Origin of the sequence: Leptospira kirschneri serovar Cynopteri str. 3522 CT (assembly GCF_000243695.2) — a bacterium.
GTDB classification, from domain to species: Bacteria; Spirochaetota; Leptospiria; order Leptospirales; family Leptospiraceae; genus Leptospira; species Leptospira kirschneri.
On sequence record NZ_AHMN02000004.1, the window covers coordinates 634387 to 692057 of the forward strand.

The following is a 57671-nucleotide window of genomic DNA, read 5'->3' on the forward strand; positions in this document are numbered from 1 at the left end:
TTCGATTTGTAATAGTTCCTACAGTTTGAGAATTTAACAGTGAAACTTCGATTTGTAATAGTTCCTACAGTTTGAGAATTTAATAGTGAAACTTCGATTTGTAATAGTTCCTACAGTTTGAGAATTTAACAGTGAAACTTAGATTTGTAATAGTTCCTACAGTTTGAGAATTTAACAGTGAAACTTAGATTTGTAATAGTTCCTACAGTTTGAGAATTTAACAGTGAAACTTCGATTTGTAATAGTTCCTACAGTTTGAGAATTTAATAGTGAAACTTCGATTTGTAATAGTTCCTACAGTTTGAGAATTTAACAGTGAAACTTCGATTTGTAATAGTTCCTACAGTTTGAGACTGTTTTAGCGTAAGGCTCTGATTTTTTTCAGGATATTTTTCTGATAAATAGGCGTTTTACCGGGATGGATCGAATAAAAAAGTCCAATATCCGGAAACATATTGGATAATTCAACTCCGCTAACAAGGTCCGTAAGCCAAGAATAGATCAAATCCAGAGCGGTTTCATAGCCGTAAGGGTGAACTTCTTCCATTCTGAAATTTGGATTTTGGTCTTTTTTTCTAGAAATTTCAAGAATTTTAGAATATAATAATTGTTGAATATCTAATATTTTTCCAGCGATTCTAGGGTCTATGTCCTTTTTTTCTTTTAAAAGTGTTTTTACAATCAAATCCACGTACCCACAAAAAAGTGCCGAAGCAGATAACATTTCGGATAAATGGATTTCGGGCGCAAAATTTTGGTAGTTTAAAAAGATTAAATTTTTAAGTGGAAGAGATAAATCATTTCCTTTGAGTCTACAGTGAGTCGCTTCTTTTGCGTATTCTAAATCAAAAATTTCCAAATCAAGACCGTGAGAGTCTCGTGGTAGATAAATTACGTCGAAAGTATCGGAGGTGGATCTGGCTACGATCAAAAATCCGCTACAATTTGCTCCATTGGTTAAAAAAGACTTGGATAAACTTAGGATAATTCTTTCGTTTTCGATCCTATAATTGGTAAGTATATTGGAAATTCTTCCCTTCCATCCGGTTTCACTGACACCCATAGAAACGATGTTTTTTCCCGAACTTACATCGTTTAAAAGTTTTGTTCCGATTTGGATCACTTCTTCTTTTTGGAGGATTTTATGGATTGTGTTTTCGTTTAAAAATCCGTCCGATACGAATTTTAAAATTCTTCCCGCGACGTTGGTCTGTGCCATTACCGCAATTCCGAGTCCAATTCCTCTCGGATAAGAACCGAGTTGATAGATTTTTTGGTGAAACATTTCGAAGGATCCGCCTGCAAGGGCTTCTAAATATCCCTCTTCTATCAAATAAGGAAAAGAATCTTTGAAAACGTTTCGATATTCGTTAGGCGGAATAGAAGATAAGAACTTTTTTAAACTCATAATACTCTATCATTTTTTATTTTGTTTTTCGTGAAATTTTATCTGAAGAAGATTTTTCATTCCCCGATGTAAATATTTTTTTTAGATATTGTCCCGTATAAGAATTTTTAATTTTGGCTATGTCTTTTGGAGTTCCTTCCGCAATGACAAGGCCTCCACCATCTCCCCCTTCTGGTCCCATGTCCACGATCCAGTCCGCTTGTTTGATTACGTCTAAATTGTGTTCGATGACAATCATGGAGTTTCCACGATCGACTAACGTATGAAGTACTTCTGAAAGGTGTCTAACGTCTTCAAAATGAAGTCCGGTGGTGGGTTCATCTAAAATGTAGAGAGTTTTTCCGGTCGGTCTTTTAGAAAGTTCCGTTGCGAGTTTGATTCTCTGAGCTTCTCCCCCGGAAAAAGTAGTCGCAGGTTGTCCTAAACGAATATAACCTAGGCCTACTTCTAATAAAGTTTCCAGTTTTCGTTTTACGATTGGAATATTTTCGAAAAACTGATTCGCGTCTTCTACGGTCATTTCTAATACGTCGAATATATTCTTTCCTTTATAACGAACTTCTAATGTTTCTTGATTGTATCTTTTTCCTTTACAAACTTCACAAGTCACATATACGTCGGGTAAAAAGTGCATTTCAATTTTGAGAATTCCATCTCCTTCGCAGGTTTCACAACGTCCACCACTCACGTTAAAACTAAATCTACCCGGACCATAACCTCGTAGTTTTGCCTCTTCCAATCCGGCAAACATCTCCCGGATCGGCGTAAATAAACCTGTATAGGTGGCCGGATTAGAACGAGGAGTCCTTCCGATCGGAGATTGGTCTATGTTGATGATCTTATCAATATTTTCGAATCCTTTGATCGTTTTATGTTTTCCCGCTAAGGTTTTCATTTTCATTACCTTATGGGCCGCAGCGTTGTAAAGAATATCATTGATGAGGGTGGATTTTCCGGAGCCAGATACGCCTGTAATGACGACTAACTTTCCCAAAGGAATGTTTACGTCTATGTTTTTAAGATTATTTTCCTTCGCTCCTATAATTTGTAGTTTGAATCCGTTTCCTTCTCTCAGTTTTGCAGGAATTGGAACTTTTAATCTTCCGGAAAGATATTTCCCAGTAAGAGAATCTTTGTGTTTGGAAACTTCTGCGGGAGTTCCCGCACAAACGATAGAACCTCCATGAACTCCCGCTCCTGGTCCCATATCGATTAACCAATCCGATTCTTCCATAGTCTCTTGGTCGTGTTCTACGACTAACACGGTGTTACCTAGGTCTCTTAAATTTTTAAGAGTAGAAATTAGTTTAGTGTTGTCTCTTTGATGTAGACCGATAGAAGGTTCGTCTAAGATATACAAAACTCCCATTAATCTTGAACCTATCTGAGTTGCTAAACGAATCCTTTGCGCTTCTCCTCCAGATAAAGAACCAGCACTTCTTTCCAAAGTAAGATAACCGACTCCCACATCGTTTAAAAAAGAAAGTCTCTGATGGATTTCCTTTAATATGGGTTTAGCGATGATTTCTTCTGCACCAGTCACTTTAAGGTTTTGAACGAAGTTAAGCGCTTTTTCGATCGAATACGAAGTGAATTCGTCTACAGGAACGTTATGCACTTTTACAGAAAGACTTTCTCGCTTCAGACGTTTGCCTTTACAGGAAGTACAAGGATGATTGGTCATGTAGGATTCGAACCACTGACGCATGGAATCCGATTTGGTTTCTTTATATCTTCTTTGAAGATTTGGAATTACACCTTCGTATTCTTTTGTAAATTCGTAATGAGAGTTGGCTCCTCTAAAATCGTATTCAATTTTGATTTTTTTGTCTCCGTAAAGAATTGTTTGTCTAGTCTTTTCGGAAAGATCTTTCCAAGGAGTGTTCATTTTGAATTTTAGAGAATCGGATAAGGATTTGAGAGTGGCCATAAACCAAAATCCGTTACTTTTAGAACCTGCCCAAGCTTCGATACAGCCGTCTACTAAAGAAAGTTCAGGATCATTTACTAAAAGATCTTCATCAAATTCTAATAAACTTCCTAAACCGTCGCAAATTTCGCAGGCTCCATAAGGAGAATTGAATGAAAACATTCTAGGAGAAAGTTCTGTAAAACCAATATCGTGTCCGTTGGGACATGCCATCTTTTGGGAAAGAACGTGGTCTTTAGAACCGTCGTCTAAGATTACAAGTCCCTCGGATTGTTTGAGAGCGGTTTCTACAGAATCTGCAAGCCTACTTCTGATTCCTTCCTTCATTACAATTCTATCTACTACGATTTCGATGGAGGTTTTAAAATTCTTTTTTAATACGATTTCTTCCTCTAAGGTTCTGATTTCACCGTTGATTCTCACACGATTGAAACCGTCTTTGCGGATCTTTTCCAGTATATCCTTGTGTTCTCCTTTTTTACCTGAAATCACAGGTGCAAGAATTTGCAATTTGGATCCTTGAGGAAACGCAAGTACCCGAGCAGTGATTTGGTCAATCGACATGGATTGAATGGGAGTTCCACATTCGGGACAATGCGGTTTTCCTACTCTGGCGTATAAAAGGCGTAGATAGTCATAGATTTCCGTAACTGTTCCGACAGTGGATCTTGGATTTCTATGAGTGGTTTTTTGTTCGATTGAAATGGCGGGGGAAAGACCTTCGATCAGGTCCAGATCTGGTTTTTCCATCTGGCCTAAAAATTGTCTCGCGTAAGCGGAAAGACTTTCTACATATCTTCTTTGACCTTCTGCGTAAATCGTATCAAAAGCGAGAGAAGATTTACCGGAACCGGACAATCCTGTAATGACTACGAGTTGATCTCTAGGAATATCCACGTTTATGTTTTTAAGATTATGTTCTCTCGCTCCGCGAATCCTAATTTCCTGCAATGAAATACCCTCTTGCTTTTTAGGATTTATAGCGTGATTAAATCTGAAAACTCCTTTCCTAAAAGAAATTCTTCTTTTTCAGGAAGAATCTAGTTTTCAAACTGACAGCATGTTTCGAAATTTTCTGCAAATTGTATTCATTCCCTTCCGATTGATTTTTCAATTCGTTCGTTGGATTCGATTTCGATTTTTTTCTGGAGATCATTACTTTTTAGAAATTCCTTCCGAATTTTCAAACTATCGAAAATCCTTTTTGATGAAACTTCTCTCTTCTAAAGAAGAAGAAGTTTTTTTTACAGATTTTTTATTAGAGCTCAAACTACTTTCTCAAATTCCTAATTTAAAAAAAGTTTCTATACTCATTCAACAACCGGAATACGGATTCGGTGAAACTTTAAACATTGCAGAAGGGTTAAGGGTTTTGAAAGAACGAGGGATTGTATTAGAAGGATTTGCACTTACGGGAGGACTTAAATCCTTGTTTTTATTAGGAGTTTGTAATGAAAGATTCAGCAGCGAATCTTCCGAATTTTTTCCAGTTTTACCTTCTGCAGAATCTTTTTTCTTCGGAAATGCAGGCAAAAAATGGGGAGTCAGGGCGGAAACTTTTCAAAGCGGACCTTATAAATCTTTCGGAGAAACATTTCAAAGAGATAAGTTTTCATCTAAGGCGAGAGAGAATCTAAATTCTCTTCTTAAACAAATGACGGATGATTTAGAATCTATATTCAAAAGTTATACTGGATTTACGCTTAAAACTTTTGCCGAACCTTTTTTATCCGCAAAAGTATTACGAGAAAGAAAGTTTGTCACCGAATTTTTAAACGAAGAAGATTTTAAAGAGAATTTTCTCTATACAAATTATCAACATGAAAATGAAGATCAAAAACCTTCTTCTAAAGAATTGAGCCTTTCTTCTCTATATCGTTTTTCTAAATTAAAAAACTTTAAAATAGTCTCTAAAAAACCACCCGTGGTGGCCGTTCTTCCTTTAAAGGGAAATATTCATCACGATACGATTGGAAAGGGCGAAGGTAAGACAGACGGTATTTCTTATTATTCGATCAAAGAAGCGCTCAAAGAATTAAAAAAGGAATCCTCGGTTAAAGCGGTGATTTTGGAGGTGGATTCTCCCGGCGGTTCTGCTTTTGTATCGGAATTATTATATCAGGAAATTCTAAAGTTACAAAAAAAGAAACCTGTATATGCGTATGTGCAAAACATTTCCGCAAGCGGAGGATATTATCTTTCTTGTGGGGCTTCTAAAATTTATGCCTCTCCCTATGGAATCGTGGGGAGTATTGGAAGTATATCGATTCGTTTTGATTTAAAGAATCTTTATTCTAAATTAGGAATCACTAAAGACAGGGTGGGGTTTTATAAATACAGGGATCTTCTTTCTGAGTATGGCCCTATTCATCCAGAATCTAAAAAACTGATGGAACAGGAAATCAAAGAATCGGAAGGACTTTTTTACAAAAGGGTTTCTGATTCCAGAAAAATTCCTATTTCTGATTTAGATAAGCGGTTTGGGCAGGGAAAGGTTTTCACTTCGAGTCAATTTTTAAAGGAAAAGATGATCGATTCTATCACTGACTTTTTAAGTTTATTAGAAGATATTAAACAAGATCTAAAAGTGCAAAAGATTCAAGTTCGATATTTACCTTCTATATTTACGTTTCAAAGTTTTCTAAAATCTTTAAAGCCAGGTTTTTTATCGAACGTTTTTAGCAAAGATGTGACTTCTTATTTTCCTAATGTTTTAGAATCTGAGAATTCGTTGAGAAAAAAATTTCAATCTATAGAAGCCCAATCTTTATTGAGTTCCTCATTTTGGAATCAAGGCTGATCGAATCGTTTTTTCTAAATTGTAAGAGTTTCTACATTTTAAGGTTTTAGAATGGTCTGTTTCGTAAGTGCGATTAAAAATCTTTTTACGGTTATATACTACTCGAACGTATGAAAATAGTACCAAGTTATTAACGGCCAAATTTACGAAAAAAATAGCGGTACTTAAAAAATACCGCAAGTTCGGGATTTACGAAATTTTAGAGCAGAACCAAAACATTCAAATTTTTGAAACAATCTAACCCCAAGTATTCTATTTATACGTCCGAGTAGTAATAAAGTATCAATACTTCTTTTGTGATAAAAACTGAAAGTATCAAGATGTTATAATCTACGACAAAAAAATAGTAGTTCCTACATTAGAATTGTTGAAAGTGAAGATTAACAAAACTGCTTCCATCGACCATTTCTATAAAATAGAAACAGATAAAGAATTCATTTTTCAACAACTCTATGATTGAAGCATAAAATCCTTTTATCTCGAAGCGGCTTTGGAAATTCGATTGATCAGAACCTCTTTCCATTTTCCTTCTTTTGGAATTTCACACCATGCTTCTGTAACTCCTCTTCGGTCACATTCTACAAAAAAAGAATAGATTTCTTTCATATATTCTTTGTTAGATGAAACTAAAACTTGATAAACAGAATTGGATTCAAAATGAAAACCAATTTGAGCGAATTCTTTAGGGATTCCTTTTAAAGAATTTTTGAATATAACCTTACAAGCGGGAGAATAATGTCTGTATTTAAGACCGGGGCTTATAGGCGTCACATAAGAAGTTTCGTCTGATGATTTCATTTCTTGAAGGTCGGGTAAAATTTCTAAAAGGTCATTTTTATCTATAAAACCGGGCCGAAGTAAGATCGGAGGTTCGGAAATAAAATCGATCACTGTGGATTCGATTCCTATCTGAGGTTCTTCTCCTTTTAGAATACAGTCTACTTTTCCTGTAAATTCTTCCAAAATATATTCCATTTTTGTTAAGGATGGTTTTCCAGAAAAATTAGCGGAAGGGGCTGCAACTGGAACTTTACAGAATTCTAAAAACTTTAGAGCCGTAGGATTGGAAGGAATTCGAACGGCAACCGAATCTAATTCCGCTGTAAAAAGATTTTGATTTTTCTTTTTAAAAATTCCTGTGATCGGCCCGGGAGAAAATTTTTGGAAAATCAGATCGGCCCTATCGTTCGTTTCTCCACAATCTTTAAGAGAAGAAAAATTTTCTACGTGAAGTATAAGAGGATTGTCGGAGGGTCTGTTTTTTACTTTATAGATCCGTTTACAAGCGTTTATGTCAAAAGCGGAAGCCCCGATCCCATAAACAGTTTCCGTAGGGAAAACGACAAGTCCGCCTTTCAGCAAGATCTTTGCCGCCTCCAAAGTTGAATCTGTGATTAAAGTGTTAACCTTGTTTTCCGACAAACTTTTCAGAATGATCTTGAGAATCTATCTTTGCTTCTTCTGGATTGGTAGGTTCCGTTTTGGATTTATTTGGATCTTGAACCGGTTCTTTTATTTTTTCTACGGGAGGAAGTTTATTAGAAACTAATAATTCTAGATAATCGTTGATTCCAGGATCGTTGTCACTGATCAATTGCCAAAAAGAGAAACCACCTAGGTCGTATTGTCTTAGAAGATTCATTTTGTCTTCGAATGCTTTGCGGTTCATGTAGAAAGCTACACGATCACAACCTTCCGATTTATACCAGATGCTTGGATCTTCGTAGGTTTTGCCGGTATGAACCCAAGAAAATTTGGAAAGATTGATCCAAGAACTGGAGTTTTTGGTATTTGCAAGAATCTGATCTATGTTAGTCGGTTGTCTGTGGATTCCGAATTCTTTTTTACGAACCGCGTCCTGATAATAAACAGACTTGATTTTAGAATTACAATTCAAAGCCCAATCGTAGCCATAAGTAGGAATTGCCATATACAATTGTTTAGTCGGAACTCTTGCCTTTGCATATTCGATAATACTTTTGATCCAAGTGTTCGGGGCCTGCGGACCCGGACCTGGATTTCTATATTTTCTAGGGTGCAATTCGTATGCCATAATCTTAATACGATCCGCATACTTTGCGAGAAAGGCGTAATCATGAGTCATAGGCCCTCTCCAATTTTCTGCGTAATCCATTTTGATTTTATCTTTTAAACCTTTGCAAGCTTTCATCGATTCTTTTTTAGCAGGAGTTTTTGGATGAACCGCAACCGAAAGAATTTTTCCTCGTTTATGAATTTCCTTAGAAAGAATGACTATAAATTCTTCGAACTTTTCTTTTTTTTCACAACTCATTCCTTCGTAGTCTATATCAATTCCGTCATAGCCGTATGTATCCAATTCGTAAAGAATATTAGAAAGATGTTTATCTCGAATGTCGTTACGCCCGTTCATTCCAATGTTTTCGGAAATTTTTTCGTATTTATTTTCCCAACGAAAGATCGTAGGAATGATCTTTACGTTCGGATTGAGTTTACGAAGTTCAGAAACTCGTTCGTGTTTTTGAGAACTTCCCCAGCTAGAATAAAGGTCTCCGTTATTGGTTTCGCGCCCTTTCATTCCGTAAATAAAAGGATGAATTTCATTATAGAGATGAACCGTTTTTCTCATCGCTTCGTAATCAGAAAACCAAGTGGAGGCTCTAAAAGAAGTATTTTCGTCCGCTTTTGGAAGTAAGGTGGCTTCAGGCATATCCTGATCGTCTTTACCGAATGAAAAAAAATTAGATTTAGGTTCTGATTGAGTCGAAGAAGAATTTTCTGTTTCGGATGAGTTTGTAGTTTTCTGATTGGGAAAAAAATTTCGAATTTCGTCTACGATCCCGATGGAACTGGAGCGAAGGTTTTCGTTGGAAAGAGTGGAATCGCTCTTTTTCAGAAGATGAATCCCTAAAAAAAAGGAAAGTGCAGATAATAAAAACCAACTCAAAGAATAAAGTAGGATTTTATATTTAGGTTCTGATTTTATAGAATCGTTAGAAATGGATTGTATGTCTTCTTGTTCGTGTGCCATCGGTTTTATAGTTTCATTATCGAATCAAAATCTAAGAAAATAAAGAAGTTTCTTAAATCGATGAACTGGAAACCCACTTCCAAAAATTTATTTGATTAGAGACTGTCAAACGGTTCTTTTTTACAAGTTGACGAATTCGTGTGATAAAGATAAAAAATCGCTTATGCAACTTTCTAAATCCGTGAAATTATTTATTATCTTAAACGCTTTCTTTTTATCCTTTTTAATTCTAGCGGAACTAACCGGTTCCAAACTTTTTGTCTCATTTGGGTTTACTCTTACGATGGGAGTCATTCCGTTTCCGGTGACGTTTATTGTAACCGATCTTCTAAACGAATATTTTGGAAGAAAGGGAGTTCGTTTTACTACACTTGTCGGGATGGTTATGATCTTTGTGGCTTATTTTCTTTTGATGTTGGATATGTCTATTCCTGCGGCTTCCAATTCTCCTGTAGATGATCATTCTTTTAATGTAGTTTTTGGGAATTCAGGAAAGGTAATCGTAGGTTCGATTGTGGCGTATTTGATCGGCCAATTGATTGATATTCAAATCTTTCATTTTTTACGTGTCAAAACGGATAATAAATATATTTGGTTACGCGCTACAGGTTCTACAATCGTTTCTCAACTTGTGGATTCTTTTGTAGTGATTTATATAGCGCTTGGAGGAGGTAAACTCAGTTTCCAAGAGTTGAATCAAATTTCCACCAACAATTTTCTTTATAAATGTGGAGTGGCGATTGCAATTACTCCTTTGATTTATGGGGCTCATAGTTTGATCGATTGGTATTTAGGAGAAGAAGCAGAAGTTATGGTTCAGTTTGCAATGAAAGAAGGAAGATCCAATACGGAACCAATTTCTCCGGGATGAAAAATTTCTAGAAGATACAGTTTAAACTTAGAACCTGTCCCAAAAACATCGATGACCCTGAGATTGAGTTTCACAAAAATGTGGGAACTACTACAAAAATTTAAAGACACTACAATTGCTCAAAAGTTCTCAAATTACCAAATGTGACCAAATTTGTAGGAACTACTACTTTTCTTGATTTGGAGTCACGTGAATTTGACGTAAGAAAATCGGGGCGAATCCGGCTTGTCACAGGCAGCCGGACCGGGTTCTTTAGCTCTGGTCAATAAATTGCATACAGGAAACATAATACAACAATTGTCTTTAGGTTTAATTTAGAACGCGATCTAAAACGCAATCCATAGAAGAGAGCGTTCTGCTTTAGTTTTTCCGCAATAATCCCTTTCGCGTTAGGCCGAATTCACGTTAAATGATAAGAGTTTTACATGAAAATTCTAAAAGATACAAAAAAGTTTTTTGAAAAACGAACTCGTTCCAATAAATCATACTTTAGAAAATAAAAAATCGTTCTAATTAGAAAAATTAAGATCGATCTATCGGTTAAAGAAAAGGATGCAAAAAAAGATTTTTTTTATTATTCTCAGTTTTACATTTTGTTTTAAACCCCAGATGACATTTGAATCTGTACAAAAGGGAAAGGATTTAGAAAAAATCTCTGAAATTTCTATAGATGAATTTTTTCAACTTTGGTCACAAAATCGAAGAAAATTAAAGTTTCAAACAAATGTAAGATCTCTATTTGAAGATTTGGAATACACTTATTTTGGAAAAACAGATATTTACGGATACACCTGGAAAAATCGTTTTTTTAAGATAAAGAAAAATCTTTTACAAATAGAATTTCCGAATTACCAGACCTTTTTTGCAGAAGATTTAGAAAAATATTATTTTGATCACCTACGATCTAAAAAAGATCTCATTGATTTAGATCGATTAGAAAATCAAGATTGGAAAGAATGCAGACCCAATTATTCTTATTCACTCCTCCGTCAAAAAGTGACGCTTCAAATACGTTGGAAGGTAGATTCAAGTTGTCCTAAATTGTCCGTTTTTCAAGGAAGAATAGATAAAATCCATTATGACTTAAACAGCGGAAAAATTTCTGAATAAAATTTAAAGATCACTACGTTTTATCAAAATACGCTCCAAAAGATTAAATGAGTTGGGTAATTAAAACGTCTCGTTTCTATTGGAACTCGACGGACCTTAAACTTTTTTGTAGTATATCGTTATTTTTAAAAGGCATTTAAATTTTTGAAAAAATTTAGGTTGTATTATTGAAATTGCTTACTTTCAAAAGAAGAGCGTAATCTTTGGACAAGAATTGTTTATCAATAAAAAGTTAATATTTAAGGCGTTTTGGAATTTGAAATCGAACTGTAATTGCCTAACTTTTAGGAAAGAGCGAGATTTAGTGTCTAAGAAAAATCGAAAAATAAACGAATGTATTTTTAAAATACGTCCTAAAAAATAAGTAGTTTAAGATCTATATCTTGTTACAATTAAAATATTCAATAAGATTAATATAGTGGTTTTTAAAAATATGAAAAAGGGAATTTTCTCAATTTTGTTTCTAATTTCCTGCAGTATAAAACCAAACATACCTTTTGAAACGGTTCAACAAGGAGAGAATTTAGAAAAAATACCTCTCGTTTCTTTAGATGAATTTTTTCAACTTTGGTTACAAAATCAAAAATATCCAAAAATGGCGGGGATCAATTTTAAAAAACTTTTTGAAGATAAAGAGTTTCAATACTTTGGAAGAAAAGAATGGAATCGTTTTATTCCCATATCTAAGTGGCGTTTTTTCAAAATTCAAAAAGAAATTCTAAGTAAAGAGTTTCCAAATTATGAATCTGTTTTTAGGCAGGACTTTAGTGGTCATTTTCAGAATCAAGTTCTTCCAAAATTAGATTGGAAGTTTTACTTGGATATAAAGTCAAAAGTGATAGATAAAGAAGATTGTATAAATCCCTATCAGTATTCTTATTCTCTTGTAGAAAATAAAATCATATGTACTATAAAATGGAATGTGGAAAGTTGTGAAGAACTAATTTTACTGAAAGATAAAACCTATCGATTGGTCTACAATCTTAGAAAGAAACAATTTGAAGAATGATTGCCTCATTTGATTTTATCAGATCAAAATCAAAAAAATAGAACTGTTGAAAAATTCCATAGTGGCGTTTAACAAAACTATTTCAATTGCTCGTTTCCATAAAATAGAAACAGATGGAGAATTCATTTTTCAACAACTCTAATATGAATTTATTCTTACAAAAGATAGAAATTTTAATTTTTAAAATGGTCATTCTAAAAATGAAGAACGTTGATTCTTTTTTAAGAAAAATAAAACCAGATTCTATTTTTCCAAGGATCTAAAACGGAAACATATTTAGAATCTTGAGCTTCCACGATAAACCCTCTGGAAAACAAAATGGTTTTAAAACTTTCCCATTCTTCTTTGTCTATCCGAAACGTCAGAGTCCCTGGACTAACCGGACAATTTTTGGATTCTTTACTAAAGATTAAAATTCCTTTTTTGTCCGGCCAGAAAAGTTCCGAGTGTGTTCCTGAATTGACTACGATCTTTAATCCGAAAAGTTCAGAATAAAGATTTGCGGATACGGTGCAGTCCGTGGATTGAAAGTTAGACGCGTAGAATTGAATCATTTTAGAAAGAGTATAAGGTTTTGGGACACGCTGTGAGAATAAAAAAGAAATCATCATTTTTCAATCGATTATTTTCGTTTTAAAAGAATGCGATTTTCTATCCGTTTAATTGATTGTCTAAAGAATAAAATCCAAAAAACTGGAAGTAGAATTTTTTGCGAGAACGATATGACAATGGATCCAAAAGAATACGTTCGTATATTTGATACAACTCTCAGAGACGGAGAACAATGTCCTGGAGCTGCGATGACCGAAAACGAAAAGTTGGAAATTGCTTCTCAACTCGCATCTATGCAAGTGGATATTATCGAAGCCGGATTTCCTGTTTCTTCTCCCGTTCAATTTCAAGCAGTCGAAAGAATTGCAAGAGAAACCGAAGGACCAACGATCGCAGCACTTGCCAGAGCCATGAAGGCGGACATAGAGGCCGCATTCAAAGCTTTACAACCCGCAAAAAAAAGAAGAATTCATACTTTCATTGCGTCTTCTCCGATTCATATGAAATATAAACTCGGAAAAGAACCTAAAGAAGTTTTAAAAATGGCTGTAGAAGCGGTAACACTTTGCAGACAATTTGTAGATGACGTAGAATTTTCACCCGAAGACGCAACTAGAAGCGAACCAGAATTTTTAAGAGAACTTTGTGAAGCAGTTATAGCCGCTGGCGCCACCACGATCAATATTCCAGATACGGTCGGTTATACTACTCCAGCAGAATATGGAGGTCTTTTTAAATTTCTACTTACCAATGTGAGAGGAGCGGAAAAAATTATTTTTTCTGCTCATTGCCATAACGATTTAGGACTCGCTACCGCTAATTCTTTAGCTGCGGTTCAAAACGGAGCTAGACAGATTGAATGTACTATCAACGGAATCGGAGAAAGAGCCGGCAATACTGCTATGGAAGAAGTTGTGATGGCTATGCGTACTAGAAAGGATACATTTGGAATTCAAACCCAGATTAAAACCGAAGAAATTGCTCGCGCCTCTTATCTTGTAAAAACGATTACCGGAATGCTCGTTCAACCGAACAAAGCCATCGTAGGAGCCAATGCATTTGCACATGAGTCAGGAATTCATCAAGACGGAGTTATCAAACATAGGGAAACCTACGAGATTATGAAACCTGAAACAGTGGGGCTTTCTTCCAATAGAATGGTTTTAGGAAGACATAGCGGTCGTGCCGGTTTTAAAGATAGAATTGTAAAATTAGGTTTTTCTCCTCAAGTAGAAGAATTAGAAGCAGCCTATCAAAGATTTTTAGAAATTGCAGATAGAAAAAAAGAAATCTACGACGAAGACATTAGAGCCCTTTTTTCCGAAGAAACTAGAAAATCTACAGGAGATCGTTTTCAATTGGAAGGTTTTACGGTTTCGACTGGAACCAAAAGTACCCCTACTGCGGGAGTGAGAATTTCAATCGACGGTTATGTGAGAGAAGAATCTGCAACCGGAGACGGTCCAGTAGATTCAATCTACAAAGCCATTCAAAAAGCGACCGGAATGGATCCAGAAGTTTCCAGACTTGTGATTTCTCCGGTTACCGAAGGTCAAGATGCAATGGCCGAAGCCTCCGTAACCTTGGAATATAAGGGAGATCGTGTTGTTGGAAAAGGAAGTTCCACGGATATTATAGAAGCATGTTCGAGGGCTTATATTTCCGCCCTCAATCGGCTTTGACTTTTTAAAATATTTTTAAATGAGAATATTCTAAAATTTTAAAATAATTTATTCATTTGTCGGATTTTAATGTTGATGAAAGAATTTATAAAGGTTTTCTTTCGAACTCTGGTTTTTTCAATAAATCTCCTACCTTTTTTTTAAAACGAGTCCAATCTTCCGGATGAGTATTATACCAACGAGGACAATCTTTCCAGCCTACAATTCCTTGATGTGTCCATAAGTCATCTACTCCTAAATTGTATTGAGAGCATAATTGAGCCGTAAGTTTGGCCGCGCTGTCTAAGGTTTTTTTTGTGAATTTTCCGATCATGTCTTGAACACATTGTTCGATTCCGATGGTATAAAAATTAGGACTATCCGGTCCTAATCTTTTTTCTTTTTCAGGAGTGTACGTTTTACTTCCACAATGATAGGCTATTTCATCTAAAGGAATACATTGTACAATTTCTCCGACAAGCCCTACTGCATAGTGTGCGCTTGCAAATCGACCATCCGGTGCCTTTAGACTTTCAAAATAATCTCGAATGTTTTGGGCGGTTGCTTTAGGTGAAGCCGTCCAGTGTAATACGATTCCCTTTACTTCTTTTATTTTTGTTCCAGGTCTACTGTGTGGATTGGGAGTTAAAAAGTTTTGTTTAATATTTAAATTGAATGTAATCACTGAATAATTCTCCTGTAAATAAATTTATAATTTCTTTATATTTAAGAAAAATTAATGTTTTAAATATTATTAAATGTTTATATTGAAATTGATATTATTTTTTGAATTGATGAAATTATAGCGCATCTTCAGAATTATGGAAAGTGATTTAATTAAAATAGTTTATCATAAATTACTTAAGTATTATTTTTAATTCTATTTAAGGAATAAGTATTCAAGAAAATAATTTTAAGGATTTTTTTAAAATTTAAAGACAAGGATTTCTCAAGAAATATACAATGAAATTATTTACTGCAAAGACATATAAAAATAATACTACGAGTTTGTTCTGAAAGTTAGAACACTTAAAGATCTAAGAGTAAAATCTAGATTTGTAATAGTTCCTACATTTTAAAGATCTAAGAGTAAAATCTAGATTTGTAATAGTTCCCACATTTTAAAGATCTAAGAGTAAATCTAGATTTGTAATAGTTCCCACATTTTAAAGATTTAAGAGTAAAATCTAGATTTGTAATAGTTCCCACATTTTAAAGATCTAAGAGTAAAATCTAGATTTGTAATAGTTCCTACATTTTAAAGATTTAAGAGTAAAATCCAGATTTGTAATAGTTCCTACATTTTAAAGATTTAAGAGTAAAATCTAGATTTGTAATAGTTCCTACATTTTAAAGATTTAACGGTAAAATCTAGATTTGTAATAGTTCCCACATTTTGAAAGAGTATACGTCCAATAATTCTCTTGCCGGTTTACCAATCTGTTTTCAACGTAGAGGAAAAGATTCATTATAAAAAAAGGTTTGTTATGAAATATTCTGAAATTTTCCAACCGATTCAAATAGGTTCCATTATTCTTCCGAACAGAGTCATAATGGGATCAATGCATTTAGGATTGGAAGGAATGCCCATGACTGCAGATAGAATGATTGCATTCTATGGTAGACGTTTTGACGGAGGCGTAAGCTTCATTACTACGGGCGGAATCGCAGTCAATCACGAAGGAAAAGGATCGAATATCTTTTTTAATTTTCAAAGAGAAGAAGACTGTAAGGAATTATCCGTTGTCGCTAATTCTCTCAAATCCAAAGGTATTTTTTGTGCACAGTTATTTCATGCTGGAAGATACGCTTATCATAGAGAACTCGTGGCACCTTCCGCATTGAGGGCTCCAATCAATCGTTATATTCCAAAGGCGCTTTCCGAAGAAGAAGCTTGGAAAACCGTAGAAGATTTTGGAGATTCTGCACTCAAAGCAAAAGAAGTAGGTTTTGGTGCGGTAGAAATAATGGGAAGTGAAGGTTATTTAGTAAATCAATTTTTTTCTCCAGTAACCAATCATAGAGAAGATTTCTTTGGCGGAAGTTCTGAAAAAAGAATGAACTTTGCAATCGAAGTGATGAAGAACGTACGCAAAAAAGTGGGAAAAGATTTTCCGGTGGTTTATCGTATGTCCGGAATCGATTTGATTCCAGGAAATCCAACGTTTGAAGAAGTGATACTTCTTGCGGAAAAATTAAAAGAAGCGGGAGCAGACGCTCTTAATATAGGGATCGGTTGGCATGAATCCAGAATTCCCACAATTTCTATGCTCGTTCCCAGAGGTGCTTGGGCAAAAATTTCCGGAAAGATCAAGGCAAAAGTCAAAGATATTCCTATCATTGCATCCAACCGAGTCAACATGCCAGAAACCATGTCTAGAATTTTAAAAGATCAGGAAGCGGATATTTTAAGTATGGCGAGACCTTTTTTAGCAGATCCTGATATTCTAAATAAGATCAAAGTCGAACAGGAAGAAAGAATCAATACTTGTATTGCTTGTAATCAAGCTTGTCTGGATCATACGTTTAAAGAACAGATGGTCTCTTGTTTAGTTAATCCTTCCGCAAATAGAGAATTAGAACTTAGTAAGTTAAAAAAAGCGGATAAAAAACACGTGATTGTAGTAGGTTCTGGGCCGGGAGGGCTTGAGTCTGCAAGAATTAGTGCGATTCGAGGTCATAAAGTAACTGTATTAGAAACCACAGATAAAATCGGAGGGCAACTCAATCTGGCCGCTCAGATTCCGGGTAAATCTGAATTTTTAGAAACGATACGTTATTTCAAAAATGAACTTAAAAATTTAGGAGTGGAAATTCACTTTGGCCATCATGCTACGTTAGACAGCATTCTCGCTCTCAAACCGGATGCAGTAATTTTTGCGACCGGGGTTAAACCGAGAGAATTTCATCTTCCTGGAATCGAAAAAAAGAAAACCGCGTCCTATGTGGATTATCTTTCCGGAAAGTTTCAACCTGGAAACAAGGTTGCGATTATAGGAGGAGGAGGAATTGGTTGTGACGTAGCTCATAAACTTACGGAAGAAGATTCCCCTACTATCGATTCTTACTTTCATCGTTACAATGTAACGTCTTATACGAATACACAAATTCAAAAAGAAAAATCGAACCGCAAAGTTTCAATCTTTCGAAGATCCGGAAAAATCGGTTCTGGACTGGGAGCGACTACCGCTTGGGCTTTACTTCAAGAATTAGAATCAAAGGAAGTAGGATTTTATACTTCTTTAAGTTATAAAGAAGTTACGGATCAAGGACTTGTGGTAGAAACTAAAAAAGATGGTGCACAAACGATTGAATGTGATTCTATCATTCTTTGTGCGGGACAACTGAGCGAAGTTTCACTTTACGAAGAATTTAAGTCCAAAGTTCCGGAAATTCCATCGTATTTGATCGGAGGCGCCAAAGACGCTTCTGGAATCGACGCAAAACGTGCTATGCTGGAAGGATTTGAAGCCGCGATTGAAATCGGCGTAAATTGAAAATTTAACAGTAAAATCCGGATTTGTAAGAGTTCCCACATTTTAAGGATTTAACAGAAAAATCGAACTCATATAAAAACGGATTCAAAATTTTTTCCAATTTGATGTTCTCCTCCGAATCGTACGAAGAACCGTACAAAAGAGGAAGGAGGAGAATTCATTGTATCAAAAATTTATTATAATCTTATCGTTTTTACTGTATTTCAATTGTATTTCCCAATTACAACCCGAAACCAATTTACAAAACTTAGCCGACAACTGGGAGATTTATATAGGTCCTCAATCGGATCATTTACTCATAAATCAGTACACGAAAGAGAATACCGAATTATGGAAACCGGTTCCAATTCCTTCTAATCTCAACGACTTTATAAAATGGAATCCGTCTAACGGAGAAATTTTACTTCGAAAACGATTTGATTTTAGAAATGTAGCAGACACATCGTTTTCTATTTCTTTAGGAAAAATTTCAGATCAAGTTCGAGTGTATTGGAACGGACAGGAGCTCTCGGAGGAATTATTTTCTGACTATAAGAATTCAATTCCCCAAGGTTACGATCGAACTAGAATTTATTCTATTTCCGAAAATAAAATATTCCAAAAAAATGAAATACTAATTTTCATAAGACCTTATTTCGATTACGAATACGGAATATTGTCAGGGCAATTGGAAATCGGACCTTCCACAACGATCTGGAAACGGTTTTATCTACGCGAAATCGGAGGACTTTTGATTTTTGGTTCCTTTTTGTTGATCGGAGGTTTCTTTTTGTTTCTTTCTTGGAGAGAAAAAAAATACGGAGAAAATTTTTATTTCGGATTTTTTTTAATTCTATTTTCTTTATTTCAGGCTTCCCTTTCAGATCTAAAATATTTTACCGGTTTTAAAATTATATACTTAAAGAAAGTAGAATATTCCTTTCTTGTATTTTTATTTCCATTGTTTTGCAGATTCTTAAACTCACTGTTTGGAAAAGTTAAAGGCCGGTTTCAAATCTTTTTAGAAATTACGGTATTGTTTCTATTCTTTTGGATTTTGTGCGCGGAAAGCGTTTTTGATTTGGACGCAATCAATCGATATGCTTTACAAATTTCTTGGATAGGATTTGTATATTTGAGTTTAAGAATTTTGATTCCGAATTTAAAGAAAAGTTTCGAATCCAGAACCATTTTTTTAGGGATCTTATTTTTACTGATCTGTGTAGGGATAGACGTATTTTCTCAAAGAGGGATGTTGAAAATGATTCGACTTTCCGGATTGGGTGTTTCTGGGTTTTTAGGATTTTTGACTCTTATACTCGCGAATAAATTTGTGAAGATGAAGGAAAAATTAAAGTCTTGGAATTCCGTGTTAGAAACTGCAATTCGAGAAAGAACTAAGGAACTTTCTTCTAGTTTGGAAGAAGTAAAAAATCTGAAAGAACAACAAGATGGAGATTACTTTTTAATCACACTTCTTTTCCAACCCTTTTTATCTAAAAATTTAGAAACCAATTATGCACAAATAGATATACATAGAAAACAATATAAAAATTTTCAATTTAAGAATCGATCTTATGAGATCGGAGGAGACGTAGTACTCAGAGAAAGCGCATTTATATCCGGAGTTGAATATCAGGTTTTGATCAACGCGGATGCGATGGGAAAATCTTTGCAAGGTGCAAGCGGAGCGTTGATCTTTTGTTCTATCGTAAAAAGTTTTTTACAAACACAGGATTATGAATTTAGAAATCCTGAAAATTGGCTTTTCCTACTTTATTCTAATCTTCAAGCGGTTTTTGAATCTTTTGACGGTAGTATGCTCGTTTCCGGGATTTTATCGTTGTATCAAATTTCTACAGGTGATTTATTTTTTATCAACTGTGAACATCCTCCGATCGTTCTTTCTCGCAATGGTAAAACAAGTTATTTAAAAGAAACCGCGGTTCTGCGTAAGATAGGTTTTCCGGATTCAGATTCTAAAATAAAAATTGAATATTATAAACTTTTGCCAGGGGATACCATTCTTTACGGTTCAGATGGCAGAGAAGATTTATACATACAAGATCCGTTTCATTCTTCTCGAAAACAAAAGTCATCGGTTCCAGATCTATTCTTTAAACTTATTCAAAATTCGATTCCGAAACTTGAGGATTTAGAATTTAAGATCCAAGAAAAAGGCACTCTTTCAGACGATCTAAGCTTTTTAAGAATTCAAATTGGTCCTGAAACCGTTTTTAAAAAGAATTTTTCCGAATCTGAAGTTTTGATTCGAAAAGGAAATGAATTTCTACAAAGCGGAAATTTTCAGAAAGCGTGTTTTCAATACGCAAGAGCTTCCATTTTAAATCCAGGAGATTTGAAATTATCCAGATCCGTTTTAGTTTTAGCTAAAAAGTCTGGAAATTTAAAGCTGATTCGTTTTTTTTCCGAAAAAATTCTTTTAAGAACTGATGGAATTCAAATTGGAAAGGATTTCTTACACAAAACAACTTCTCTAAGACTTAAAAGTGCAGATAATAACAATTTAATCTATAATTTAATTAAAAAATAAAAATTAATACAATTTTATGTAAAAATATTGTTGAATTTATTTCAAAACTATGTAATAGTTAATTCAATCCATTCTTTAGCGAAGAACCGGGCTCTTTGCAGGAATGATTCCGGAATAGCATTCTCCTCAAGTACCCTTGTTTTTCCGGAATATCTTTCAAATGCTAGCTCGTTTGCTGGGATAGGGTCCGAACCAAAATCAATAGATGATGGTTTGGATTCCGTCCCGGAATTTTTAGCCTTTAGGGAGAATGTATGAAGATATATTCAGGTGACATTATTTCCTCAAAGCTGGAGAAGCCCTTTTTATTTGTAACAAAAAATGGATTAAAAAAAAAGATTCTAATTCAAGAACCTCGTAAAGTTTTAGAAACTTCTTTGGCTAACAATTTAGAAAAAAACGTCTTAGTTATTTCTTATAATTTACTTTTAGATCATACAGGGGATTCAAGACTTGCGGAAAACGATTGTCTTTCGTTTTCCAATCGATTCCGTGAAATCTTTGCTCGGGATTCTTGGTTTTTTTTATCCAATCGAATTGAAACATTTCTTAAAGAACGAGAACAAGATAAATTCTATTTTCATTACGATTCTAAAATAAAATTCTGATTGAGTTAAACCGCACTCAATTTACTCTGAAACGATTCAGATTCCTACCAGAATTTTGATTTTATCCCCATTTGGAGCTCTCCATGAAATCTAGAGTAGTTACTTTTCATTACACACTTCACGATACTGAAGGCAATTTGATCGATTCTTCCGAGGGCAAGGCTCCACTTTCCTATCTAGAAGGGGTTGGGAATATCATTTCCGGTTTGGAAGAAGAGATGAAAAAAATGGAAACAGGCGAAAAGAGAAAAATCAATGTTTCTGCAGAAAGGGCCTATGGTATAAAAGATCCTGATCTTATTTTCGACGTTCCTAGATCTCAGTTTCCTCCCAACGAAGATTTACAAGTAGGAATGATGTTTCAAACTGACGAACCAGATAAGGTTTTTACAATTACAGAACTTCAAGAGGAATCCGTTATCGTAGATGGAAATCATCCACTCGCTGGTGTAGATTTGGTTTTCGATGTAGAACTTACAGGAATTCGAGAAGCTACTCAAGAAGAAATTTCACACGGACACGTTCACGGAGAAGGTGGGCATCACCATCATTGAAGTGTCTTGGAAAGAAGAACTAAATCCGGCTCAAATGGAAGCGGTACTGACTCAGGACGGGCCAGTACTCGTTTTAGCAGGTGCAGGTACAGGCAAAACTAAAACCATTGTTAGTCGATTAGCACAATTGGTTTCTTCCGGTGTCCCGGCGTCTTCCATTTTGTTACTTACTTTTTCTAGAAAAGCCGCCAGAGAAATGATTCTCAGGGCTTCTACGATCGGTAATAAAAAATGCTCCGAAGTTCAAGGTGGAACTTTTCATTCTTTTTGTAACGGAGTTTTGAGAAAATTCGCTCCCGTTTTAGACATTTCTTCTGGGTTTACAATTTTAGATGAATCTGATTGTCTAGATGTGTTTCAATTTTTAAGAAACGAAAAAAATTTCGGTAAAACTAAATCTAGGTTTCCTTCCAATGAAACCTTAGTATCCATCCACAGCGAAATTCAAAATACAGGAAAATCGCTTCCTAGTATATTAGAAAAAGATTATCCTTTATTTATACAAAAGGTCAAAGACATTTCTCAAATTTTTGAAGACTACAAGTCTTATAAAAAAGAACGATCTCTTTTAGATTACGACGACCTACTCTATTTTACCAGAGACCTTCTTGCTAATCATCCAGGGGTCAGAAACGCACTTTCCGAAAAATACAGATTTATCATGGTAGATGAATTTCAAGATACAAATAAAATACAAGCACATATAGCGTGTCTTCTTGCTTCGGAACATTCCAATTTGATGGTGGTTGGAGACGACGCTCAGTGTATTTATACGTTTCGAGGAGCTTCCGTCAGAGGTATTTTAGATTTTCCTAAAATATTCCCAAATACAAAAACGATCTTTTTAGAAAAAAATTATAGAAGCACACCTTCCATTTTAAATCTCGCAAACGAAGTACTTAGAAATTTTTCGGAAAAATACGACAAATATCTTTTTACGGATAACGAGAATGGTCCAATTCCGCAAGTTCTACAATTCGAAGATGAATTGGAAGAAGCGGAAGGAATTTCCAAAATTCTTTTAGAAAAAAGAGAGGAAGGAATTCCGTTTCAAAAAATGTGTGTTCTTTTTCGCGCTGGGTGGAATTCAAATCAACTCGAACTTGTACTCGCAAAACGGAATATTCCTTTTGTGAAATTCGGTGGAAAAAAGTTTGTTGAAACCGCTCATATCAAAGACTTACTTTCTTTGTTAAAATTACTTGTAAATCCCCTAGATTCTGTTTCTTGGATTCGGACTTTAAAATTAATTCCAGGGATTGGAAACGCGAAGGCCAATTCTATTTTAGATAAGATTCGAAAGTCATCCGGTTCTTTCGAAGTGCTTTCCGAAGAAAATGAAACCACGATCGGTAAATATATTTATCCTCTCTATAATCTTTATCAAAAGTATAAGGAAAACCACTCCGAAGTAAAAAAAATGGTTTCTGAGTTTATAGATTACTATCGGGTTCTTTTGGAAAAAAATTACGACGATTCCAAACGAAGATCGGAAGACTTGGATGCGGTTTTGGGATTTTCACTGAAATATAATTCTTTAAACGATTTTTTATCGGATCTCACGATGGATCCTACTTCTTTAAGTTTAGATAAAATGAAACCGGATGACACAGATTCGGACCTACTTAATTTATCTACGGTCCATTCTGCAAAAGGATTAGAGTTCGATCTTGTGTTTGTTTTAAATACAACCGAAGGAATTTTTCCTTCCAGTAAAAACTCGAATATTGAAGAAGAAAGAAGACTTTTTTACGTGGCGATCACAAGAGCCAGAAAAGAATTGTATTTTACTAGACCTTCTTTGGCTCAATCCAGATCTGGACCGTATTATACAAAACTTTCTCGTTTTTTAAATGAAATTCAATTTCCCGAAAAAGTTTATGAGTTAAAACTGATGTCTGGAAAATCCGTTTCTAAAAATTCTTTTGCAAATCAAGATTCTTTTGTAAAAAATACAAACGATTCTTTTTCTAGGATTCAAGACTACTTTGGAAACTAAAAACTTTATGTTTTCTACGTTCCAAAATCGAACCGAAAAGATCGAATCCTCTTTTGTTCTAAACATTTTAGAAAAAAGAATATTTGAATTTTCTAAACTTCCAAACGGAACATTTTTGAAAGGAAAAAAATTTGAAATTAAATTTTATCCTTACTCCAATTTAGGAAGTTCAATTCGAGTTTCTTCCGAAAAATTAGAATTTAAAATTCATTCTTCTTATTTAAATTCTGAGCCGGAAACTTTACAATCGGTGATCGATTTACTTTTATTTAAATTGTTGAAACATCCGATTCCGGATCAATTGGAAGAAGCGATCCGTAGGTTTTACGAAAATCATACCGATCAAAAAATAAATTCGAACAGAAATCGAAAACAAGTTCAACGCTCTTCTTCTCAAAATAAAAAACTGAGAGACATTTTAGAAAAACTCAATGATTCTTATTTGAAGATAGATCTTTCTAATTTAGAAATTTTTTGGGGAAAGTCTAAATCGACCACAAGGCTTGGACACTACGATCCAACACATAATATGATCGTAATCAATCCCATTTTATCCATTCAATCCGTTCCGGACTTCGTTTTAGAATACATAGTATTTCATGAATTACTGCACGTCTACTTTCCGGTTGTCAGAAAAAAGGGCAGAAACGTAATACACGGAAAAGAATTTAAAAAGTTGGAAAAAAAGTTTTTACACTATAAACAAGCAAATGTTTGGCTTAAATCCAAACATTTTAGAAAGATGATTTTGCATTGATTTTTTTGAATTTTCTTATTTTATTATATTCTAAAAAAGAGGTAAACGATGCATCCGAAAGTATTCGAAACTCTATATATCCGTAAAAATTATGTAGACGACGAATTGAGAAAACATTTAAAAGAAGTACAAGGTTTAAACTATCGTTCTTTGAACGATTATGACCGTGGAGTTTACGACGGTTACGTGCAGGCGATCACTGAAATTTTAAAAAAGATAGAAAGAAAGTTTTCACAGGCGGGATAGTTTGTTTCGAATTTTAGTTTTAGGTTCTGGTGCTATAGCCGGTTTATACGCCGGCAAACTTGCACAAGCAGGTTGTAAGGTAGATTTTTGGGTTCGAAAAAACTCTTCCGAATTAAAAAAGAACGGTTTTCAAATCGAAAGCGCCTCTTGGGGAAATTTTCATTATAAAGTAGAAAAGGTTTTTGAAAGTGTTCCCAAAAACTTAAAAGACTACAATCTGGTTTTAAACTGCTTGAAATGTCTTCCTGATATTGATCTAAAAAAAATTTTGGGAGAAACAATTCCTCAAAATCTACCAATCTTGCTTTTGCAAAATGGAATCGATATAGAAGAACCGGTTTCTATTCTTTATCCTGAAAATGAAATTTTAAGCGGACTTGCTTTTGTATGCGCTAATCGGACTGATACCGGAAAAATTCTTCATTTGGATTATGGAGAATTGACAATTGGATCTTGGAACAGAAATCCTTCTTTTATCTGTGATCAATTAGTGGGGCTTTTTAATAGTGTGGGAGTTCCTACACAAAATACGAATACAATCCGTCAAACTCGTTGGAAAAAACTGATGTGGAACGCACCGTTCAATCCGATTAGTGTTCTTTGTGGTGGTAAAAACACTTCAGAAATTTTAGATAATTTATTCAGTCGTAAACTCGTAATTGAAATTATGAAAGAGGTGCAAACCCTTTCTAAATTGGACGGAGCGGAAGTTCCAACAACTCAGATAGATGCATTTTTACAAATGACAGAAACGATGAAACCTTATAAAACCAGTATGCTTTTAGATTTCGAAGCCGGTAGACCTATGGAAATTGAAGCGATTCTTGGAAATACAATTCGGATTGCCGAAAAAAATAATTTAGAAATTCCGCATATTCAAACTATCTACTCTCTTTTAAGTTTATACAAAAGTTAATTTTAATTAACGTGAGCAAAACGTAATAAATTCGTTTTATAAAAATCTGATTTTTCCGTAAAAAATAAATTTTTATTACAAAGCCCTGTTTCGACGTAATAAAATTAGGGCGAATCCGGCTTGCCACAGGCAGCCGGACCAGGCTCTTTAGCTTCGGTCAAGTTATTGTGAAACTACAGAATCTGATTCAATTTTCATAAAATACCAATAACTTGATTCCACAACGCGACCCTTAGGAAAGCGTTGTGCTGAGTTAACGCTTTCGTAAAAAGCGTTTTGCTTTAGTTTCCAACGCGATTCATAGAGAGCGTTGTGCTTTATTTCATTCATCGATCCCTTTCGCGTTATATCGAACTCACATTGAATAGAATAAGATTAGATTGTTTCAAAAATTTGAATGTTTTGTGTTTTTGTCCTGCTCTAAAATGCCGTAAATCCAGAATTTGCGGCATTTTTTAGATACTGCTATTTTTTTTGCAAATTCTACCGTTAATAACTTGTTACTATTTTCATACGCTCGAGTAGTAAATTACAACAGCTGAAGGAGTTTTTATAAAATCTAAAAAGATTACTTTTCAATTAAATTGTACATTTAATATATTAGAATATAAAACTTTTTTAAATTGAATTGAGTAATTTTTTTATTCCCTTTTCCAGTCCGTCCAAAGAAAGGAAATACATAGGAATCTGATTTCCAATTTCTCGGATCGTTGGAGCATCCCAATATTTTATAGGTTCTGGGTTTAACCAGATTGAGTCCCTAAAATGTCTTCGAATTCGTTTTAAAGAATCCAAACCGGATTCTGGATTTTCAGGAAGTCTAAAGTCCATCCGAAACCGACTATGATAATATCCGTATGTAGGATCTAACAACTCGTACGGAGCCATATACGCGTCCCCAATAAGAATCAACTTTGTATCTTCACTGTGTTTTTTAAATATTCTTTGTAGAGAGATCGGGGTTCTCATATTCGCTTTGGGATATAACGCGTCATATATTATATTATGAAAATAATAATAATGAAATTCCTTGAAGTGATTGATTTGATGACTTGCCGAAAAGAGTTTATTCACTCTTTCCGCGTGAGAAGTCATACTTCCTCCAGTATCCATCAACAATAGAACTTTGAGTCCGTTTTTTCTAGAACGCTCAAATTCGATCTGTATATCTCCCGCATTTCTACAAGTGGAATCAATCGTTTTCGGAAGATGAAACTCCGAAACTCCTTCCTTTTTTAAGTTTCTTAACTTTTTGAGAGCAGTTTTGATTTGACGAACATCTAATTGTTCGTCGGTTCTATATTCTCTATAACGTCTTTCTAATGCTTGGAAAATAGCGGAACGATTACCGGCCTCCCCGTCTATTCTAACCCCCTCCGGATTTTTTCCCCCGTGTCCAAAGGGAGAAGACCCGCCCGTTCCGACCCACTTATTTCCTCCGTGATGTTCTCCTTTTTGTTCTTCGAGTCTTTTTTTTAGTTCTTCCAAGAGTTGATCCGGAGGAATTAAAGAAGGAGGAAGTTTATTAGGATTATCGAATATTTGATTTAACCAATCTGACAATTCCTGTTTGAGTTCTGGTTTTAAAGCGCCCTTTTCTCCAAATATCTCGGAGAATACTAAATCAAATGTGTCAAAATATTTTATATCTTTTACCATACAAGCTCTTGAAAATCGATAGAGTTCGTTTAAACCGATCCATGCTTTTTTATGAGTTGTATAGTAATCTACAAACTTTAGAAAATCCAAAAATTCTCCCGTAGTGACAGGAATTCCTTCTGATTTGAGTCTGTAAAAAAAAGGGATAAACATTTTAGTTTCTGAACAATCTCAGATCCTCCTCGTTTTTGATAAGCGCTCCTAAAAATGGAATTCGAACTTCTTCTTTTAAAACCGCTCCTTGGTGTACTAAGATTTGTATCCAATCTAAAAGTTCGCTCGTTCCCGGTTTTTTCTTGAGATCGTCCATTCTACGAATGAGATAAAACATTTCTAAAGCTTTGATCAATAGAGTATGTCCTATACCAGGAAAATGAGAAAGTATGATTTTTTTCATAAATTCCGGATCCGGAAATTCTATATAATGAAAAATGCATCTTCTTAAAAATGCGGCAGGTAATTCCTTTTCGTTATTAGAGGTAATGATAGTTAAAGGACGATGTTGTGCTTGGATTCGTTTGGAAATCTCAGGAATATAAAATTCCATCCGATCCAATTCTAAAAGTAGATCGTTCGGAAATTCTATGTCTGCTTTGTCGATCTCATCTATGAGTACAATCGATTTTTGATTCAATTGAAACGCTTCTCCCAACGCGCCAAGTCGTATATAGTTTTCTATGTTTTTTATTTTTTCGGAATCTTCTGAAAAGCGAGAATCGTTGAGTCTAGAAACTGCATCATAAAAATATAAACCTTCTTTGGCTTGAGTGATGGATTTGATGTGCCAGGTATAAAGAGGTAGTTTCCTCTGATCCGCCAAATATTCTGCTAAAAGAGATTTCCCAGTTCCTGGTTCTCCTTTTAATAGTAAAGGACGAGAAGTCACTTCGGCAAGCAGGATTGCCTCTTCTAATGCGGGAGATAAAAGATATGTTTCGGTTGATAGTTTCATAAGAAGTTCAGATTAATTTTAACCGGAAGCCGGTTTGCTGCAAGATAAAAACTATCTTACTTCAAAAACGACGCTATCTATGATTTTCCCGTTTTGATCTTGTAAAGAAAGTATGTGAAATCCTTTTTGCGGTTTCCAAAATACTTCTTTTTCTTTTGTTTCTTGAATCGTATTTCCGTCTAAAATCCACTTAAATCCGAAACCGAATTGAGAAGCATAAAAATGTAATCTTTGTCTTTCGTCTGGTATGTCCGGGTCGAGAGCATAGATGGTTTCGTTTCCAGGAATTAAAATTTTAGGAATTTTTGAAAGTTCTGTCAGTTGACGAGTTGGAGAATTATAAGACTTTTTTAAAGTGAAATCGTTTGTATGTTCTTCTCTTTCTTGAAGTAGATTGATGATTGTATTCCAAATTGGAGCGGCTCCAGTAACCCCGCTTACGTCCCACATTGGTTTACCGTTCATGTTTCCTACCCAAACCCCCACGGTATATTTTTTAGAATAACCTATACACCAATTGTCTCTCATATCTTGAGAAGTTCCGGTTTTAACCGCAGTAAAAAATCTTGTACTAAGATGATTGTTTAATCCAAAAGATAAAGAGCGGTATTCCCGATCGGATAGTATTTCGCTTAACGTGTCTGCAGATTTTTTAGTATAAATTCGATTCCAAAAATTTCCTTCTTGGAAATTTTCTTGGATTGTTTGTTTGGCTTCGAATGGAAAAAAAGTTGGTTTCGAACTGATTCCTCCGTTTGCAAGAGTTCTATAAGCGTTTGTCAATTCAAAAAGAGTAACATCCGCGGTTCCTAAAGCCAGAGAAGATCCGTAAAAATCTGCTCGTTTTAGACCGCTCAAACCCAACTCTCTCAGCCTTTCTACAAAATCAGGAACATTCACAAGATCTAATACTCGAATCGCCGGTATATTCAAAGAGGACGCTAAAGCGTATTTGGCCTGTACATTCCCGTGGTACGTATCGCTATAATTGGAAGGTCTATAAATTCCGGAAACTGCATTCCATTCCGTAGGACTGTCTTCTAAAATAGAATTTGGTTTTAATACTTCTTTTTCAAACGCAAGTCCGTATAAAAAAGGTTTTAAAGTAGACCCCGCTTGTCGTTTTGACTGGATCGCGTCCACATAAAAGGAATTACTGTCTTCTAAATTTCCTACATAAGCTAGAATAGCTCCGGATATATTATCTAAAACTAAAATTCCTGTTTCGGCGACGTTTTGTTTTTTTAATCCGTATAAATTGTTTTTTGCAATTTCAGTAATTTTCCATTGAAGATCAAAATCGATTGTCGTTTTAATTTTTCCGTCTGTAGAAAAGATTCCCGGATTTTCTCTGAAAATTTTTTGTGCGGCGTGATATGCAATTCCTTCGGTGGAAGGTAAATTGTTTATTTTGGAAGTGGCTTTTTTTGCCACACTTTCAAAGGAATCGCAGAGTTCTTCTTTTTGGATTTTTTTTGCTAAGATACAACTTCGTTTTGCCAATATTTTAGAACTTGCTCCTGGATAAGGCAGCATCGCAACCAATAGAATGGATTCGATATCGCTTAACGTATGCGGTTCCTTTTGAAAGAGTCCACGGCTTGCAGCCCTAAGACCTCTTAATTCTCCTCTAAATTGTGTTAGGTTAAGATACGCGGTGAAAATTTCATTTTTAGTCCAAGTTTTTTCTATTTTTTGAGCGAATTCCATCTGCCCCCATTTATCAAAAATGTTTCTTTGTCCTGGTTTCGTTCCTAAAAAAATTCCGGCAAGTTGCATGGAAAGAGTGCTCGCACCCCGTTTTGAATTTCCAAAAAGTCGATCTTTGATAGAACCTAAAATTGCGATCCGATCTACTCCCGAATGTTCAAAAAAACGTTTGTCTTCTTGTAAAAGTAAAGCGAGTAGAAGAGTTTCTGGAATTTCTCCTTCTTCCGTCCAAGAAAGTTTTCTTTCTCTAACATTCCATCGTATGGTCTGTAAAATTCTTCCATGATGATCTAAAATTGTTCCGTCGGAAGGTAGATACGAATTTCTAATTTCTTTATAAGAAGGAATTTCCGTATTTTTTTCCCCTTCGGAAAAAAGTAAATTCGTATATAAGAATATACTTAATAAATATAGAATCAATCGTATCATTTTAAACATAATTCTTATTTTAATAAGAATTCTTTGAATCGTTTCTGAATTTTAAAAATCCAATTTACACAAAACTATATAAAAGAGTACCTAAAATTTATTACCGAAGCGATATTTTACGATGAAAATTTATAGTACTCAATTTTAGAGACTAACACATTTTTATTCCAAAAAAATTATATTCAATTTAAAACTTATTCCTTGGTGATCATTTGATCCGGATTTGGTAATTCCGCAAATTGATCCGGAAGATACATCGCTTCTACCCTAGTAGGAGGTAATATAAATTTTCCAGTTTGGTTGATTCGATATACATATTCTAAAGTTACAGATCCTGAGGGTAAATATTCAAAATATGCAATATAACCTTCCCATTTTCTTTCTATAAAAGTAGGAGATGACCACCAATTTTCTTCTTTTGCCAATTCTGATCCGGAACGAGAATCGTTTCCAAGTCCAGAACCTAAGATACTTGCACCCGCAGGAATCGGGTCTTTGAGCGCTATCCAAGATAGATCGGATTCAGTATAAATTTTTAAACGTACACGAACCATATCTCCTTCTTGAAAACGAGTTTTTTTATTTCCGGATTCATCTAGAATTTCCTTTTCCAATCTCATTCCACTTTCTAATTTTTCTTTCAAAGGTAAGGCAGCTTTAGTATGAATTACAGCGTATGGTTTTCCGCTTCCGTTCTGGACGAATTCTAAATTTTGAGCGTTATGTGGCATTGGAAGCTTTAATTTAGTAGGTTCTTTTTGATTTTTCCATTCCAACGTATTTGAATGATTTTCCAGAGTAATAACGGTGGTTCCTTCCACGGTATCTTTTTCGAATTGTTTAGAATAAGATTGAAAGGCTAAAATTCCGAGCGCGTTTGCGGTAGTAATGTCCCAATGTCCTTTGGATTGTCTAGAAATGGCTCCCCGAATTAGACGTGGAAGATCCTCTTTCCAACTCGGATCTTTTACAACCGAAAGAATTGTCTTCATGACCGTAGAATCGTTGGAAGATAAAAGCCACCAAAGACTGGTTTCATCTACAAAATTGTAAGAAGTTCCCTGGATCCTAAATCTAGATTTCAAAAGTATATCTAATTGAGGAATTTGATTTTTGTATATTCTAGATTTTGAATATATATTTCTTAAACTGATAAGAACGTCTGTAGGAAGAATTTTAGGATCGACTTGAATGGTACGAATTGTGTCGTCCCCTACCGTTTGAAAACGGGATATTGCGTCGAGCAAGATGATTTTTTTCAGTAGAAAATCAGTGTTAGAGATATAACTGTTTCTATAGATCAATCCGTTGACGTAACGATTCAGAGCTTCTAAAAGTGTATTTTGGATTTCTTCCGGAATTTTTTTACCAGATTCCGAAGAAAGAATCAATACGTAACTAGTCAGTATTTCGCTTCCATACAAGGACATAGGAAAAAATTTCAAAAGCCCATCCCCGTCCAGGTATGTATTTAAATGATTCATAATATGATTCCAATCTTTTTCGGATGAAATTGCTTTGGAAAGTTTTTGTTCCAGACAGGAATATGGATAAAGATTCATATATTCCTTAGAAGAAAGGATCGCCCCACCCGTAAGAGATGATTTTAGACTGATTTCTAATTGCCCACTTCCGGCAATCGCTTCTTGATTTTCTTGAACGGGCAAACTCAGTTTACCGTCTTCTAATCTTAAGAAAGTGGACTGTAATATTCTAACAGGAATCGATTCCCCAACTTTCTGACGGAAACGAACTATGTCTGTAAAAGTCCCACCGGTTTCTTTTGTTTGAAACTCGTATACAATTTCTTCTTTTTGAATAGGGATCGACAAGTTCCAATAAACGTTTTTAGATTCTCCCGCCTTTAATTGAATATTCTTAGTTTCTAATTTAAGATCTGGTGATGTTCTAGGACTTATTTCTAACTCTAAATTTCTTTCGGTAGTATTTTTAAGAGAAATTCCGCTTAGGATCTCGTCTTTTTCTCTGGCAAAAGGAGCAATGGAAGGATAGATGAGTACGTCTTTTGTAGTTCGTATCTGCGTAGAACCAGAACCGAATTTGTCTTTGCCCGAATGAACGATTGCAACTATTTTAAAAGAGGTTAATGAATCGTTTAAAGGGATTTCTACTTCTAAAAATCCGTTTTCATCCGGTTTTAAATCCGGTTTCCAAAAAAGAAGAGTGTCAAACAATTCTCTGGTGGTGGCCCCACCACCTCCGCCTCCCGGAGGTAAACTTTTTAATCCGAAATGTCTTCTTCCTACAACATGAAGTTGTGCCGTAGAAGTTTGTACTGAATTTCCACGTTGATTCATCATTGCCTTGAGTAGATCCCAGGTATCGTTGGATTTTAATTCTAAAAGACCTTGGTCAACAGCGACTAACGTTATTTTAGAATCTTTCTTTACTTGTGTGGAAGGATGATCGATCTGAATTTTTACTTTTACTTTTTGTCTTGTTCCGTAAACGGTTTTATCCGTTTCTATACGAACGGGAACTTCGAACGGTTTCCAACCGACTCGAATCTGTGCCATACCTAACCGAAAAGATGGTTTTGCCAAATCAACGAGCGCGGTTTCTTTCGGACTGTCTACTCTTCCTCGAACCGCCAAGACCGAAACAAACACGTTAGGCGCAAAAGAACTTTCGATCGGAATTTCAATAACGGGTTCTTTACCACTTAAATTTCTAATATAAGAATTGAGGATTCCTTCTCTTTCTACTGTAACAAGAGCGGTTGCTTCTCGAAAAGGCATTCTTACTTGAAATTTTGCTTTTTCACCGGTTTGGTATTCTTTTTTTTCTGGAATCAGATCCATACGATCGTGATCACTCGCGGCAAACCATAAATCGTCTTTTCCAGTGATCCAAACGGAAGAATTTGCCTTTACTTCTTCTCCAGAAAGAGAGGCCTCAAAATAAACTTCGCCCGTCGTTTTTAAGGAACCGTTACAATAGAATAATCCTTTTGAATTTGTTTTACCGGAACAAAATTCGCCTAACTCTTTTACTTCGGACTTATGTTCATAACTATAAAAACCGCCTACTAAACGTTTTCTATTCGAATAGTATTTTTTAGTAAACGCGGTTACGTTTACTTTTTTTCCTTCCACTGTAGTTCCTTTTAAATCTAAAACGGCAACTTTCAATTTTATAGAATCTTGAACCGCCGCCCAACCTTCGGAAGCAATTCCGATATGATACTGAGAAGGATAAATTGGAAAAGATCTATAAACGCTTTGAATTTCGCCGTTTGGATCTCTATATTCCAGTTCCGTTTCTAATTTTTGAGTTGTATCGGATTCTGGAATTGATCGAACTGTACTTTCAAAAAAACCTTTTTCATCCAGTGTAAGCTGGGTTTTCGTAAAACCGATATTAGACTCTTCTCTAATTTCCGTTTGATTCACCTTACCGTTGCTAAACGAAAAATCGGAATAATCCGAAAAATACGCACCACCCTCAAAAGTAACTCTAGTTCTTAAAAGAACTGGAAGTTTTCCGGCTCCTCCGCCGGAAAGATAACGGACGTTTCCATTAATTCCAAGTTTAGAAGGATTGATGTTAGAACCGGAGGTCTGAATGTCCGCCTTCATTAGAGGAACCCTAAATTCTTCTACTCTAAACTCTCCGATAGAAAATTCTCCTCTATCTTTTGAAGGTGATAAAATAATTTGATAAGCTCCTAGGTTAGCTTCTTTTGGAATTTTAAATTGAAAAGAGCTGGTACCTTCTCGATCCCATTTTAGAGAAATAGAATATTCTTTATTACTTCCAGAATGAACGATTTTTGCAAACGTAGGATATTGGTTTTGACCTGGAATTTCGAATCCAAAAGATTTTTTTGTTCTAGAAACAAGTTTTATGGATGCGATTTCTCCAGCGCGAAACAAGGTTCTATCTAAAATAGGATGAAATACTACGTTTTCATTTCCGTAGTCTCCCGAGGGTAGATTGAATCTCCAATTTTCAATTCCGTTTTGCCAACCAGTATGAGTGAATGTAAAATCGTCTTCAAAAGAGGCGATCAAAAATAAACCGTTCTCGTATGACTTCCACGAACAATGTGGAATTTTATTTTTAGCTAAAATTCCTTTTATGATAAGTGTTCCGTAAGGTCCGGTTTTACCCGTGAAAATTTTTTCTTTTTTACAATTAAAAATCTGAATGTCCGCGTTGGGTACGGGTTTGGAGTCGTTTAGTTTTGTAACCCAAACCAAGGAGGATTCGTTCCCCCATTTAAAATGAAGCGCAAGGTTGGTTACTAAGGCGGAGGTCCTAACGTAAAAAGGTTGATTGATTCCTAATAAAGAATTTCCTAATATATCAGATTTCATTTCAACTACGTGAAAGCCCGGTTTTTTCAAAGGAATTCCTACCACTTCAAAACGACGGGCGCCGTGATTACTTTGAAGTTTTATATCATTGGTTGAAGATTTGTCTTGGAAGGATTCAAAGATGGACTCCTTATGATCTAAGTCTTCTATCGTTTTGAGATAACGAAGAATCTCTGCAATTTCTCCGGATCCTAAAATCAATTCCTTTCCCGTGAATTGTTTAGGTGGATTTGATTTTTCTTCTTTTCCGATTGCCCAATTAAGAATTTCTTTTCCTTTTTCTTTTAACTTATCGAACTGTTCTTTAATTTTGTCTTCTGTGTCCGGACTCGTTTTTACTTGATAGAGACGAACCGGATTCTCGGCTTCTAAATTTCGGATTGTAACTGGAAGAATCGCTTCTGGAAATCTTTCTAAAATTCCAAATTTAGAGGCAAACTTTAAAAGAGGAGGATAATCATCCGTAAATACTGTGAGAGGAAAAGAAGATTGATTAGAAAGAGTTCTTCCAGCATCATCTTTGATACCAGAAGGCAAAAGAATCTGAAACTTTGACTTAGGAGAAAGAGGAACCGGAAAACTCACTTCGTATTGGTAGTCTCCATTTTCAGAATGAACTTTCGCGGGAATCGTTTTTCCATCGTTTGTCTGAAGCTGAATTTTTTTAAGAATTTCTACCAATACAGGAGAATTGAATCTTAAAATTAAGGGCGAAGAAGGAATACAAGCCGCCTTTGCGTTTACACGATCACAGTTAAACTCTGCTCTAAATGTTTGTCTTACTGAATATTCAATTTTTCTTGTAGAACTTCTCGGGATTCCTGATTTAGACTTTAAACCTTTTTCTAAAACGAGATAAACTTTTTGACCGCTCGGAAATTTCTGATCCGGTTTAATTAAAATCATTCGATCTGTTTTTTGGATGGTTCTGGTTTTTAAAATTTCTTTTTCTACAGAATCTTTTACGTAACTAAAACCAATTTTATCTTTGAGACCTTCTACCACAAAATAAATAGAATCGTTTGCAGAAGAACGATCTAGATCCGTATCCAAATTTAAAATAAAAATTTGATCCTCGTCTATATAGATACCTTCATAAGGAAAAGTATGATTTTCTTCGAGTTCAGGACCTCCGGTATGAAAGGAAAACTTTTCTCCTTCGTTCAAAAAATTTCCAGAAACAGACTTTACCTTTTTAGTTTCAAATGTACATTCAATTCCGCCTGGAAGTAGTTCTGGAAATTCAAGTACCCAGTTTTTATCGTCTACCCAACGTTGTGCACCTTGTAAAGGACAACGGATTTCAAAAGGAAATAAGGAAAATTTAGGATTTCCGAGAGGAATCATCGATTCGGAAAAACGAGCTCTGATTTGAGAAGGTTTTTTAACTTCTCCAGTTGGAGAAAATTCGATCTTTATCTGCGCGTTCAGTGTGGAAAACGCAAAAAAGAAAAGAAGACTACTCCCAATAAAGGCAATTTTTTTTACGCGTTGATTCCAAATACAAGATATAGAATAATTAGTTTTTTGAAAAAAATGGCTCAATGGGGTTCTCCCGAAAAGAAGGATATAATTCGGAAATAAAACCCAAACCCGAAGAAGAGGCAAGCGAAAACTTTAACTGGCTATACTTGCCTCACGAATTAGAATATCTGGAATCTTAATCGAAGAATAAGAGTCGTTGTATTCATTGGAAATCCCATCAATCCTAAATAGTAGATCAAAAAAATTCAGATTCATAGTGATACTATCTACTGGATGAACTGGATTTCCGTTTTTATAATATACTCCCTGAACTCCGATGGAAATTTCTCCAGACACGGCGCTACAACCGGAACCACCTTCTAATTTTAAAATGTAAATACATTCTGGAACACTTTTTAATAATTCTTCCAGAGTTTGATTTCCTTTGGGAACCACGTAATTGTTAAACGAAGTACCTACCCTTCCACCATAAGAACGAATTGCGTTACCAGTGGAGGAAACACCGGCTTTTTTAGCAGATTCTAAATTGTATAGATAAGTTTTTAAGATTCCATTTTCGATGATCGCTTTTTTGCTGGTCAAAACCCCTTCCGCGTCTAAAAGCCTGGAACCTGGATAGTCACTAACGTGTGGATCGCAAAACACATTCCAATTTTGTGATGCAATTTGAGAACCTATTTTTCCGTCTAGTCTGGAAAGACCTTTTTGAACGTTATCCGCTGAAAAAGGAGAAGAAAACATTCCAAAAATTTGAGGACTAATACGGTTAGAAAGTAGAACCGGATACGAACCACTTTTTACCGGTTTTGCGCCTAAAAGAGCTAAAGAACGTTCTGTTGCAGTGGATACGATGAATTCTGGATCTATTCGATTTAGATCTAAACCGGAACGGGTGTAACCTCCCATTTTTTTGGTCTTTCCGTCAGTTGCGACTAACGCAACTCCCGCAGAAACCAGGTTCGATTTTTCGCTATGATAAAGACCATTCGAGTTTGCTAATATAATTCGATTCCAGGTTTTCCCAGCGTATGAATAGGGAACGTTTTCGATCTTACCGCCTACGGACCAAGCTAAATCGTCTAACTTCTCTCCAGTAGATCTCAACCATTCAAAACCTAAGGATTCTAAAGATTCTTCATAAGAACGAATTTCTATTTTAGGAAGTTCAGTAGGATCAGGTAAATCAATATCAAGAGGATCTGAAATTTTGGACTGAGAAATTGCGTCTTCTACCATTTGAGACAAAGCCTCTTCTGATAATTTTTCGCTGTAAGAATAACCTGGTTTTCCAGACTTGATCAAACGAATTCCAATTCCTCTAGAATTGGAAAGTTCAGTATTGCTGACCCTTTTTCTAAAAAGTTCAATTCCTACATCTTTAGATTCGGAAGCCACTAAATCAAAACCGTCTAAATCTTTCTTTTTACAAACGTCTAACACGTATTCTACGGAATGTTCCAGATTCATGAACGACCTCCTACCAAGATTTCATCCACTTTTAAAGAAGGTTGTCCCACCGTAACCGGAACAGAACCGGAAGCCGCACCACACATTCCAGCTGCTAATTCTAAATCATTTCCTACCATACTGATTTTTGGAAGAATTTCGTCCCCTTTTCCAATTAGAGTGGCTCCACGGACCGGCTCTGCTATCTTTCCGTTTCGGATAACGTATCCCTCTTCCACAGAAAAATTAAATTCTCCAGTAGACGGATTGACCGAACCTCCTCCCATTTTTTTGGCGAAAAGTCCGTAATCGATTCCGGATAACATAGAATCGAAAGAGTCTTTACCTGCAGCGATATAAGTGTTTCTCATTCTAGAAACGGGAGCATACATATAACTTTCCCTTCTTGCGCTTCCTGTTTTTTCAACTCCTACTTCTTGCGCGCCTATTCGATCGGAGAGATAATTTTTTAGGATTCCATTTTCAATTAAAATTGTTTTTTGAGGAGCAGTACCTTCATCGTCTACGTCGATACTTCCCCAGGAATCTGGAATGGTGCCGTCGTCGATTGCGGTTAAACAAGATTGTGCAATTCTTTTTCCGAGTTTATCTACAAAGGGAGAAGACTTTTTACGAATTGCTTCCGTTTCCAAGGGATGACCGCATGCTTCGTGAAAGATCACTCCTCCGAAACCGTTTCCCATTACTACAGGCATTTTTTTTCCTTCGATGTAACCCGCAGATAACATTAAAAGAGATCTTTCTGCCGCGGTTTTGGAAAGTTGTTCTACTGGAAGATCGCTGAAGAATTCAAAACCTTTTTTGGCTCCCGGATTTTCGGATGCTACAAAACGTTCACCTTCTTTTTCGGCGGTAACGTTGATATTAAAACGACTTCGAACTCTTAAATCTTCTAAAGATAAACCTTCCGAATTGTAAATTCCAATTCTTGAAACCGAGTCAAACGCGGAAACGCCGACTTGTACAATATTGGAAGAAACGTTTCTAGCCGTTTTATCGGCTCTATGTAAAATTTCTAATTTTTGATCGGGAGAAATTTTTCTAGGATCTATGACGTTAATGGAAAAAGAAGGAGTTTTCAAGTCTCCTTTTAAAACCAAAGTTTGGCTTTTTTCTTTTACGGCACCTCTGGAATCCGCTAAAATATCTATTAGAGAAATCAAATGTTCTAAATCTTCATTATTTGTATGTGCATATAAAACATCGGTTCCATAGATCAATCTAATTCCAATTCCATAATCGATTCCGGCAAAACTTTGTTCTATTTTTCGATCTCTTAAACTTACAGAAGAAGATCTTGTTTCTTCTTCGAAAATTTCCACAAAATCCGCCTTTCTTGAAAGACCGGCTTCTAAAATCAGTTGAGTTTTATTTATATTCATTCTATTTTTTTAGACTTAAAAACACTTTCAAATTTAAATTAAGGTTTTTTAATTTTTTCTCTATATTTGATTGCGTGTGCGGTCGCTTTCCATCGGATCCGATTCCAAACGATCAATAGAATACTCGTTTCTTCTATTTCAAAACGATAATTGATGATCTCGTCTCCTCCGAGTGTTTTGGATTTATCTAACAACTCTTTATAACCTGTTTCACCGGTCACCCAGAGTAACAACCAAGAGGTATAAACTCCTTCGGTTTCTACGGTTCCTAAAATTTGGAAATCTTCCGAGTTTAAAATGTATTGAGTGTAATTCGTACTCAATCCGGGAATTCGAATATCTCTATAAATACAACTTGAAAACAAAAAAGAAACGATCCCTATGAATAGTATATTTTTAAATCTTAAAATTTTCATGAACTTATCTCCATTACATAAATTCTAAAAGAAAACATTATAAATCTCGAATAGACTGATCTTCCCACAATTTACCCTGTAAAGCAAGTTTGATGTAATCAATTCCTTTTAAATCGTCAAAATATCTTGGAATTAAGTGAAAGTGCATATGTGGAACCATTTCGGAAACGGTTACTGTATAAATTTTAACAGGAGAATGATTTTTATAAATCCAATTTGTGGCAAATTCAAGGGCTTTTCCGAAATCCAAAAAGGATTCTTGAGACCAATCCAAATAGGAAGTCCAATGAGAACGAGGTTCTATATAAAGATACCCTTTGAGTTTTTTTTCTTCCTCACTATGACGAACTGAAAATTCTCCGAATCGAACTAAAATTTCAGAAGAATCGCAGGACTGATGAAAATTACAAATAGTACAATCGGACATAGTAAAACCTAATCGTAGATAAATATATAATGATTTTAGGGATTCTTATCTTGTATAGGAGAAAACGAAATAATGTACGAATAAAGATCCAATGATAAGAACGTGGGTCCAATCACTTTCTAACTTTCGATCTGTCCAAAATTTGAATCCATTATTTTAAATTAAAATTTTTGAACCGAAGTCGCCTTTAAAAAAATATTTATACTCAGAATTAAATAATAAAATATCCAATCTAATAGTTTAAGTTTTAATAATATACATTCAGAATAAAAAAATAAGGGCAAATCCGGCTTTGTCGGATAGAACTTTAATAAACTCATATAATTGAAGTTAAGCGATAAAACAAAATTTTATAGATTCATTGAATTTGTAAGAACGGCTGTAATACTACTCTTAAATAATATTCAAAATCAACGGTCGATTTTGCAAATGTGCAGAAATTCAAAAAAATCGTGCAGAATTCAAAAATTGTTGGCTTTTTGATGAGGGAAATACCATACTTAACTTTTAAAACAGGCTTATTTTTACTCATAACTATATAATAAAATACCTAATATTTTGCATAGAATCAGTGTTTTGTGATAAAATTAACGGTACTCAATTTTATAGAGATCAGTAGTGGCCAGTAGATTAGAATGAATCTTCAATTCAATGTGGTAGTTCTCACAGGAACCGTTGTATTTGTGTATGATTTATAGTATTTTAGTATTCTTTTGTAATTATAATTTCTATATGAGTTCCCACATCTTTGTGAAATATTTTCTGAACTTAAACGCATCTTCCTCTAGACAGATTTCTCAGGGTATGTCACTCAATAGAGTTTTTGAAAAATTAATTCTTGATCTGTTTGTATTGGATTGAATGGACAATTGAAGCAATTTTACGAATTTTCACTATGGAATTTTTCAACAACTCTAATATAACTTTTCTATAAAATTCAAAAAGGAACGTAGTTTTGTAAAATTTTTATATGAAATCGCAGTTTTACAGTTTATCACAAAAATGAAAAAATTAAACTTATAGAATATGAGGTTTTTATGAATCGTCTTTTTTTTGTATTCTTTCTTTTTCTATCTTTGAATCAATCTATAAAAGCAGAAACGTATAGTTTAGTAAATACAATTACAGAAATAAAAAAATTCTTAAGAGATCCTGCGGTTGTGGAAAAATACTGGCTTTTAGAATCGATTCCTGTTTGGCAAAAAGAAGAAGAATCTAGATTAGAAATCTATTTAAAAAAAATACTTTCTATCCAATTACAAAAACAAACTTTCCCTAAAAAAGAGATTCTTAAAACAGAATTCAAAAAAATTCAGAATTTAGGAGGAATCCGAATTCGAAACCAAAAGTCCACTTTGTTTTCTTTAGTTACATTCGGAGACGAATTTCCGAATCTTTCTCAAATTCGTAGTTTTAAAATACAAGATTATTACGTTGATTTTTATTTAGGAAGACAGACAAGAATTCCCCCCGTTGAATTTTTAAAAACTGGATTAGTTTGTTCGTTTTATTATTTTTCGGAGGACGAAACCCTTCTTTATTCTCAAGAATCCTCAGAATGGAAAATTACCACCGAAAAAAACTGGGGAGAATTGAATTCTTTTTTCAAATCGAAAAACACATCCTGTCAAGGTTGTGAAAAAATCAGACTCGCAAACGGCACGTTATTCTTCTTTCCTTCTCAATTGACAATTCCATTTTGGATTCGTCTTGGGATTGGTATTCTGGTTTTTATTTTTGCTTTGGCACTTACGTTTTTTTTCTTTCTAAGTTTTTGGATTCGAAATCGAGAAACTCTTAGAAAAGCGATTCAAGCTCAAAAAACATTGGATCAGGAAAAAAAATCGATTCTTTCTCAATAATACTCAAATTTTTGCTATACAAATACTTAGATATATTTTAATTTTGTTCTCAGAAAACCAGGTGACATAAACCTGAGTTTTTGAAAAAAATTGAAATCGATTCATTTTTTTAGATCTCGAAACCTAAATTTGTCCGGGTCGGGAGCTATATTTAAAAAAAGATCGCCGCTTTTAGAACGCGGTGGCATCGCCAAGAACCGTTAAGGTAGGAGGCAAAAAACATGGGAGAAAGTATCATGAAAAAAACAAAAGAAGATGCTCCGAGCGTAGACGATTCTAAAAAGTTAGCGATCGAGCAAGCGATGAGCCAAATTGAAAAACAATTTGGAAAGGGTTCGATTATGAAATTAGGATCGGATTCTGCCAAACAAACCGTTCAAGTAATCCCTTCCGGTTCCTTGGACTTAGACATTGCACTGGGTATAGGTGGTTATCCGATCGGTAGAATTGTAGAAATTTACGGACCTGAGTCTTCTGGAAAAACTACTCTCACACTTTCTGCAATTGCGGAGGCTCAGAAAAGAGGTGGTGTGGCAGCGTTTATAGATGCAGAACACGCTTTAGATCCATCTTATGCCAAAAAACTTGGGGTTAATATAGATGAACTTTTAGTTTCTCAACCGGATAATGGAGAAGAAGCATTAGAAATCTGTGAATCTTTAGTTCGAAGCAACGCAATCGATTTGATCGTAATTGATTCTGTGGCAGCTCTTGTTCCCAAGGCTGAAATAGAAGGAGACATGGGAGATTCTCACATGGGTTTACAAGCAAGACTCATGTCCCAGGCACTTAGAAAACTGACTGGTACCATTGCAAAATCCAAAACTGTAGTAATCTTTATCAATCAAATTCGTATGAAAATCGGTGTTATGTTCGGTTCTCCCGAAACTACAACTGGCGGAAACGCTTTGAAATTCTACTGTTCAGTTCGTTTGGACATTCGTAAAATAGAAACGATCAAAGAAAAAGAAGAATCTGTAGGAAACAGAGTACGGGTTAAAGTAGTCAAAAATAAGTGTGCTCCTCCATTCAAACAGGCTGAATTTGACATAATCTTTAATGCTGGAATTAGCAGAGAAGGTTCTCTGGTTGACCTAGGTGTAAAGCATGATATTATTCATAAGGCCGGAGCTTGGTATTCTTACAATACGGAAAAGATCGGCCAAGGTAAAGAAGCGGCTAAAGAATATTTGAAAAACAATCCTGAAATTGCTTTAACCATCGAAAATATGGTCAGAGATCTAAATTCTCTGCCTTTGTTAGTTCAGGAAAATAATAAAAAGTCTCGTAAAGAGGAGAAATTAGAACAGGCTGCAGGCTAAACAACTGGCTTTCTTTTTAGGAACCCTTGACCGCCGGATGAGAAATCATTCGGCGTTTTTTTTAGTTACAGTATTTTACCTAAATTAAAATCTTTCTCTATAGAAACTAAGAGTTTGTTTTAAACTTTTTATAAGGTAAATTTCTCACATTTTTTTCAAAGAATTTTGTTTTTGTGTGAGTTCCTACATTCTCAAGTTTTAGTACAAAACTCTAAATACAGTTAGGATTATGGCAAAGATTAGTATTTTAGGAGCTGGGGGATTGACTGGAAAGGAATTACTTTTACTTCTCTCCCGCCAAAAGGAACACGAAGTAGTTCACATAACAAGCGATAAACTTGCAGGTAAAACAATCTCGGAAGTTTTTCCAGAAGTGCCGTTTCCCAAAAATCTAGTGTTTAAAAAACACGAAGATATTGTTCCTCTAAAATCATTGGTAGTACTTGCAGTTCCTAATGAAGTTTCTGTAGAATCCGCTCCTAAGTTTTTAGACGCCGGACATAAGGTCATAGACCTTTCCGGAGTTTACAGACTTCATAATCAAGAAATATTAGAAAAATATTATAAACTAAAACATACTCGTTTTGATTACGTAGATCGGGCGATATTTGGTATTCCTGAAATTTTCAGAGATCAATTGAAAAACGCGGATTTCGTTTCCAATCCAGGATGTTTTTCTACCTCTGTAATTTTACCTATATTTTTACTGGATAAACTTAGAAAGAATCTCAGACCTAGAATTGTAGTCGATTCCAAATCAGGGGTTTCCGGCGCGGGAGGAAGGACAGAAGATTCGGGTTATTCTTATACAAGCGTATATGAAAATTTTAGAGCGTATAAAATTCTTTCTCACCAACACGAACCGGAAATCCGGGAGTATGTTTATTCTAAATCCGGACTTTCCGATCCGGAGGTGATTTTTACTCCTCATTTACTTCCGGTTTATAGAGGAATTCTTTCTACAATCGTATTAGAATTCGATTCTGAACCCGAGCAAGATCCTATTTCTATTTTAGAAAATTCTTCTTTAAATGAACCTTTTATCCGTATCTTAAAAACGCCAGAAGAAGTTGAACTAAAAAAAGTACAACATACAAACTTTCTAGATATTTCACTTCGCAAAAGAGGAAACACGTTAGTCGTCGTTTCTGCACTGGACAATCTGGTAAAAGGTGCGTCAGGTCAGGCTTTACAAAACATCAATTTAATGACTGGAACCAAAGAAACTTCGGGGTTACTTCCCTAATTCACTATGGAAAAAACAAGTCTATATCATCTAATCAGAGACGTTTCTTCCGTTTATTCGGATAGACCTATGTATTGGATTCGGGAAGAATCCGGAGATTTTAGAGGAATCTCTTATAAAGATTGGTATGAAAATCTCAAAAATCTTTCTACATTTCTAATCGATCTAGGAATGCAAAAAGGAAATACGGCGGGACTTATCTGTGATAACCGATACGAATGGTCTCTTTGTTCCCTTTCGTTAGTTACAATCGGATGTGTAGACGTACCTCGCGGATGCGACGCAACAATAGAAGATCTGAAATATATATTAGAACATTCTGAAGCTAAAATTCTTTTTTTAGAAAATGAGAAAGTACTAAAGAAGTTATTAGAAGACAAATCCAGCCTTGCCAAAGTAAAAACGATTCTTCTTATAGACCCTCCTATAAAGTGGAAAAACTTAGAAAATTCCCGAGCACTACTTTCCGGAATTCAATTCTTATTTTTAGAAGACGCACTTTTAGAAGGAGAAAAATCCAGAATCAAAAAGGGAGATAAAACTTATGATCAAAGAGGTGAGTCCTTAGTCGGAAAAGATTTGGCCACGATCATTTATACTTCCGGAACAACAGGTGCTCCGAAAGGTGTGATGTTAAATCACAGAAGTTTTACTTGGGGAATTCATCAAATTCAAGAATTTGTTCCCGGTTCCTACAACGATAGAACCATCCTATTTCTACCACCTTGGCATATTGCAGAAAGGCTTTTGGAAACAACTCTCATCGCCTGGGGAGCTTCAATGGCTTGTTCTTCCATTCCAACAATTCCAGCAGATATGCAAAAAGTAAAACCTACGGTTCTTGTTTCGGTTCCCAGACTTTGGGAAGGTCTTTATAAAAGAATTCATGATACCGTCAGAAAATCTCCTCTTTTCAAACAGAAACTTTTTCACTTTGCAGTTAAAATTGCAGAAATCACCACAAACCTTCAAGATACAATTCGAGATTCTTACGCCACTACGAAAATGGAAAACCCAAATCAGAAATTGTTAGATCGTTTTGTAGCGAGTGTATTTTTAATTTCTATGATTCCTATCAAAATCCTTTCCTATAAAATTTTAAAAAGAGTGAGAGATCTGTTCGGTGGTAGGATCAGATTCGCGTTATGCGGTGCTGGGGCTATGCCTTCACATATTCAATTTTTCTTTCGAAGTGCCGGAATCCATATCATCGAAACCTATGGAATGACAGAAACCACCGGAATTGGAGCCATCGGTGAATTTCCAATTCCAAAAAATGGAGCCATCGGCGCTCCGTTACCCGGAACCGCGATCAAACTCGTAGGAGAAAACGGTAAAATTGTCACAACTCCAGGTGAAAAAGGGGTCGCTTGGCACAAAGGTCCTCACGTTACGATGGGCTATTATAAAGAACCTGAGAAAACTTCCAAAGCGTTACAAGACGGATGGTTGGATTCAGGAGATATTCTCACTTGGACTCATACCGGAGAATTAAAATTTGCAGGAAGAGCAAAGGATACGATCGTTCTTTCTGGTGGAGAAAACTTAGAACCTGCTCCGATCGAGGCAAAACTTACAGAATCAGAATTTATCAATCAAGTAATCGTAGTCGGTCAAGATCAAAAAAATCTAGGAGTTTTAATTGTTCCTTTTTTTGATCGTGTTCAGGAAGAGTTTCAAAACCAAGCAGTAAAAATTCCAAAGGATCCGGGTGAGTGGAATTCTTCCAAAGAAGTAGCCACGTTTTTTAAAAACATAGTCAAAGATAAAATTTCCACAAAGGCGGGTTTTAAATCCTTTGAAAAGATCGCTCACGTTCATATACTTTCTAAGGAATTTGAAAAGGGAAAAGAAATGACAGAGACGATGAAACTCAAACGAAACGTTATTTTTGATTTATATCAGGATGTGATTCAATCTTTGTACGATTATGATGAAGATTAAACTTCCAAAAACAACTCTAATCTGTTCTGCGATCGAAGAAGAAGTAGATCAGATTTTAAAGTTAGAAAAATTTACAGTTCTTGTTTGTGGGATCGGAAATCTAGAAGCGGGTTTAAATCTTCAAAAATTTTTATTGGATCGCCTAAATAATAAAAACTTAATATTTCCTACTCAGATTTTATTTATAGGTTCCGCAGGTGTATATCCTTGGTTACAACCTAGTTTTTGGAAAAATAAATTTGGATTTTCATTCCAGTTTGAAAATCAGGAACTTGCCAGAATAGAAAGAAAAGTTAGAGTTCCAGAAACGGTTCCGGATTTGTATGAGTTCCCACATTCTTTCGAATTTAAATCCGTAGAAGAAATTTTAATTTCAAAAACGAACGCCACGGGTTCAATCACGATTGAGGACGTTTCTGGAAAATCCTTAGAATATCTAAGAGAACACGATTTAGGATTTGAGAATATGGAATGTTTTGGACTTGCAAAGGTTTGTAATGACTTTCAACTTCCTTTTTATTCTTTTTTTGCATTAACAAATACCGTTGGACCTTTTGGAAGTGAAGAATGGAAATTCAACTATAAAAAGGAGTCCGCAAAACTTCAGGAATTTCTTTTATCATTTTTTCTTTAAGAATTTTTTTCCTGGGTAAAATAAATCGTAGATTTCTTCTAGATGTGTTTCTGCCTCCTCTTCTCCTTTGTGAATGATTTCCCTAAACTTATTAAAGTCAAAAAAGGAAAATTCCTCTATATGAAGATTGATGAATAAATCCATCTTATCTTTTCTAAGTTTTGTGATCTCCCTTCCTTCCAACGTGATTGCCCTTCCCATAATTTTGAGGATAGGTGGATATTTTAAATCTTCCCAGAGATTTTTAAAAAAAGATTTTCCAGTAATCTTTCTATCTTCTAAAAGTCTTACGATTGCCTCGTCTCTTAGAGGAGAAACGTTTGCAGATAAAATAATGTCCGCTCCTTTTTGTCTGATTAAACTTTCAGGAACGTTATTGATGACTCCTCCGTCTACGAGCAAATGATCTCCATGAAAGATAGGAGGAAACATTCCAGGCAAACTCATTGCCGCGGCCAATGCCTCCCAGACAGGTCCACGATCCATCACGTATTCTTCTCCGCTATGAAGGTCCACCGCGGACGTTACAAAAGGGATTTTTAAGTCTTCAATTAAAGTGGAACCGAATGCTTGTTTTAACATTCGAGTCATTTTTTTACCTTTAAAAAAGGAAACGAGTGGAATTGTAGGATCGAAAGGTTTGTCCAATCCTCCAAAAAATTTATAGATCATTTTATAGATCGTTTCCGTATTTTCTCCGCGGGCATACAAGGCTGCGATTACCGCTCCAAAAGAAGCTCCGGAAACCACGTCCACTTTTATATTCTCTTTTTCTAATACTTTTAAAAGTCCTACGTGTGCAAGTGCCCTGGCTCCACCTCCTCCCAAAGCGAGCCCTCTCGTCCTGGATACAAGATACCTAGAAAACGTTTCTTCTTTATGAAATATTTTCTGATGTTTTACGCTGTCTTCAGGTCGTATAGAATTGACGGAATCTACGTAACGAATCGTTCTTCCCGCAAAATTACGGATTCTAGATCGGAAATAAGATATAATTTCAGTTTTTTTCTTTTGATTACGTTCTGGATTATCTTCCCAAAAAACAATCTGATCCGCTTGTAAAAGTAGTTTATCTAATTCGGGTTTCAAACCTACTTGCTGAAAATATAAATGAATGATCGGGAACTGATTTCTAAGTAAAGATAATTTTCGAATTGCATCTTGTAGACTGACTTTTTCGAAGGATTCCATCGGAACCAAAGTCATCTTTCCAACGTGGGAATAACCTCCTATCTCTACGATTGCGTCTAACTTTTCCTTATAACCTTGTACTTCTTCCAAAGGAACGTGACAAATCATCCTTCTGGGAAGAGATGTCATTTTGTTATCTGGTTCTAGATGTTCTCTAAATCGGTTACTCATCAAACGGATTAAATTTCCAGAAAGAATAGGTTCTTTTTGAGCTAGTTCTAAAAAAAAATGCCCATCCAAAACATAGAGTAAAGTATCCATTACGGCAATCGCAGAACCTGCGTGTTGTGTTCTAGTCATAAGACTGTTTTCCGCAAAAAATTCTCCTTCACCTAAATACTTTACCGATTTTCCCGATTCTCCGAAAGTAAGCATCACCTCACCATGTCTGACTATAAAAAGTTTATCTGAAATATCCCCTCTATAGTAGATTACATCATGATTATATATATTTCTTTCTTCGATATTCTGATAAATACGAGCCAAAACGGTTGGAGATAATTTTTGAAACAAAGATATTCCAGAAAGAAACTTTAAAATTTCGGGATGAATTTTTCGTGCCATAAAACTCTAATGACTCTATTTTAATAAGACGAGAAAGTAAAGAATTTCTCAATGGGTCATTCTACAATCGCGTTTCTTGATACGCTTTTCTCTTGATTTTCTGGCTTGTCGTCCAATGTTATACACAATGGCTTTGAAAGCGAACTCCATCGTATCTATTTTTAGACAATCCGTGGTAAACTGGCATAATAAAAAAACGGCCAACCCTTTTCCACCTGACAGCGTAGAGTCGATTCTTTATAGTAAAAATCAAATTGATACAATCCAATGGCATGTGGAAGACGAAATCCGCAGACCCGATTTGCCGGACCAAGAGTTGGTAGGTTTTAAAAGACAAATCGATAAACTCAATCAGGAACGAACCGATCTAGTAGAAATTTTAGACGATCGTATTTCTTCCGAATTTCAAAACGTTCCTAAAAAATATGGAGCGAGAATGAATTCGGAAACCCCTGCTTGGTTGATAGATCGGATGAGTATTTTAGAACTCAAAATCTATCATATGGAAGAACAAACTCAGAGAAAGGACGTAGATGAAAATCATATTCTTGCCTGTAAACGCAAACTAGAAGTACTTTTAGAACAAAGAAAAGATCTTTCCCAATGTTTGGACGAACTTTTGGAAGATTTAAAAAACGGTGATAAATTCTATAAAGTTTATCGTCAGATGAAAATGTATAACGACCAAAATTTGAATCCTTCTTTGTACTCTAAAAAATCATGAATTTATTAGTCATGAGGTTTTCTGCCATGGGAGACGTCGCTCTTATGGCGCCTGCAATCATAGCTATCGCGGCAAAATATACAAATATCCAACTTACCATTGTTACACGGGGAAATTACGCTCCTTTCTTTTATAATATTCCAAATGTAAACGTAGTCGGTTTTAATTTAAAACGGTATCGGGGGATTTTAGGTCTTTATAGGCTTTTTCTGGAAATCAATAAATTAGGCCCATACGAAAAAGTAATCGATCTTCATTCCTCCGTTCGCTCCAGATTGATCAGTCTTCTTTTTTCCATTCGTGGAATTGGAGTATTTCGGATCGTAAAAGGAAGAAAAGAGAAACTCAGACAAATTCGTCAAAAGAAAAAGATTCTGACTCCACTTCCTCATACGGTGGATCGTTATCTTAAAGTTTTTGAACACGCAGGTTATCCTGCTTCTGCAAGAAAAGGTCCTTGGATCAACGTAGATCCAGAATCCAAAATATTCGCAAAAGAATTTTTCGAATCTCAGAATATTCAAAAAAAGGAAAGTCTTTGGATCGGCTTTGCTCCGTTTGCAGGCCATGCCCTAAAGGAATGGCCTAGAGAAAAAAGTAGAACTCTGCTTAAACTTCTTTTAGATGAATTTACCGGTGTCAAAATTTTTCTTTTCGGTTCTAAAGAAGAATCTAAAATTCTTTCGCAGTGGGGACAGGGCCTTGAGGAATCCGTTAAAATAGTTTCCGGAGGTAAGTTAGGAATTCGAGGTGAATTGGGAATTATGGAAAGGATGGACGTAATGATAGGAATGGATTCGTCTAACGTTCATATAGCGGCGCTTCTCAAAAGACCCGTGATCGGAATTTACGGAACCACACACCCCTATTCCGGTTTTGCTCCTTTTGGTCAGGAAGATTCAGGAGTATTACAAATAGATCATTTATCTTGTAGGCCTTGTAGCATCTACGGAAACACCACTTGTTATCGCAAAGACTTTGCTTGTATGGAATGGATTCAACCCGAAGACGTTATCAAAAGAATCCGAATCGTTTATAACATAAACACTTTGTTTTAATTGATCCGAACTTTTTAAAGATTTGTTTTATAAAACCTGATTTTTTTGTAAAATAAGATGTGGGAACTACCACAACATCTAGATTTTACGATTAAATTTTAAAAAATGTAGGAAAGTATATTTTATTTTTCTTACATAGTTTGTCGCAACACAATATTTCAACCCACACTTTATAAAAGTATAATATTTAGTCCGCCCACAAATTGAATTTGCAGTAAAAAACCGTCCTGACGTTTCTTCAGATCCACAAACAGCTTTAGTAAAATTTAAATTTGTAATGAATCGTAAAAAATATTTTAAAAATCTTCTGTTTATTTTGAATAAATTTTATATGTATTTATTCAAAATATCTTAAGAACTGATCCAAAGGATCCGGAAGAGAAAAAAGCATATTGATAAGTGTGTTTCTTTTTTTCTTATTTTTAACGCTTGCGATCGTTTTATAAACTTCTTCCATCTTATCCACACACGAATTCATTTCATGACTTTTAGAGATTTTGATGGATTCTTTCGAAAATTTTTCGTAAAGAACTGGATCTTTCAAAATCGCAATCGCTTTTTCGGCAATTCCTTTTACGTCGAAAGGTTTTGCGATGTATCCATTTTTTCCATCGTGAATGAGTTCCGGAATTGCAAAAGAATCTACTCCTACCGCAGGAAGTCCACAAGCCACGGATTCTAAGATCACAAGTCCTTGTGTTTCCATTGTAGAAGCAGTCAAAAATAAATCATATTTAGGATATTCTTCTGGAAGTTGTTCCCTTTTGATAAAACCGGTGAAAGTCACAGAGTTCTCCACTCCTAAATTTTGAGCCTGTACTTTTAAAGAAGGAAGCGCCGGGCCATCCCCTATAATCGTAAGTGTAGAATCTGGAATTTCATCATGAATCAATTTGAATGAATTTAAAATTACGTCACAGTTTTTTTCGTAAGAAATTCTTCCTACGTGTAAAAGTTTAGGGGCAGAACTCAGTTGTTTTATGGTTCCCTTAAAACTAGTTAGGTCGAGCCCGTTGGATATGACTGCAATTTTAGTTTTTAAACCGAATTCGCGGAGTTGTTTTTCGATCAGATGAGAAGGTGAAATGATAAGGTCACAACGTTCGTAAATGTTATTTGAAATTTTAAGAATGATCTTTTTACGTATATTAAATTTATCGAATTTTTCTATCTTTCCTAAATCCCTCATCTTCAATTTTTTATTCGATTTACTGACTCTTAAAAAAAGTTTATCTAATTTTAAAAGTCTATAGAAGGAAAGATACATCTCTTGTTCGGACATCAAAGTATGATATGTTCCAATCGTAGGAATTCCATATTTTTCAGTCGCGTTGATTCCATAAAGACCCAATAAACCGGGAGTATGAATATGCACCAGATCCGGCTCAAACTCCTTAATGATCCTTTTGATTTTAGTAGGTGAAGGAAGAACCACTTTGATATCAGGATAACTTGGTAAATAACCACTTCTAAATCTTTCGATCCGGATTCCATCTCCTAAGGAATCGAAGTCCCCTTCTCCGTATTTAGGACAACAAATTGCAAAGGTATGACCTCTTTTTGCCAGAAGATCCGCGAAATTTCTCATAGAAATTGCAACACCATCCACCTTAGGAAGAAAGGTATCGGAAAAATAAAGAATTCTCATCAAAGATCTCCTCGTTACAGGATTTATTAAAATCCAAAGCTACTTCTTTGGATGGAAATAAATATCGAATTTACAATTCCCAGGTTTTATAAAATCTGGGTTCAATCGATTAGAGAAGATGTCCGAACGTCTTAGAAAAATCACTCTTTTTTTATTCTGCTCGAGTATCGTAGCGATCGGCCTATCCGTATCTATCAGCCAAGGATTTTTAGTACTCGCGTTTTTATTTTCTCTATTCTCATCAAAAACTTCCGGATTTTGGAAAGAGCCTGTAATTTTGATCGGGGTTTTATTTTTCGGTTGGTATCTAGGTGATTTTTTAATTCATTCTTTTAGAGAAGAAAATTTTAAAATTTACTCTAAAACCGCATTTAACTCGGAACTTAAAGATATTTTTCTTTTTATCGGATTATTACTATCTTGGAATTTAAGAAAAGAGGAATTTCCTTCCGTTCTCAAAGCTCTAAATGTATTGTTTTGGGTTTTACTAGTAACCGGTTTTATTTCTAGTTTTTCTCCAATTCGACTTTCTAGACTTATCAGCGATTTATATAGAGAATCTTCAAATTGGAAGTTCACACATCCAATGGGCCAAATTGGTGGAATATCCATTTATCTACCAATCGGTTTGATGAATACCCATCTGACTTTTGGAGGACTTTTACAGTTCTTTTTTACGATGCCGGTCTTTCTCTTTTTGAAATCCGTATTTGACAAAAATTTTAAAAAGGCGGGAATCAACGGAATTATACTTTTATTTTTTCTTTACGTAGTTCTTTTAAACAATGCCAGATCATCTTTGTTAGGCGGTCTATTTTCTTCTGTTACCGCATTGATTGTGTTAGGTGTTGTTCGTAAAGAATTACCATCCGCAAAAATTATTCTTTTTACAATCGGAACTTTTGCTTTTTTACTTTTTGTAGGAATTGGGCTTTCATTTACACAGGCAGGGCAAAAAATCACGGATCCTCTTTTTGGAAAAGAAAAACATACGGACGCAGGAAGAGCGTTTATTTGGGACTCCACGTTTCCTTTGATCGAAAAAAATCCATTTACCGGAGTTGGTCCGGGCAACTATAATCGAGAGATCGGAAAATCCAGAATGGAACATTCCGAAAAGTACAGAGAACTCTATTATTTTTATGAAACGACCCAAAGAGGACACGCACACAACGATTACTTTCATCTTTTGGCCGTTTTTGGAATTCCGTCCTTTTTACTTTTTCTTTTATTAGGAACCGAACTATACCGTAAATTGATAACTACAAAACTTTCGTATGAACGTTCCTTGTATTTTTTTGGTTTATCCGGATTTTTTATTTCGGGACTATTTCAATGTTATTTTCAAGACGATGAAGTAGTGATTTTATTTTGGATTCTTTGCGGACTTTTTTTAAGACTTTCAAAAAAAGAAACCAATTCCTCTGAAATGGTTTAAATACCGTATCTTTCCTATTTCAATTTATATTTTTATTTATTTTATATTTTGAATATGAATTCATTATAAAAAATCCATTTTCTAAAAGAAAATTTTTTACAGAAAAATTGCAGTTTCTATATCAGAGTCGTTGAAAAATTTTATAGCGAAGATTAGCAAAATTGTTTTATTACTCGTGCGCATAAAAATAGCACTCAGTTATTCTATTTAACGCGAGTTCGACGTAGACTCTATTCTTTTTTGGAAAAAACAGTCTTCTCGTTAATACCGATAACAATACGTTCCCAAATTTCTGACTTGGTTGATTGGAACTTCTTCCGCCGATAAATGCTCGTTAAACGGAAAAACACTTTCTCTAAAAGAAACTATTTCTTGGATCAATTCTGTATACTCCATGCCTTTTTTTGAATATTCATGAAAACAAAATGCGAGAAACAAAGAATCATATTCAAAAAATAAAATTCCCTCGGTAGAATTGGGAATAACCGAAATAGAATTCCCAGGAATAACAATCGGTCCGTTTCCTCTTTGATAAATAAAAATAGAATTCGGGTTTTTAAATTTTTTCAGACTTTGAGGAAATAATAAATTTCCAGATTGAATAGAATAAAATACAGGCATAAATAAATAGACAGGTTTATTTTCAAAATCCGGTGAAGAGTTTTCGATACGTTCCGGAGAAATAAACATTAAGTTTCCTTTTTTAGATCTTAGAATTCCATTTTCTCTAAAACTTCTTGTTTGAACTGGATGATTGGTTTTTCGTCCAGAAAATCCGCTACTGGAAGAACTAAAATCGGAAACTTCCTTACAAAATTCTGTCGTAGAAAAATCATATTCTAGAATAGAAGTAAAAAATGATTTTCCGGATTCTAAATAGAAAGATTCCTCTTTTGAATTGTCGGTTCTACAAATCGTTTGTTCGACCGAAATTGAATTTTCAGAATGACCGAAAAAAACGTGATTAGAAACTTCTTCCACTTGAAACGGAATCGGTCTATACGGAATCGCATTCTGTCGAATTCGTTCCCATTCTTTTGAGTAAGAATCAATCAAATACGAATCTTTTGTTTTAAAAAGAATTTCGCGATTATTATCTCTGGCGCTAATAGAAAAGTTATATGAACCTGAAATCAAAACCTGATCGTCTAATATCATCGTTTTATGATGTAATAAACCTCCTTTCCCAAAGGAATCTAAAGAAACAGTTTCTTCGTTTCCATCTCCCGCAATTTCAGAACCTGGGTTTTTAAAAACGTTCGCTAAAAATTTTCCTTCCGTATCCACGGGAGAATCATAGATACCTTTTACTTTTATACCCTTGAGATCAGCCAAAGCCAATCTGGAAGTCAAAACGGAATCAAAATGATCGAAAATCAAATATTTAATTTCGTTTTGTGAACGATCCACTTCTCTTAAAATAAGATTTTGAATCAATCTTCCTTTTGTAGGAGAAATATAAAATTCGAAAGGAGGAATGTTTAAAGAAACCAAGTTTTCTTCTAAAAAAGAATAAAAATTTTCTATTTCAGAATCAAATAGATCAAAAGAAACGTAACCGTTCAGATCATTTTCCAAACCGTACCATGTGAAATTTCCGGAACCTAAAAAAACTTTTTTCCGATCTACGATGAGTATTTTAGAATGTTGTAAACCTGATTTTTCCCATTTTCTAAACAACCCCAAACTTTTTAATTCGATAGAATATTCTTTTTCGGGATCTGCAAGTATTTGAATTGTAACCCCTCTTGCATTTGCATTTTTCAAAGCCTCTAAAATTTCTAAGTCATCAAAGGAATAAATCCAAAGATCAATTGAAAATTGGGAGTTTTCTATAAGTTTTAAAATTTTATCCTTTACATTCCTTTTTTTGAAAGTAGGAACAAAACGTCCTGGAAACGAAAAATGAGTCTCTACCTTTCGTAGTCTTCCCCATTCCAACCAAAATAAATCAGAATCATTTTGATTAGAACAAACAACCAAACAGATAAAAATTAAAACGTATAAAGAAAACTTTAGAATCATAAGACAACCCCGGAAGAAATTTGAAAAAACATTTCTTTTTTAGAATTTTCTAAATCGCTCCAGGAACCACCGAGGGAAAGTTTCCAATAGTAAAAATTGAACTTAGAATTTTCGGAAGGTGTATAAAACCAAGTTTGAATCAAAATTTCTTTGAGAAAGTCCTTTCTAAAACTGTCTCTGGAAATAGTAAACGCTCCGGAATTTCCTTTTGTATCCGAAAGAAAAAAGTAAGAGGCCATATAAAAGCGGAATCGTATTAATGATTCTTGATATTCTAAATTGATACCTGTCCAAGCGGATTGACGTTTTCCGCCCTGAATTCCGGATTGTTTTTCCAAACCTTTTTCCGTAATCCAAGCAGAAGGATAAAAATCTAGACTTTGATTTGTGCTAAACACAGGAGAAGGAGAAGAACCAATTCCTATAAAACCTAATTCTAAAACCTCTCCGTTTTCACTTATTTTATCTCTGTCCGGAATAAAACCAAAAACGTCAAACTTCCAAAAATTTCGAGAGGCGCCGAAAGAAATCAAAACAGCTTCTCCTGAAATAGGAATCATACTTGTATTTCTAATCCGATTCCAACCGGTTTTATCCTGGCCTCTGACTAAAATCCCGGATAAGAAACAATAAAACCAAACGTATTTAATTTTAAATTCAATCGTAGAATGAGTGAGATAATCCCTATCTCCGGAAGAAACGTTTTCAATATTCAAATCGTTTGTATATCTACCCCAATTTTGAAGATTCAGATATTGAAAACGGAATCCAGTTTCCAAAAACGTAAGGTCGTAACGATAAGAGACGCCGCCTCTATAACGATTTTTGAATGTGTTTAAAGCGGAGTTGTTGGTGTCGATTTCACCAAGAGGTTTTTTCGTGTTTAGAATTTCATTTTTAAGTCCGTTCTTATCGAAAATAGAATAACCGGAATAAAAATCAAACAAGTCAAAACGAACACGTCCCGATTTTCCTAAGTCCGCTTTGATAGAAATCCCATCCGTTCCATCCAACCAATCCGTAAACGAAGACGTTTTAAATTCCTCTCGAACTCTTCCAAAAATTAGAAAAACGTTATCTTTTTTAAGTTCTAAAAATAAATTTTTACCTGCAAAAAAAGAAGTTTTAGATTCGTTAGAAGCTCCTAAGTCCGCTTCTAATTGAATTTTCAAACTGGAAGTTTCCAAACTTTGATTGATTCCAACATGGAATAAAAATGAGTTCATCCTGAGTTCTTTATGGATTTTTTCTTTTTCTAATTCGGAAAGATTTCTGGTTTTTTGAATTGTTCCTAATCCCCAGCCCATCCAAGAAATTTGAGTCCAGCCTTTATTTTTTTCCGAAGAGTAAATAGGAAAAAACATTATAAAAAAGGAATATATGAAAAACCTTTTCATAAACGTTCCCTCTTTTTAATTTCATAATCAGAAATAGAATCTCCGGTTCGATTTTCTTTGAGAAGAATCAGATCGTCCGTTTCAGCGTCAATTGTAAACGGAAACGGAGAAAACTGATTCCCATAACTGTGAATATGAAATAAAACCCCTTGGATTTCCTGAAAAAGGTCTAGCCCTTCGTTTTTACCGATCCCGTTTCCGATCGTGCTCGTCTTATCGATCGTAAAAATTTTACGAAATGTAACAGAGCCCAACGGAACGGATTCATTTTTAAAATTTGGAGAAAGAACATAACCACATTCTCTGGGATTCAAAAAACGGTCTCCAAACGACCAAGTAAACGTAGAAGGATTAAAATCGCTCCAGCCGACTGGAACATTGTTTCCAAAACGAAATGAATATTCAACTAAACGATCGGAAGAAGAACTATCCCTAATTTCTAAACTACGAACGTCAACCGAATCCGAACCAAAGTTACAAATAGAAAACCATTCGTTGGTTGTTACAGAGGGATTTGGATAAATGCCCGAAATTAAAATTCCAGACGAACCTGGAATTCCTATAAGCCCTTCTCCTTCCCACGGAATCAGGTAGGTCATCGATTTTTTGAGAATATTTGTAGATTCTAAAATTCTAATAAATGATTCACTCCATAAATCTAAAAGTTGAGAAACGTTAGAACGATTTGAAAAATTCGGCTGATACGTAAACGTTTCAATGACCCCCGTTTGGTTCTGAGTAAAATTGAAACTGATCCAAGGATTTAAAAGAGAATTTAAGTTTTCTGAATATTCTTTATACAAAAATGGAAACGTTCTATTTTCAGATCCAGGGCTTGCCTCCGTACCTGCACAACTAGATTTACGTTCTAAAGGATCTGAAAGAGCGCT

40 protein-coding genes (1 of these 40 running past the window's edge) are annotated in these 57671 nt (G+C 35.0%); 21 read left to right on the forward strand and 19 right to left on the reverse strand.

The genetic code is table 11. The features are described from left to right. Positions 1-358: 358 nt before the first annotated feature. Together LEP1GSC049_RS221400 and uvrA are read right to left on the reverse strand one after the other, a co-directional pair. Positions 359-1408 carry an acyl-CoA dehydrogenase family protein gene (locus LEP1GSC049_RS221400; RefSeq protein ID WP_004752177.1) on the reverse strand — a complete coding sequence of 350 codons (1050 nt, stop codon included), beginning with the start codon at positions 1406-1408 and terminating at the stop codon, positions 359-361. A gap of 16 nt (positions 1409-1424) precedes the next feature. Further along, positions 1425-4289, reverse strand: a complete 2865-nt coding sequence (gene uvrA, locus LEP1GSC049_RS221395; RefSeq protein WP_016560465.1) for an excinuclease ABC subunit UvrA — start codon at positions 4287-4289, stop codon at positions 1425-1427. A gap of 109 nt (positions 4290-4398) precedes the next feature. Between uvrA and sppA the strand changes: the two genes are divergently transcribed. Next, positions 4399-6138, forward strand: a complete 1740-nt coding sequence (sppA, locus tag LEP1GSC049_RS221390) for a signal peptide peptidase SppA (protein WP_004767681.1) — start codon at positions 4399-4401, stop codon at positions 6136-6138. A 474-nt stretch (positions 6139-6612) separates the two neighbouring features. On the opposite strand, the gene LEP1GSC049_RS221385 is transcribed toward sppA, so the two are convergent. Continuing rightward, positions 6613-7560 carry an L-threonylcarbamoyladenylate synthase gene (locus LEP1GSC049_RS221385; protein ID WP_016748723.1) on the reverse strand — a complete coding sequence of 316 codons (948 nt, stop codon included), beginning with the start codon at positions 7558-7560 and terminating at the stop codon, positions 6613-6615. Beyond that, a complete protein-coding gene (locus LEP1GSC049_RS221380; protein WP_004752032.1) occupies positions 7541-9148 on the reverse strand; it encodes a glycosyl hydrolase family 18 protein in 1608 nt (535 codons plus the stop codon). The genes LEP1GSC049_RS221385 and LEP1GSC049_RS221380 overlap by 20 nt, the downstream gene beginning before the upstream one ends. A 163-nt stretch (positions 9149-9311) precedes the next feature. On the opposite strand from LEP1GSC049_RS221380, the gene LEP1GSC049_RS221375 reads away from it, so the two are divergent. From LEP1GSC049_RS221375 to LEP1GSC049_RS221365, 3 genes are all read left to right on the forward strand, one after another. Continuing rightward, positions 9312-10019: a queuosine precursor transporter gene (locus tag LEP1GSC049_RS221375; RefSeq protein ID WP_004752234.1), complete on the forward strand. Its 708-nt coding sequence runs from the start codon at positions 9312-9314 to the stop codon at positions 10017-10019. Between the two features lie 552 nt (positions 10020-10571). Continuing rightward, positions 10572-11129 (forward strand): hypothetical protein, encoded by a 558-nt coding sequence (locus LEP1GSC049_RS221370; protein WP_004758687.1) that lies wholly within the window; start codon positions 10572-10574, stop codon positions 11127-11129. Between the two features lie 418 nt (positions 11130-11547). Beyond that, positions 11548-12138 (forward strand): hypothetical protein, encoded by a 591-nt coding sequence (locus tag LEP1GSC049_RS221365; RefSeq protein ID WP_004752472.1) that lies wholly within the window; start codon positions 11548-11550, stop codon positions 12136-12138. A gap of 221 nt (positions 12139-12359) precedes the next feature. On the opposite strand, the gene LEP1GSC049_RS221360 is transcribed toward LEP1GSC049_RS221365, so the two are convergent. Then, positions 12360-12692, reverse strand: coding sequence for a hypothetical protein (locus LEP1GSC049_RS221360; protein ID WP_004770685.1), 333 nt, complete (start codon positions 12690-12692; stop codon positions 12360-12362). Between the two features lie 87 nt (positions 12693-12779). Here LEP1GSC049_RS221360 and LEP1GSC049_RS221355 point away from each other — a divergent pair, with 87 nt between their 5' ends. Continuing rightward, the gene (locus tag LEP1GSC049_RS221355; protein ID WP_004752676.1) at positions 12780-14372 is read left to right on the forward strand and encodes a 2-isopropylmalate synthase; all 1593 of its coding nucleotides are present in this window, start codon (positions 12780-12782) and stop codon (positions 14370-14372) included. Between the two features lie 85 nt (positions 14373-14457). On the opposite strand, the gene LEP1GSC049_RS221350 is transcribed toward LEP1GSC049_RS221355, so the two are convergent. Next, complete coding sequence (locus LEP1GSC049_RS221350) at positions 14458-15036, reverse strand: peptidoglycan recognition protein family protein (RefSeq protein ID WP_016560367.1); 579 nt, start codon at positions 15034-15036, stop codon at positions 14458-14460. An 802-nt stretch (positions 15037-15838) separates the two neighbouring features. Here LEP1GSC049_RS221350 and LEP1GSC049_RS221345 point away from each other — a divergent pair. The 8 genes from LEP1GSC049_RS221345 (at position 15839) to LEP1GSC049_RS221310 (ending at position 25461) form a co-directional block, all read left to right on the forward strand. Then, positions 15839-17848 carry an oxidoreductase gene (locus LEP1GSC049_RS221345; RefSeq protein ID WP_025175868.1) on the forward strand — a complete coding sequence of 670 codons (2010 nt, stop codon included), beginning with the start codon at positions 15839-15841 and terminating at the stop codon, positions 17846-17848. Positions 17849-18008: 160 nt separating this feature from the next. Further along, the gene (locus tag LEP1GSC049_RS221340; protein ID WP_004752275.1) at positions 18009-20381 is read left to right on the forward strand and encodes a SpoIIE family protein phosphatase; all 2373 of its coding nucleotides are present in this window, start codon (positions 18009-18011) and stop codon (positions 20379-20381) included. A gap of 254 nt (positions 20382-20635) precedes the next feature. Next, positions 20636-20989 carry an LIC14007 family protein gene (locus LEP1GSC049_RS221335; protein ID WP_016560533.1) on the forward strand — a complete coding sequence of 118 codons (354 nt, stop codon included), beginning with the start codon at positions 20636-20638 and terminating at the stop codon, positions 20987-20989. An 83-nt stretch (positions 20990-21072) separates the two neighbouring features. Beyond that, on the forward strand, positions 21073-21543 hold the full coding sequence (locus LEP1GSC049_RS221330) for an FKBP-type peptidyl-prolyl cis-trans isomerase (protein ID WP_004752554.1): 471 nt from the start codon (positions 21073-21075) through the stop codon (positions 21541-21543). Position 21544: 1 nt separating this feature from the next. Beyond that, positions 21545-23542, forward strand: coding sequence for an ATP-dependent helicase (locus LEP1GSC049_RS221325; protein WP_016749907.1), 1998 nt, complete (start codon positions 21545-21547; stop codon positions 23540-23542). 7 nt (positions 23543-23549) lie between these two features. Then, positions 23550-24299 (forward strand): SprT-like domain-containing protein, encoded by a 750-nt coding sequence (locus LEP1GSC049_RS221320; protein WP_004758908.1) that lies wholly within the window; start codon positions 23550-23552, stop codon positions 24297-24299. Positions 24300-24347: 48 nt separating this feature from the next. Beyond that, entirely contained in the window at positions 24348-24545 is a 198-nt protein-coding gene (locus LEP1GSC049_RS221315; protein WP_004751755.1) for a hypothetical protein, read from the forward strand. A 1-nt stretch (position 24546) separates the two neighbouring features. Further along, on the forward strand, positions 24547-25461 hold the full coding sequence (locus LEP1GSC049_RS221310; RefSeq protein WP_016560411.1) for a ketopantoate reductase family protein: 915 nt from the start codon (positions 24547-24549) through the stop codon (positions 25459-25461). Between the two features lie 618 nt (positions 25462-26079). On the opposite strand, the gene LEP1GSC049_RS221305 is transcribed toward LEP1GSC049_RS221310, so the two are convergent. The 8 genes from LEP1GSC049_RS221305 to LEP1GSC049_RS221270 all read right to left on the reverse strand — a co-directional run bounded on the left by LEP1GSC049_RS221305 (position 26080) and on the right by LEP1GSC049_RS221270 (position 39728). Further along, positions 26080-27273: a hypothetical protein gene (locus LEP1GSC049_RS221305; protein ID WP_004752023.1), complete on the reverse strand. Its 1194-nt coding sequence runs from the start codon at positions 27271-27273 to the stop codon at positions 26080-26082. Between the two features lies 1 nt (position 27274). Beyond that, positions 27275-28072: an AAA family ATPase gene (locus LEP1GSC049_RS221300; RefSeq protein ID WP_016560364.1), complete on the reverse strand. Its 798-nt coding sequence runs from the start codon at positions 28070-28072 to the stop codon at positions 27275-27277. 51 nt (positions 28073-28123) lie between these two features. Then, positions 28124-30211 (reverse strand): penicillin-binding protein 1C, encoded by a 2088-nt coding sequence (pbpC, locus tag LEP1GSC049_RS221295; RefSeq protein WP_016560513.1) that lies wholly within the window; start codon positions 30209-30211, stop codon positions 28124-28126. 194 nt (positions 30212-30405) lie between these two features. Beyond that, positions 30406-36120 (reverse strand): alpha-2-macroglobulin family protein, encoded by a 5715-nt coding sequence (locus LEP1GSC049_RS221290; RefSeq protein WP_420890159.1) that lies wholly within the window; start codon positions 36118-36120, stop codon positions 30406-30408. 48 nt (positions 36121-36168) lie between these two features. After that, positions 36169-37503, reverse strand: a complete 1335-nt coding sequence (locus LEP1GSC049_RS221285) for a TldD/PmbA family protein (RefSeq protein ID WP_016560504.1) — start codon at positions 37501-37503, stop codon at positions 36169-36171. Further along, positions 37500-38885, reverse strand: a complete 1386-nt coding sequence (locus LEP1GSC049_RS221280) for a TldD/PmbA family protein (protein WP_004762016.1) — start codon at positions 38883-38885, stop codon at positions 37500-37502. Before LEP1GSC049_RS221280 ends, LEP1GSC049_RS221285 begins: the two co-directional genes overlap by 4 nt. A gap of 38 nt (positions 38886-38923) precedes the next feature. After that, the gene (locus LEP1GSC049_RS221275; RefSeq protein WP_004762141.1) at positions 38924-39301 is read right to left on the reverse strand and encodes an LIC11742 family lipoprotein; all 378 of its coding nucleotides are present in this window, start codon (positions 39299-39301) and stop codon (positions 38924-38926) included. Positions 39302-39338: 37 nt separating this feature from the next. Continuing rightward, positions 39339-39728, reverse strand: coding sequence for an HIT family protein (locus tag LEP1GSC049_RS221270; protein ID WP_004752021.1), 390 nt, complete (start codon positions 39726-39728; stop codon positions 39339-39341). Between the two features lie 1037 nt (positions 39729-40765). Between LEP1GSC049_RS221270 and LEP1GSC049_RS221265 the strand changes: the two genes are divergently transcribed. The 5 genes from LEP1GSC049_RS221265 to LEP1GSC049_RS221245 all read left to right on the forward strand — a co-directional run bounded on the left by LEP1GSC049_RS221265 (position 40766) and on the right by LEP1GSC049_RS221245 (position 46736). Next, complete coding sequence (locus tag LEP1GSC049_RS221265; protein WP_004751769.1) at positions 40766-41590, forward strand: hypothetical protein; 825 nt, start codon at positions 40766-40768, stop codon at positions 41588-41590. A gap of 221 nt (positions 41591-41811) precedes the next feature. Beyond that, on the forward strand, positions 41812-42912 hold the full coding sequence (recA, locus tag LEP1GSC049_RS221260; protein WP_004752583.1) for a recombinase RecA: 1101 nt from the start codon (positions 41812-41814) through the stop codon (positions 42910-42912). 229 nt (positions 42913-43141) lie between these two features. Continuing rightward, positions 43142-44158, forward strand: coding sequence for an N-acetyl-gamma-glutamyl-phosphate reductase (gene argC, locus LEP1GSC049_RS221255; protein WP_016748732.1), 1017 nt, complete (start codon positions 43142-43144; stop codon positions 44156-44158). Positions 44159-44164: 6 nt separating this feature from the next. Continuing rightward, a complete protein-coding gene (locus LEP1GSC049_RS221250) occupies positions 44165-46102 on the forward strand; it encodes a long-chain fatty acid--CoA ligase (protein ID WP_004762165.1) in 1938 nt (645 codons plus the stop codon). Next, a complete protein-coding gene (locus tag LEP1GSC049_RS221245) occupies positions 46092-46736 on the forward strand; it encodes a nucleoside phosphorylase-I family protein (RefSeq protein WP_004752758.1) in 645 nt (214 codons plus the stop codon). The genes LEP1GSC049_RS221250 and LEP1GSC049_RS221245 overlap by 11 nt, the downstream gene beginning before the upstream one ends. Here the strand turns inward: LEP1GSC049_RS221245 and LEP1GSC049_RS221240 are convergent. Then, entirely contained in the window at positions 46722-48491 is a 1770-nt protein-coding gene (locus LEP1GSC049_RS221240) for a patatin-like phospholipase family protein (protein WP_004752113.1), read from the reverse strand. The two genes, LEP1GSC049_RS221245 and LEP1GSC049_RS221240, sit on opposite strands and share 15 nt — an antisense overlap. Positions 48492-48618: 127 nt before the next feature. Here LEP1GSC049_RS221240 and LEP1GSC049_RS221235 point away from each other — a divergent pair, with 127 nt between their 5' ends. Together LEP1GSC049_RS221235 and LEP1GSC049_RS221230 are read left to right on the forward strand one after the other, a co-directional pair. Next, positions 48619-49215, forward strand: a complete 597-nt coding sequence (locus tag LEP1GSC049_RS221235; RefSeq protein WP_016560519.1) for a DUF4254 domain-containing protein — start codon at positions 48619-48621, stop codon at positions 49213-49215. Next, entirely contained in the window at positions 49212-50273 is a 1062-nt protein-coding gene (locus tag LEP1GSC049_RS221230) for a glycosyltransferase family 9 protein (RefSeq protein ID WP_016748733.1), read from the forward strand. Before LEP1GSC049_RS221235 ends, LEP1GSC049_RS221230 begins: the two co-directional genes overlap by 4 nt. A gap of 337 nt (positions 50274-50610) precedes the next feature. Here LEP1GSC049_RS221230 and LEP1GSC049_RS221225 read toward each other — a convergent pair whose 3' ends face one another. Then, positions 50611-51921: a glycosyltransferase gene (locus LEP1GSC049_RS221225; RefSeq protein WP_004751891.1), complete on the reverse strand. Its 1311-nt coding sequence runs from the start codon at positions 51919-51921 to the stop codon at positions 50611-50613. Between the two features lie 118 nt (positions 51922-52039). Between LEP1GSC049_RS221225 and LEP1GSC049_RS221220 the strand changes: the two genes are divergently transcribed. Beyond that, positions 52040-53359: an O-antigen ligase family protein gene (locus LEP1GSC049_RS221220; protein ID WP_004763201.1), complete on the forward strand. Its 1320-nt coding sequence runs from the start codon at positions 52040-52042 to the stop codon at positions 53357-53359. A 261-nt stretch (positions 53360-53620) separates the two neighbouring features. On the opposite strand, the gene LEP1GSC049_RS221215 is transcribed toward LEP1GSC049_RS221220, so the two are convergent. The 3 genes in view from LEP1GSC049_RS221215 to LEP1GSC049_RS221205 are tightly spaced (each overlapping or abutting the next) and all read right to left on the reverse strand, a layout consistent with a single transcriptional unit that may run on beyond the window. Next, complete coding sequence (locus LEP1GSC049_RS221215) at positions 53621-55384, reverse strand: phospholipase D-like domain-containing protein (RefSeq protein WP_004770693.1); 1764 nt, start codon at positions 55382-55384, stop codon at positions 53621-53623. Further along, positions 55381-56781, reverse strand: a complete 1401-nt coding sequence (locus tag LEP1GSC049_RS221210; RefSeq protein WP_004783308.1) for an LA_2168 family protein — start codon at positions 56779-56781, stop codon at positions 55381-55383. Before LEP1GSC049_RS221210 ends, LEP1GSC049_RS221215 begins: the two co-directional genes overlap by 4 nt. After that, positions 56778-57671: the 3' portion of an LIC11755 family lipoprotein gene (locus LEP1GSC049_RS221205; protein WP_025186025.1), read on the reverse strand. Its footprint extends 2121 nt past the window's final position; only the last 894 of its 3015 coding nucleotides appear in the window; its start codon lies off the right edge, out of view; its stop codon occupies positions 56778-56780. Before LEP1GSC049_RS221205 ends, LEP1GSC049_RS221210 begins: the two co-directional genes overlap by 4 nt.

Bases quoted from the DNA above. Each gene is read 5' to 3' on its own strand.
- LEP1GSC049_RS221285 (WP_016560504.1), bottom strand. From the start codon at position 37,503: ATGAATCTGGAACATTCCGTAGAATACGTGTTAGACGTTTGTAAAAAG.
- LEP1GSC049_RS221235 (WP_016560519.1), top strand. From the start codon at position 48,619: ATGGCTTTGAAAGCGAACTCCATCGTATCTATTTTTAGACAATCCGTG.
- LEP1GSC049_RS221265 (WP_004751769.1), top strand. From the start codon at position 40,766: ATGAATCGTCTTTTTTTTGTATTCTTTCTTTTTCTATCTTTGAATCAA.
- LEP1GSC049_RS221345 (WP_025175868.1), top strand. From the start codon at position 15,839: ATGAAATATTCTGAAATTTTCCAACCGATTCAAATAGGTTCCATTATT.
- LEP1GSC049_RS221250 (WP_004762165.1), top strand. From the start codon at position 44,165: ATGGAAAAAACAAGTCTATATCATCTAATCAGAGACGTTTCTTCCGTT.
- LEP1GSC049_RS221330 (WP_004752554.1), top strand. From the start codon at position 21,073: ATGAAATCTAGAGTAGTTACTTTTCATTACACACTTCACGATACTGAA.
- recA (WP_004752583.1), top strand. From the start codon at position 41,812: ATGGGAGAAAGTATCATGAAAAAAACAAAAGAAGATGCTCCGAGCGTA.
- LEP1GSC049_RS221240 (WP_004752113.1), bottom strand. From the start codon at position 48,491: ATGGCACGAAAAATTCATCCCGAAATTTTAAAGTTTCTTTCTGGAATA.
- LEP1GSC049_RS221355 (WP_004752676.1), top strand. From the start codon at position 12,780: ATGCGATTTTCTATCCGTTTAATTGATTGTCTAAAGAATAAAATCCAA.
- LEP1GSC049_RS221300 (WP_016560364.1), bottom strand. From the start codon at position 28,072: ATGAAACTATCAACCGAAACATATCTTTTATCTCCCGCATTAGAAGAG.
- LEP1GSC049_RS221270 (WP_004752021.1), bottom strand. From the start codon at position 39,728: ATGTCCGATTGTACTATTTGTAATTTTCATCAGTCCTGCGATTCTTCT.
- LEP1GSC049_RS221275 (WP_004762141.1), bottom strand. From the start codon at position 39,301: ATGAAAATTTTAAGATTTAAAAATATACTATTCATAGGGATCGTTTCT.
- pbpC (WP_016560513.1), bottom strand. From the start codon at position 30,211: ATGATACGATTGATTCTATATTTATTAAGTATATTCTTATATACGAAT.
- LEP1GSC049_RS221360 (WP_004770685.1), bottom strand. From the start codon at position 12,692: ATGATTCAATTCTACGCGTCTAACTTTCAATCCACGGACTGCACCGTA.
- LEP1GSC049_RS221215 (WP_004770693.1), bottom strand. From the start codon at position 55,384: ATGATTCTAAAGTTTTCTTTATACGTTTTAATTTTTATCTGTTTGGTT.
- LEP1GSC049_RS221230 (WP_016748733.1), top strand. From the start codon at position 49,212: ATGAATTTATTAGTCATGAGGTTTTCTGCCATGGGAGACGTCGCTCTT.
- LEP1GSC049_RS221335 (WP_016560533.1), top strand. From the start codon at position 20,636: ATGAAGATATATTCAGGTGACATTATTTCCTCAAAGCTGGAGAAGCCC.
- LEP1GSC049_RS221220 (WP_004763201.1), top strand. From the start codon at position 52,040: ATGTCCGAACGTCTTAGAAAAATCACTCTTTTTTTATTCTGCTCGAGT.
- LEP1GSC049_RS221400 (WP_004752177.1), bottom strand. From the start codon at position 1,408: ATGAGTTTAAAAAAGTTCTTATCTTCTATTCCGCCTAACGAATATCGA.
- argC (WP_016748732.1), top strand. From the start codon at position 43,142: ATGGCAAAGATTAGTATTTTAGGAGCTGGGGGATTGACTGGAAAGGAA.
- LEP1GSC049_RS221225 (WP_004751891.1), bottom strand. From the start codon at position 51,921: ATGAGAATTCTTTATTTTTCCGATACCTTTCTTCCTAAGGTGGATGGT.
- LEP1GSC049_RS221320 (WP_004758908.1), top strand. From the start codon at position 23,550: ATGTTTTCTACGTTCCAAAATCGAACCGAAAAGATCGAATCCTCTTTT.
- LEP1GSC049_RS221315 (WP_004751755.1), top strand. From the start codon at position 24,348: ATGCATCCGAAAGTATTCGAAACTCTATATATCCGTAAAAATTATGTA.
- LEP1GSC049_RS221280 (WP_004762016.1), bottom strand. From the start codon at position 38,885: ATGAATATAAATAAAACTCAACTGATTTTAGAAGCCGGTCTTTCAAGA.
- LEP1GSC049_RS221210 (WP_004783308.1), bottom strand. From the start codon at position 56,781: ATGAAAAGGTTTTTCATATATTCCTTTTTTATAATGTTTTTTCCTATT.
- sppA (WP_004767681.1), top strand. From the start codon at position 4,399: ATGTTTCGAAATTTTCTGCAAATTGTATTCATTCCCTTCCGATTGATT.
- LEP1GSC049_RS221375 (WP_004752234.1), top strand. From the start codon at position 9,312: ATGCAACTTTCTAAATCCGTGAAATTATTTATTATCTTAAACGCTTTC.
- LEP1GSC049_RS221245 (WP_004752758.1), top strand. From the start codon at position 46,092: ATGAAGATTAAACTTCCAAAAACAACTCTAATCTGTTCTGCGATCGAA.
- LEP1GSC049_RS221305 (WP_004752023.1), bottom strand. From the start codon at position 27,273: ATGTTTATCCCTTTTTTTTACAGACTCAAATCAGAAGGAATTCCTGTC.
- LEP1GSC049_RS221380 (WP_004752032.1), bottom strand. From the start codon at position 9,148: ATGGCACACGAACAAGAAGACATACAATCCATTTCTAACGATTCTATA.
- LEP1GSC049_RS221370 (WP_004758687.1), top strand. From the start codon at position 10,572: ATGCAAAAAAAGATTTTTTTTATTATTCTCAGTTTTACATTTTGTTTT.